Source organism: Aerococcaceae bacterium zg-252, from assembly GCA_016237705.1.
Taxonomy (GTDB): domain Bacteria; phylum Bacillota; class Bacilli; order Lactobacillales; family Aerococcaceae; genus Globicatella; species Globicatella yangjingiae.
The window spans coordinates 461,370-519,040 of record CP066204.1; the positions used below are offsets into that span (position 1 = coordinate 461,370).

51 protein-coding genes, 1 tRNA gene and 2 other annotated features (1 of these 54 only partly in view) are annotated in these 57,671 nt (G+C 36.2%); of the genes, 41 read left to right on the forward strand and 11 right to left on the reverse strand.

Annotation, left to right across the window (positions count from 1 at the left end):
- Positions 1–55 carry the 3' end of a homoserine kinase gene (locus JDW14_02215; GenBank protein QQD65958.1) on the forward strand. It extends 818 nt beyond the left edge of the window, so the window shows 55 of its 873 coding nt (coding positions 819–873); the start codon falls outside the window, past its left edge; the stop codon is at positions 53–55.
- A gap of 44 nt (positions 56–99) precedes the next feature.
- On the opposite strand, the gene JDW14_02220 is transcribed toward JDW14_02215, so the two are convergent.
- Both JDW14_02220 and JDW14_02225 read right to left on the reverse strand, forming a co-directional pair.
- A complete protein-coding gene (locus JDW14_02220; GenBank protein ID QQD65959.1) occupies positions 100–462 on the reverse strand; it encodes a thioesterase family protein in 363 nt (120 codons plus the stop codon).
- Positions 463–565: 103 nt separating this feature from the next.
- Complete coding sequence (locus tag JDW14_02225; GenBank protein ID QQD65960.1) at positions 566–1,426, reverse strand: SDR family oxidoreductase; 861 nt, start codon at positions 1,424–1,426, stop codon at positions 566–568.
- 139 nt (positions 1,427–1,565) lie between these two features.
- Here JDW14_02225 and JDW14_02230 point away from each other — a divergent pair, with 139 nt between their 5' ends.
- Positions 1,566–2,036: an Rrf2 family transcriptional regulator gene (locus tag JDW14_02230; GenBank protein ID QQD65961.1), complete on the forward strand. Its 471-nt coding sequence runs from the start codon at positions 1,566–1,568 to the stop codon at positions 2,034–2,036.
- Positions 2,037–2,104: 68 nt separating this feature from the next.
- Positions 2,105–2,327 (forward strand) — a binding site (T-box leader).
- Between the two features lie 64 nt (positions 2,328–2,391).
- The gene (gene serS, locus JDW14_02235) at positions 2,392–3,666 is read left to right on the forward strand and encodes a serine--tRNA ligase (GenBank protein ID QQD65962.1); all 1,275 of its coding nucleotides are present in this window, start codon (positions 2,392–2,394) and stop codon (positions 3,664–3,666) included.
- A 132-nt stretch (positions 3,667–3,798) separates the two neighbouring features.
- Here the strand turns inward: serS and JDW14_02240 are convergent.
- Positions 3,799–3,881, reverse strand: a tRNA-Leu gene (locus tag JDW14_02240).
- Positions 3,882–4,116: 235 nt separating this feature from the next.
- On the opposite strand from JDW14_02240, the gene JDW14_02245 reads away from it, so the two are divergent.
- From JDW14_02245 to JDW14_02300, 12 genes are all read left to right on the forward strand, one after another.
- On the forward strand, positions 4,117–5,409 hold the full coding sequence (locus JDW14_02245; GenBank protein ID QQD65963.1) for an extracellular solute-binding protein: 1,293 nt from the start codon (positions 4,117–4,119) through the stop codon (positions 5,407–5,409).
- Positions 5,410–5,892: 483 nt separating this feature from the next.
- Complete coding sequence (locus tag JDW14_02250) at positions 5,893–6,810, forward strand: sugar ABC transporter permease (GenBank protein ID QQD65964.1); 918 nt, start codon at positions 5,893–5,895, stop codon at positions 6,808–6,810.
- On the forward strand, positions 6,810–7,682 hold the full coding sequence (locus tag JDW14_02255) for a carbohydrate ABC transporter permease (protein ID QQD65965.1): 873 nt from the start codon (positions 6,810–6,812) through the stop codon (positions 7,680–7,682). Before JDW14_02250 ends, JDW14_02255 begins: the two co-directional genes overlap by 1 nt.
- 60 nt (positions 7,683–7,742) lie before the next feature.
- Positions 7,743–8,357 carry a DUF1349 domain-containing protein gene (locus tag JDW14_02260; GenBank protein QQD65966.1) on the forward strand — a complete coding sequence of 205 codons (615 nt, stop codon included), beginning with the start codon at positions 7,743–7,745 and terminating at the stop codon, positions 8,355–8,357.
- 218 nt (positions 8,358–8,575) lie between these two features.
- Positions 8,576–9,265 (forward strand): MgtC/SapB family protein, encoded by a 690-nt coding sequence (locus tag JDW14_02265; GenBank protein ID QQD65967.1) that lies wholly within the window; start codon positions 8,576–8,578, stop codon positions 9,263–9,265.
- A gap of 27 nt (positions 9,266–9,292) precedes the next feature.
- A complete protein-coding gene (locus tag JDW14_02270) occupies positions 9,293–10,387 on the forward strand; it encodes a hypothetical protein (GenBank protein QQD65968.1) in 1,095 nt (364 codons plus the stop codon).
- Positions 10,384–11,568, forward strand: a complete 1,185-nt coding sequence (locus JDW14_02275) for an MFS transporter (protein QQD65969.1) — start codon at positions 10,384–10,386, stop codon at positions 11,566–11,568. The genes JDW14_02270 and JDW14_02275 overlap by 4 nt, the downstream gene beginning before the upstream one ends.
- 361 nt (positions 11,569–11,929) lie before the next feature.
- On the forward strand, positions 11,930–12,997 hold the full coding sequence (gene pheS, locus JDW14_02280) for a phenylalanine--tRNA ligase subunit alpha (GenBank protein QQD65970.1): 1,068 nt from the start codon (positions 11,930–11,932) through the stop codon (positions 12,995–12,997).
- The gene (locus JDW14_02285; GenBank protein QQD65971.1) at positions 12,997–15,417 is read left to right on the forward strand and encodes a phenylalanine--tRNA ligase subunit beta; all 2,421 of its coding nucleotides are present in this window, start codon (positions 12,997–12,999) and stop codon (positions 15,415–15,417) included. The genes pheS and JDW14_02285 overlap by 1 nt, the downstream gene beginning before the upstream one ends.
- A 189-nt stretch (positions 15,418–15,606) precedes the next feature.
- Positions 15,607–16,200, forward strand: coding sequence for an abortive phage infection protein (locus JDW14_02290; GenBank protein ID QQD65972.1), 594 nt, complete (start codon positions 15,607–15,609; stop codon positions 16,198–16,200).
- The gene (locus JDW14_02295; protein QQD65973.1) at positions 16,200–17,060 is read left to right on the forward strand and encodes a nucleotidyl transferase AbiEii/AbiGii toxin family protein; all 861 of its coding nucleotides are present in this window, start codon (positions 16,200–16,202) and stop codon (positions 17,058–17,060) included. The genes JDW14_02290 and JDW14_02295 overlap by 1 nt, the downstream gene beginning before the upstream one ends.
- A gap of 205 nt (positions 17,061–17,265) precedes the next feature.
- Positions 17,266–18,513 carry a threonine ammonia-lyase gene (locus tag JDW14_02300; GenBank protein QQD65974.1) on the forward strand — a complete coding sequence of 416 codons (1,248 nt, stop codon included), beginning with the start codon at positions 17,266–17,268 and terminating at the stop codon, positions 18,511–18,513.
- Positions 18,514–18,569: 56 nt separating this feature from the next.
- Here JDW14_02300 and JDW14_02305 read toward each other — a convergent pair whose 3' ends face one another.
- Positions 18,570–20,447 (reverse strand): heavy metal translocating P-type ATPase, encoded by a 1,878-nt coding sequence (locus JDW14_02305; GenBank protein QQD65975.1) that lies wholly within the window; start codon positions 20,445–20,447, stop codon positions 18,570–18,572.
- 111 nt (positions 20,448–20,558) lie between these two features.
- Positions 20,559–21,404, reverse strand: a complete 846-nt coding sequence (locus JDW14_02310) for an undecaprenyl-diphosphate phosphatase (GenBank protein ID QQD65976.1) — start codon at positions 21,402–21,404, stop codon at positions 20,559–20,561.
- Between the two features lie 274 nt (positions 21,405–21,678).
- Between JDW14_02310 and JDW14_02315 the strand changes: the two genes are divergently transcribed.
- Complete coding sequence (locus JDW14_02315) at positions 21,679–22,185, forward strand: PTS glucose transporter subunit IIA (GenBank protein ID QQD65977.1); 507 nt, start codon at positions 21,679–21,681, stop codon at positions 22,183–22,185.
- Positions 22,186–22,456: 271 nt separating this feature from the next.
- Positions 22,457–23,389 (forward strand): hypothetical protein, encoded by a 933-nt coding sequence (locus JDW14_02320; GenBank protein QQD65978.1) that lies wholly within the window; start codon positions 22,457–22,459, stop codon positions 23,387–23,389.
- A gap of 94 nt (positions 23,390–23,483) precedes the next feature.
- Here JDW14_02320 and JDW14_02325 read toward each other — a convergent pair whose 3' ends face one another.
- Positions 23,484–24,968 carry a DUF1846 domain-containing protein gene (locus tag JDW14_02325; GenBank protein ID QQD65979.1) on the reverse strand — a complete coding sequence of 495 codons (1,485 nt, stop codon included), beginning with the start codon at positions 24,966–24,968 and terminating at the stop codon, positions 23,484–23,486.
- Between the two features lie 353 nt (positions 24,969–25,321).
- Positions 25,322–25,539, forward strand: a binding site (T-box leader).
- A 73-nt stretch (positions 25,540–25,612) separates the two neighbouring features.
- Between JDW14_02325 and JDW14_02330 the strand changes: the two genes are divergently transcribed.
- From JDW14_02330 to JDW14_02370, 9 genes are all read left to right on the forward strand, one after another.
- On the forward strand, positions 25,613–28,246 hold the full coding sequence (locus tag JDW14_02330) for a valine--tRNA ligase (GenBank protein ID QQD65980.1): 2,634 nt from the start codon (positions 25,613–25,615) through the stop codon (positions 28,244–28,246).
- Between the two features lie 69 nt (positions 28,247–28,315).
- Positions 28,316–28,765, forward strand: coding sequence for an 8-oxo-dGTP diphosphatase (locus JDW14_02335; protein ID QQD65981.1), 450 nt, complete (start codon positions 28,316–28,318; stop codon positions 28,763–28,765).
- 309 nt (positions 28,766–29,074) lie between these two features.
- Positions 29,075–30,031, forward strand: a complete 957-nt coding sequence (locus JDW14_02340) for an iron chelate uptake ABC transporter family permease subunit (protein ID QQD65982.1) — start codon at positions 29,075–29,077, stop codon at positions 30,029–30,031.
- A complete protein-coding gene (locus tag JDW14_02345; protein QQD65983.1) occupies positions 30,028–30,996 on the forward strand; it encodes an iron chelate uptake ABC transporter family permease subunit in 969 nt (322 codons plus the stop codon). Before JDW14_02340 ends, JDW14_02345 begins: the two co-directional genes overlap by 4 nt.
- On the forward strand, positions 30,989–31,753 hold the full coding sequence (locus JDW14_02350; GenBank protein ID QQD66478.1) for an ATP-binding cassette domain-containing protein: 765 nt from the start codon (positions 30,989–30,991) through the stop codon (positions 31,751–31,753). Before JDW14_02345 ends, JDW14_02350 begins: the two co-directional genes overlap by 8 nt.
- A gap of 28 nt (positions 31,754–31,781) precedes the next feature.
- Positions 31,782–32,696, forward strand: coding sequence for an ABC transporter substrate-binding protein (locus JDW14_02355; protein ID QQD65984.1), 915 nt, complete (start codon positions 31,782–31,784; stop codon positions 32,694–32,696).
- 163 nt (positions 32,697–32,859) lie between these two features.
- A complete protein-coding gene (locus tag JDW14_02360; GenBank protein QQD65985.1) occupies positions 32,860–33,780 on the forward strand; it encodes a U32 family peptidase in 921 nt (306 codons plus the stop codon).
- 96 nt (positions 33,781–33,876) lie between these two features.
- Positions 33,877–35,118 (forward strand): U32 family peptidase, encoded by a 1,242-nt coding sequence (locus JDW14_02365; protein ID QQD65986.1) that lies wholly within the window; start codon positions 33,877–33,879, stop codon positions 35,116–35,118.
- Positions 35,119–35,320: 202 nt separating this feature from the next.
- Complete coding sequence (locus JDW14_02370; protein ID QQD65987.1) at positions 35,321–35,710, forward strand: hypothetical protein; 390 nt, start codon at positions 35,321–35,323, stop codon at positions 35,708–35,710.
- A 127-nt stretch (positions 35,711–35,837) separates the two neighbouring features.
- Here the strand turns inward: JDW14_02370 and JDW14_02375 are convergent, their stop codons facing one another.
- Entirely contained in the window at positions 35,838–36,770 is a 933-nt protein-coding gene (locus JDW14_02375; protein QQD65988.1) for a ribonuclease HIII, read from the reverse strand.
- 220 nt (positions 36,771–36,990) lie between these two features.
- On the opposite strand from JDW14_02375, the gene zapA reads away from it, so the two are divergent.
- The 5 genes from zapA to glpK all read left to right on the forward strand — a co-directional run bounded on the left by zapA (position 36,991) and on the right by glpK (position 42,371).
- Complete coding sequence (zapA, locus tag JDW14_02380) at positions 36,991–37,293, forward strand: cell division protein ZapA (GenBank protein ID QQD65989.1); 303 nt, start codon at positions 36,991–36,993, stop codon at positions 37,291–37,293.
- Between the two features lie 19 nt (positions 37,294–37,312).
- Positions 37,313–37,864, forward strand: coding sequence for a CvpA family protein (locus tag JDW14_02385; protein QQD65990.1), 552 nt, complete (start codon positions 37,313–37,315; stop codon positions 37,862–37,864).
- Positions 37,865–37,983: 119 nt separating this feature from the next.
- The gene (locus JDW14_02390) at positions 37,984–40,344 is read left to right on the forward strand and encodes an endonuclease MutS2 (GenBank protein QQD65991.1); all 2,361 of its coding nucleotides are present in this window, start codon (positions 37,984–37,986) and stop codon (positions 40,342–40,344) included.
- Positions 40,345–40,353: 9 nt separating this feature from the next.
- Positions 40,354–40,854, forward strand: coding sequence for a methylated-DNA--[protein]-cysteine S-methyltransferase (locus JDW14_02395; GenBank protein ID QQD65992.1), 501 nt, complete (start codon positions 40,354–40,356; stop codon positions 40,852–40,854).
- A gap of 14 nt (positions 40,855–40,868) precedes the next feature.
- Positions 40,869–42,371, forward strand: coding sequence for a glycerol kinase GlpK (gene glpK / locus JDW14_02400; protein ID QQD65993.1), 1,503 nt, complete (start codon positions 40,869–40,871; stop codon positions 42,369–42,371).
- Between the two features lie 61 nt (positions 42,372–42,432).
- Here the strand turns inward: glpK and JDW14_02405 are convergent, their stop codons facing one another.
- On the reverse strand, positions 42,433–43,890 hold the full coding sequence (locus JDW14_02405; protein ID QQD65994.1) for an NCS2 family permease: 1,458 nt from the start codon (positions 43,888–43,890) through the stop codon (positions 42,433–42,435).
- A gap of 188 nt (positions 43,891–44,078) precedes the next feature.
- Positions 44,079–44,747, reverse strand: a complete 669-nt coding sequence (locus JDW14_02410; protein QQD65995.1) for a histidine phosphatase family protein — start codon at positions 44,745–44,747, stop codon at positions 44,079–44,081.
- A gap of 266 nt (positions 44,748–45,013) precedes the next feature.
- On the opposite strand from JDW14_02410, the gene JDW14_02415 reads away from it, so the two are divergent.
- The 7 genes from JDW14_02415 to JDW14_02445 all read left to right on the forward strand — a co-directional run bounded on the left by JDW14_02415 (position 45,014) and on the right by JDW14_02445 (position 54,816).
- Positions 45,014–45,952, forward strand: coding sequence for a YihY/virulence factor BrkB family protein (locus tag JDW14_02415; protein QQD65996.1), 939 nt, complete (start codon positions 45,014–45,016; stop codon positions 45,950–45,952).
- Positions 45,953–45,955: 3 nt separating this feature from the next.
- Entirely contained in the window at positions 45,956–47,149 is a 1,194-nt protein-coding gene (locus JDW14_02420) for a rod shape-determining protein RodA (protein ID QQD65997.1), read from the forward strand.
- Between the two features lie 72 nt (positions 47,150–47,221).
- Positions 47,222–47,548 (forward strand): glycine cleavage system protein H, encoded by a 327-nt coding sequence (locus tag JDW14_02425; protein ID QQD65998.1) that lies wholly within the window; start codon positions 47,222–47,224, stop codon positions 47,546–47,548.
- Positions 47,549–47,556: 8 nt separating this feature from the next.
- Positions 47,557–48,558, forward strand: coding sequence for a nucleoid-associated protein (locus tag JDW14_02430; GenBank protein QQD65999.1), 1,002 nt, complete (start codon positions 47,557–47,559; stop codon positions 48,556–48,558).
- A gap of 625 nt (positions 48,559–49,183) precedes the next feature.
- Positions 49,184–50,920, forward strand: a complete 1,737-nt coding sequence (locus JDW14_02435; protein ID QQD66000.1) for an ABC transporter ATP-binding protein — start codon at positions 49,184–49,186, stop codon at positions 50,918–50,920.
- Between the two features lie 13 nt (positions 50,921–50,933).
- Positions 50,934–52,697 carry an ABC transporter ATP-binding protein gene (locus JDW14_02440; protein ID QQD66001.1) on the forward strand — a complete coding sequence of 588 codons (1,764 nt, stop codon included), beginning with the start codon at positions 50,934–50,936 and terminating at the stop codon, positions 52,695–52,697.
- 433 nt (positions 52,698–53,130) lie between these two features.
- A complete protein-coding gene (locus JDW14_02445; GenBank protein QQD66002.1) occupies positions 53,131–54,816 on the forward strand; it encodes a serine hydrolase in 1,686 nt (561 codons plus the stop codon).
- A 63-nt stretch (positions 54,817–54,879) separates the two neighbouring features.
- Here JDW14_02445 and JDW14_02450 read toward each other — a convergent pair whose 3' ends face one another.
- Positions 54,880–55,383: an FUSC family protein gene (locus tag JDW14_02450; protein ID QQD66003.1), complete on the reverse strand. Its 504-nt coding sequence runs from the start codon at positions 55,381–55,383 to the stop codon at positions 54,880–54,882.
- A 327-nt stretch (positions 55,384–55,710) separates the two neighbouring features.
- On the opposite strand from JDW14_02450, the gene JDW14_02455 reads away from it, so the two are divergent.
- Positions 55,711–56,457, forward strand: coding sequence for a glycoside hydrolase family 73 protein (locus JDW14_02455; protein ID QQD66004.1), 747 nt, complete (start codon positions 55,711–55,713; stop codon positions 56,455–56,457).
- A gap of 60 nt (positions 56,458–56,517) precedes the next feature.
- On the opposite strand, the gene JDW14_02460 is transcribed toward JDW14_02455, so the two are convergent.
- On the reverse strand, positions 56,518–56,766 hold the full coding sequence (locus tag JDW14_02460; protein QQD66005.1) for a hypothetical protein: 249 nt from the start codon (positions 56,764–56,766) through the stop codon (positions 56,518–56,520).
- 252 nt (positions 56,767–57,018) lie between these two features.
- Here JDW14_02460 and JDW14_02465 point away from each other — a divergent pair, with 252 nt between their 5' ends.
- Positions 57,019–57,120 carry a putative holin-like toxin gene (locus tag JDW14_02465; protein ID QQD66006.1) on the forward strand — a complete coding sequence of 34 codons (102 nt, stop codon included), beginning with the start codon at positions 57,019–57,021 and terminating at the stop codon, positions 57,118–57,120.
- A 300-nt stretch (positions 57,121–57,420) separates the two neighbouring features.
- Positions 57,421–57,522 (forward strand): putative holin-like toxin, encoded by a 102-nt coding sequence (locus tag JDW14_02470; protein ID QQD66007.1) that lies wholly within the window; start codon positions 57,421–57,423, stop codon positions 57,520–57,522.
- Positions 57,523–57,671: the final 149 nt, after the last annotated feature.

The window sequence follows — 57,671 nt, forward strand, 5'->3', positions numbered from 1 at the left end:
ATTGAATGTTCCATCTTGTCATCATGAAAGTGTTGAAATTTATCATCAAAATTAAACAAAAAAGTGTTGCTACAGCGAATTAGTAGCAACACTTTTATTTTATGTTTTAATGCGAGCCATAAATTTGTCTTTATTGATGACGACACGTGTATGGTTGGCGGTCGCAATTTTACCATTTGAATCATGTGCACTTAGTTCAAAGTAATATTGACGTGCTTCGTGTCTAATGTAATCAATGATAACAGTAATGGTATCCTGTATGGCACTCGGAGCTAAATGCTGAATAGAAAATTGTGCACCGACAGTCGATTGAGTGTCATCGAGTTGTTCTTGGCAAGTTAAGTAAGCAGCATTTTCCATATAGGCGATAAGCATAGGGGTGCTCAAAACATCAAGGCCACCAGAACCAATGACAGCAGCTGAATGATGTGGTTCAACGGTATAAGTATATTGTGTTGGCATATGTATCTTCTCCTTTGATTAATATATTTCGTTAAAACTAGTATACCACGAATTTTATCGAATAATGGAGAGGATAAATAGATGTTTTCTCAATAATATTTTTTTAGCCTAACAATTTTTTCAGACTATCAACAAGTGATGTTTGTGGACGTCCTAGGATTGATTCTAAATCTGAGGACTCTGCTTTTAGAAAACCAGCCCCTACAGCTCCTTGAAAACTTGCGACTAGGCTTGCCACTTCACTTGGCATTCCGTCTTTTTCTAATGCATTTGCTAATGTTTCTTGAGAATCGGAAACAATGGCAATATTAGTGCCCAATGCTTCATTAACGGCTTCAACAATATCTTGATAGCTGCGATTTTTACCAGAAAGTTCAACAATTGCTGGTGGATTGTCTGCTAATAAAATATTTGCACCAGCCTCAGCTAAATCATCACGTGATACCCAGCCTGCTACACTATTTTCTGGAGTTGTATTGATAAATTTCCCTGTCTTTAGACTGTTAGTAATATAGTCTAATTCATTTTCTAAGTACCAATTATTTCGCAAGCTTGTATAAGCAATTCCTGATTGTGCTAAAGCTTGTTCAGTCGCTCGATGGTCATCTCCTAGTGGGAAATTTGCTGCTATGCTATCTGCTTGTGCTAGCGAAGTATAAGCAATGAATTTAACATTTGCATCAGTGGCAGCTTGAATAACATTTTTATGTTCTTGTTGACGTGTTGGAGTTGCATCTGTCGAAACTAATAAGACTTTATCAATTCCATGCATTGCTTCAGCAAGTGCATCGGTTTGATTGAAATCAGCTATGCGAATTGGATAACCTGCCTCGGATAAAGCAGCACCTTTTTCTTTGCTACGTACAAGTGCAATTATATTCTCTTTAGGTACTGATTTTGAAAGTTCACGAATAACAGCAGAACCATATCCACCAGTAGCGCCAGTTATTAAATAGTTTGTCATATTTTTGTCCTCATTTCATGAATTAATATTTGTAACTTTTAAAGTTACAACAATTTTATTAAATGTGCTATAATATGTCAAGAGAATAATTTTATTAATAAAAAAATAGAGTACGACAAACCAGAAGAGGAGTTTTTTTATGCGTCAACCGGCACAATTAAGTGATGCGATACATATTTTGATTTATATTGCGTTTATTGAAAATCCTGATGAGTTAACAAGTGATGTGATTGCAGCGAGTGTTAATACGAATCCTGCACGAGTAAGAAAAATTATGGGACAATTAAAAAAAGCAGGTCTGCTGATTTCAACTCGTGGTAAAAGTGAACCTAAATTAGCTAAATTATTAAATGAGATTTCAATTCTTGATGTTTATCAGGCAGTTAATTCTACACAAACATTATTAGCAATTGATAGTGATGTTTGTGCTCAATGTATTGTGGGAGAAAGTATTCAAGAAATAGTAGAAATTAAGTTTGCAGATATACAGGCAGTAGCACAAAAGCGAATGGCGAGCATTACTCTAGCAGAAATTATGGATGATTTTATTCAATTATCTTCATCGAGACATCCGAATAATCCGGAACTATATGAACATATGAGAGGATAGTTTGAGGTAGTCTGGAAGTAGCGAACAAAAATTAATAGTATCTTGACAAATACCACATAAACAATATAATAAATGTAACAGATGTGACTAGTACTTAAAGCGCGAGTTTAGAGACATGGTGGTTGGTGCAAACCATGCAAGTTAATTAAGGAATCCACACATTGAGACGCCTATGAAAACAATTATGATTAAGTAGTGCCGGTAATCCCGTTAACGATTAACAATGAGTGCAAAGAATTATATGATTCTTTGAAATCGGGTGGTACCGCGAACAGAGCCTTCGTCCCAGATAATGGGGAGGCTCTGTATTTTTTTGTAGGAATGTCACACAAGTATCCAATTAGGAGGAATTGAAATGTTAGATCGTAAATTATTAAGAGACCAGTTTGAAGAAGTAGCTAAGAAATTAGCGACACGTGGAGTTGACCGTGAAACGTTGACCAATTATCAATCATTAGATGTAAAACGTCGTGAATTATTAGTGGAAGTAGAGCAATTAAAACAACATCGTAATACTGTTTCACAAGAAATTGCACAATTAAAACGTAATAAAGAAAATGCTGATGATAAAATCGCTGAAATGAAAACATTAGGTGATACTATTAAGGCTAAAGATGAAACATTGGCTGAATTAAATCAAACAATCGAAGCGATTGAATTTCGTTTGCCAAATATTCCGCATGAAACAGTGCCTGTTGGTGAGGGAGAAGAAGAAAATGAAGAGATTCGTCGTTGGGGTGAACCACGCAAATTTGATTTTGAACCATTGAATCACTGGGATATTGCTGAAAAATTAGATATTTTAGACTTTGAGCGTGGAGCAAAAGTAGCGGGTGCACGATTCGTCTTTTATAAAGGGTTAGGTGCTCGCTTAGAACGTGCGATTTATAACTTTATGTTGGACACGCATACTGAGAAAAATGGCTATACGGAAATGATTCCACCGTATATGGTTAATAATCAATCAATGTTTGGAACAGGGCAATATCCAAAATTTGTGGAGGATACATTCCAATTAACAGATGAAAGAGGCTTTACATTGATTCCAACGGCTGAAGTGCCATTGACGAACTATGTAGCTGATGAAATTTTATCAATGGAGCAATTACCGATGAAGATGACAGCCATGTCACCGTCATTCCGTTCAGAAGCAGGTAGTGCCGGACGTGATACTCGAGGTTTGATTCGTTTACATCAATTCCATAAAGTTGAGTTAGTAAAAATTGCTCATCCAGACCATTCTTATGAAGAGTTAGAGGCTATGACAGAAAATGCTGAGGGCATTTTACAAGCATTAAATATTCCGTATCGTGTATTGGCATTATCAACAGGAGATATGGGATTCTCAGCAGCAAAAACTTATGACATCGAAGCGTGGATTCCAGGTCAAGATACATACCGTGAAATTAGCTCATGCTCAAACTGTGAGGACTTCCAAGCACGTCGTGCGAAAATTCGTTTCCGTAATGAAGAAGATAAAGTGGAGTATGTACATACATTAAACGGCTCTGGCTTGGCTGTTGGTCGTACATTGGTTGCGATTTTAGAAAACTATCAGCAAGCAGACGGTAGTGTGAAAATACCAGAAGTTTTAGTTCCATATATGGGTGGTATTACTGAAATTCGTTAATTTGTAGGTGTTTTGTAAGCTTACATACATAAAAATCCTGTTACATCACATCATTTTGTGAAGTAACAGGATTTTGTTTATGTAAAAAACAGGTTAGGAGAAGTCCCAACCTGTCCATAGTTATAATATATATGCGGTGAATGGGACTTGAACCCACACGAGTATACACTCACCACCCCCTCAAGATGGCGCGTCTGCCATTCCGCCACCACCGCATGTGGTGCAAAATTACTATTTAAAAATAGCATGATTTGTTTTAAAAGTCAATCGGATAATTATTTTGGGCAACTTAGCTAGTTTCTGAAAGGCTTGTTGTTGCTTCATCATGTACCGGTTCCAAAAAATCGAAAAAAATTCAGAAAAAATTAAAATAGATATTGCAACCGTTTGCGTTATAGAGTATACTTCTATTTGTAAGCGTTATATACGCAAGAAAAAGGAGGAAAAGTGATGAAAAAATCATTGTTCAATAAAATTGGTAAGGCTGTGTTAACATTGAGTGCACTTGGAACCGTTATTGCACCGGTAACAGCACATGCAGCATCAAGTGATGCAAATTCATTTACGCTTTATTCAAATAAAAGCGAAACACAAAAAGCATTGACTGAATATGCTGCTGCATGGGGTAAAGAAAATGGTGTCAATGTTAATATTAAAGTATGTTCTGGTTCTTGTACTTTAGCAGATCAATTAAAAGCAGACTTTACAGCTGGTGACGGCCCAGACGTATTCGTTATCGAAGGTCAAGCTGGTTATGATTTATGGAAAGATGTTTTACAACCAATTTCTGGTAAATGGGTTGATCAAACAGACTTTGAATTTAAGCAAGGTGATCAAGTGTTTGGTTTCCCTGTATCAGTTGAAGGTTATGGTTTAGCGTACAATAAAGAATTATTAGAAAAAGCAGGTATTGACCCAGCAAGTTTAAATTCATTTGAAGCAGTGAAAGCAGCGTTTGAAGATTTAGAAAATCGTAAAGAAGAGTTAGGCTTATCAACAGTTGTAGCGAATGCAACAAAAGAGGGCGAAACTTGGATTATGGGTATCCATGACTTCAATGCATACTTAGGTGCTGGTTTAGAAAATGGTGACCGTTCAGTAGTTGAAAAATTTGTTAAAGGTGAAGTAGACGAAGAACGTTTAGCAAAATATGCTGATTGGGTAGAATTATTATTCCAACATACAGATAAAACAATGTTAACAGTTGGTACTCAAGAAGATATGGATATTGCTTTTGCACAAGGTAAAGCAGCGTTCTTACACCAAGGTTCTTGGAAAGACCCTAACTTATCAGAATTAGAAGCTAAATTTGAAATGGGATTCATTCCTTATCAAACATTAGGAGCTGATAAAAATGGTGAAGGATTATTCATCGGAGCTCCGTCTTACTATGTTGTTAACAAAGATACAGCAGCATTAGAAAATATTACTAAATTCTTTGATGATATGGTAGCAACAGAAGCTGGTCAAGACTACATGGTTAACAAAGCGAACATGATTTCAGCTTATTCTTCAACTGAAGCAAAACCAAGTACACCATTATCAAGTGCTATTTCACAATGGGTAGCAGACGGTAAACCAGTTTATTCATTTGATAATCCATACTTCATGCCAGACGGATTTGGTATGTCTAACTTAGGACCTATCTATGGACAATTTGCTCAAGGAAATATTGATAAAGCACAATTTATGGAATTAATTAAAGCAGAAGTAGCAAAAGTTCCTGAATTATTGGCTCAATAAGCGATAAATAATTGTATGTATAGGGTAGGGGTGGTGTAACTACCGTCCCTCCTATTTTTATAGATTACCGATGGGATTTCGGAATGAGAAATCCCATTTATTTTTGAAAAAACATAGTGTGAGTGAGGGCGTTCAGCTTCGAACCACTGGAGGAAAATACTGTCGTGTGTGCAACACACAGAAGGATTTTCTGAAGTGGACGTCGAAGCTGCCTGAACGAACCAGAAAAAACATAGTGTGAGTGAGGCTGTTTTGGCTTGAATCACTGGAGAAAACAGACGGCGTGCGTATAGCGCACAGAGGAGGTTTTTGAAGTGGACGTCAAGCCAAGCTGAACGAACCAGAAAAAACATAGTGTGAGTGAGGCTGTTATGGCTTGAACCACTGGAGAAAACAGACGGCGTGCGCATAGCGCACAGAGGAGGTTTTTTGAAGTGGACGTCAAGCCAAGCCGAACGAACCAGAAAAGAAGAGGTGAAAAAAATGTCACAGCAATCAAGACGTGGAAAGCGTGAACGACGTAATTTTGTGATTTTAGTATCTCCGGCATTATTTATATTCTCTCTTGTTATTATTGTTCCATTTTTCTTGGGATTATACTATTCCTTTACAAATTGGGGCGGTATTATCAAACCGGTTACAAAAATGGTGGGATTCGAGAATTATATTCAAGCATTTAAAGATACACGTTTCCAATATTCTTTATTAGTCACTGCTATTTTTGCGATTATTAACGTACTAGTAGTAAATGCTATTGCATTCGGCTTGGCATTGCTAGTATCAAGCGAATTGAAATTCAAAAATGCTTATCGTGCAGGGTTCTTTGTGCCTAACTTAATCGGTGGATTGGTACTAGGATATATTTGGCAGTTCGTTTTTAACAATGTTTTTCCAAATTTAGGAAAAGTAATTGGTAGCGAATTTTTAGTGAATAATCTATTTTTAGGAAATCCTCGTTTAGCGGTAATGGCATTAGTTATTACGAATACTTGGCAATACGCAGGTTATATTATGATGATTTATTTTGCAGCTTTGCAAAATGTACCAAAATCATTAACAGAAGCAGCATCATTGGATGGGGCAAATTGGTGGTTTAGACTTCGTCATATTACAATTCCAATGATTATGCCTGCATTTACGGTGTCATTATTCTTAACGATTAATAACTCATTTAAAATGTTCGATGTTAACTTCTCTTTAACAGGTGGTGGACCATCTATGTTATGGGCAAACCAAGCGATTAAGAGTACCGAGTTTATTACGATGAATATTTATAATACAGCATCGCTTGAAAACCAAATGGCACGTGGACAAGCTAGAGCGATTATTTTGTTCGTTATTTTAGTGGTAATTAGTATCACGCAAACAACAATTACGAAGAGAAAAGAGGTTGAGATGTAATGAGTAAAAAAACAGCAGGCCGTTGGGCATTAGAGATTTTTGCAGCCTTAACGTTTATTCTTTTCATTAGTCCAATTATCTTAATTATCATTAATGCGGCGAAAACTTCGCCACAAATTTTATCGAATCCATTGAATTTACCACAAGAATGGGGCAATCTTTGGAGTAATATTGTTGAAATTTGGAATAATCCAGTAGTTAAGTACCAAGAAAGTTTTATATCATCTGTGATTATTACAGTGTTATCATTAACTTTAATTACTTTGATTTCATCATTAGCTGCATGGGGTTTGGTGCGTTATCAGTCAAAATGGTCAAATGTAATCTTTTTAATTTTTGTTGCGTCAATGGTAATTCCATTCCAAGTTGTCATGTATCCACTTATTTCATGGTTTAAAACAGTGAGTGATCATGTTACGATTCCATTTATGGGCTTTAGCTTATTACGTTCATATCAAGGAATTATTTTAGCCTATATTGGCTTCGGTATGGGGCTTTCTATCTTTATGTTCCATGGTTTTATTAAAGGTGTGCCATTGGAAATTGAAGAGGCCGCAGAAATTGATGGCTGTAATAAATTTCAAACATTTTTCTATGTCGTTTTACCGATTTTAAAACCAATTTACATTACAATTATCATTTTAAATGGTATTTGGATTTGGAATGACTTCTTATTACCATTACTATTATTAGGTAAAGGAAATGCTATTCAAACATTACCAATCGCCGTATCTAACTTTGCAGGTGCTTTTACAAAAGAATGGGACATGATTTTAAGTTCTGCATTATTTGTTATGTTGCCAATTATTATCATCTTCTTAATTGCACAAAAACAAATTTTAAAAGGTATGGTAGACGGTGCAATCAAATAATCAATAAACAAATTTTAGTGGCACTCTCGGGTGTCACTTTCATTATTTAGGAGGGATTAGATGAGCTTTGATGTAGCAAAATTAAGTTGGAAAAATGAACCAAAAGAATATAGTATTGAGCCAGAAAAAATTTCTATTACAACGGAATCACATACGGATTTATGGCAACGAACGTATTATCATTTTAGAAATGATAATGCACCAATATTGCAGTTGCCAACAGAAGAAAAATATTTTACTTTTTTAGTGAAAGTAGACTTCAATGGGAGCAAACAGCGGTTTGACCAAGCCGGAATTATTGTGTATTTGGATAGTGAGCATTGGATTAAAGCGTCGGTTGAATTTGAAAATGAGCAATTTCAACATTTAGGAAGTGTTGTAACAAATCATGGTTATTCAGATTGGGCGACAATGGAAGTTCCAGCGACTGTTAAGGAAATATGGTTCCGTTTAAGTCGTCGTCAAGATGATTTTAAAATAGAGTATGCAACAGACGGTGAGCATTTTGAACAAATGCGTATTTGTCATTTATTTAATGCACAAGGAGTTATTAAGTTTGGAATTTATGCGTGCAGTCCAGAAAATTCAAGTTTTACAGCTCATTTTACAGAGATGATAGTTAGCGACTGTTTATGGCGAGCACATGACGGACAACAACCTGATACTGAGTATTAGTCGGAATAATAAAAAGGTAAATTTTTTTGAATAATCGTGTTATAATAGGCGAGTGATAGCTGAAAGTCCCTAGTGTCAATATGGGAATGATTGGGTATAACTAACTCGAGGCATCACAATAGTCAACCTATGGGTGACTGATTTGAAAAATAAAGTAGATAGGGAATTTTAGTGAAATGCATCACTGCTTTTCCTAGTGTTAGAATGGAGTTAAGTCGTTGCGGGCAAGTATTGATTTACATAGTTTAAATTTTTGGTCGATAAATATTCGTATTATATTAGCAGTTTTAATTGGTGGTATTATTGGTGTGGAACGTGCCATGAAAAATCATACGGCAGGATTTCGTACTCATATTTTGGTATGTCTTGGAGCAACCTTAGTGATGATGACCAATATCTTTATTCATGAAAAATATGGCGAATCAGACCCGTCACGAATGGCAGCTCAAGTGATTAGTGGTATTGGTTTTTTAGGTGCGGGCACGATTTTAGTAACGAAATACAATCAAGTTAAAGGTTTAACGACAGCAGCGGGATTATGGACAGCAGCGTGTGTCGGTTTAGCGATTGGGATTGGATTTTATGTAGGTGCTTTGGCAACTGCTGTATCGATTATTTTGATTATGACGCTTTTCCAACGTTTAAAGAAAAATATTGAAATGCGTTCGCTAGGAGTAGACTGTTATATTGTATTTGAACATATGGATAGCTTTAAAGAATTTTTAGTCTATTGTACACATCGTGGTTGGGTTGTAAAGCATGTTGAAAAGGTAGTGGCGAAACCACATCAAGAGGGGAAACTTGCTTATTCAATGACTGTTGATATGAACGAGAGCAAAGAACATGAATACTTCGTGCGAGATGTAGCAGTTGTTAATGGAATTATCGAAGTAGAAGAGTATTTTTAATCGCTAGCATTGGTAGGAGGGATTATATTGAAAAAATTACTCATATTAGCAATGATTTTATGTATGGGGTGGCTGAATATTGTCCCTGCCTTAGCTATCGATGTAAATACGGAGTCGACAACGAATTTAGAAACATTAGTTAATGGCTTGAAATCATTGCAGGAAGTACCAAGTTATCGTGTACAGATGACGATTATGAATCAACGTAGTCACGAAAAAAATGCTATCATTACAATGGATGTCAATCAAGAAACTGGTAATATGCGGCTAATATTTGATTTTTACAATCGCAAAGCGAATCCGAAAAATCAACACTTTGAATTATATGCTTATCATCATTTCTATGAAGTCTATACAACGGCTTTAGGTTGGTTGCAATCAATGCAATATTTTAAATTACCTGTGTTCAACCGTGATACGCACGCTATAATGGCACCTTATCGAGAGATGTTTATTCCGATTGACGACATCGACGGGCAGACTTTAGTACAGAATTTAAATGATGTTGCCTTACTATTACCCAATTTATCACGCTTATTGGAGGCAGATGAGCGTGATGTATATGAGTTAAATAATACTTATTTTCTGAATTTACATCGGATTGCTATTCCGGAGTATTTATTTAAAAATAATCTCTACTTGGGAATGCATTACAATGTCGATATGTCAATGGATGAACAGAGTGCTCAGCTGACTCAACGATTAAAATTGATGCCGATAGAAAGTGGTTTGTCCTATACTATGTCTTTGACCAATCAATTATCTCCAACTTATTTAGCGACAATTGACGGATTGGACAATAAGCGAGATTTACCGAATTTAGAGCAAGAACAAGTCATTGAAACAGCCGGTGTAACCGATAAATTAATTGATTTTAAGTTAGTTTACAATCACAATAATCAGATGTATAAATTGACATTAAACGGCATTACTGAAAATGTGGATTTAAATATTTTTAATAATCAAACGGCTGATTTTAGAACGTATGAATTTCAAATTGATTATGTATTTAGACCGTTAGAGTGGCAAATGCCAGCACCGAATGAATTAAAGATTCTTTCGCAAGCAGAATTATCGAAAATAATGAATCAGCTAATTGAGCAGGAGGATGTGAACGAATGAGAGTGAAAACGTATCGTGACACTGTATTGGCATGTTGTTTTGCCTATGTGATACAAGCGATGGTGATTAATTATGTTCCTTTGCTTTTCGTGAGATTTCAAGAGGAATTTCAAATTAATATTCTGGCACTTACAGGCTTAGTAACCGTCAATTTTTTAGTGCAATTATTAGCTGATGCATTGTCTATTCCGATTATTCGTCTGCTTGGTTATCGTTGGACAGCATTATTAGCCCATTTACTAGCAGTTTTAGGATTTATCGCAATGGCATTTTTACCTCAAGCGATGTCGCAACCGTATATCGCATTGATGATTGCGACGGTTTTGTATAGTGCAGGTGGCGGACTGATTGAAGTTGTAACTAATCCAATCGTGGAAGCTGTCCCAAATGATAATAGCGAAAGAATGATGAGTATTTTACATTCATTTTATAGTTGGGGATTTGTTGGGGTCACGATTTTGGCGGCATTATATTTCTATGTGATTGGGATTGAAAATTGGCGTTGGTTGACATTACTTTGGTGTATCTTACCATTGTATAATTTCATTCAGTTTTTGTTTGTGCCATTACCGACAGTAATCGAAGAAGTAGAAGAACCATTGCGATTTTATCAATTATTGACGAAAAAAACTTTTTGGACTTATGCTTTAATGATGTTTTCAGCTGGAGCAAGTGAAATGGCATTGAGCCAGTGGCTATCTTTATTTATGGAGGAAACGGTAGGATTAACCAAAGCAGTAGGAGATTTAGCAGGACCGTTATCATTTGCTGTAATGATGGGATTGGCACGAACTTATTTTGGTTTTGGAAGTCATCGTCTTTCAATTCGTACTTTTATCAAAATTTGTTTGGTTGCCCTAACGCTTGCGATTGTGCTGATGTCGTGGAGTCCGTCTCCATGGCTGAGTTTATTTGCCAGTGCATTATATGGTGGTGCAGTTGGTATTTTGTGGCCAGGAACGTATTCATTAGCAACGCAAGGAATGTCACACAATGGACCAATGATGTTTGGATTATTAGCATTAGTAGGTGATTTAGGTTGCACGATTGGACCGTTTTTAATCGGACGAGTTGCCAGTTATTTTGCTAATGATTTTCGTATCGGTATTTTAACGAGTTTACTATTTCCACTGATTTTTGCAGTGATGTTAGGGGCAGCAAGAGTGACGAAAAATAGCTAAAGGTTGAATTTAGCATAGACATTTCAGATTTAAATTGAAACTTTATGTGATACTTGATATAATGAGCCCATAAACAATGATGAAAACAGTGACGTGTGCTACTGCAGGGAGATTTAGCGAGACTGAAACTAAATCATATAAGTCGCATGAAACTTTCGCTTTCGGAGTTAATCTGTTAAGAAATTATTTTAATTTTGAAAAAGATTCCGCTAATCACGGTTAACGATAACGAGTGCAAATAGGAAATTTGTCTACCTATTTGAACGAGGGTGGTAACACGGTCATGCGTCCCTTTTGATAGGGGCGTATTTTTTGTGGAAAATTTTTGCATGAACATCATATATTTTTAGGAGGAGTATTCATGATAACTATGTTACAAGAAACTTTAGATAAGATAGATTTACTGGTTGCAGAGGCAATTCAAGATTTGCAACAGGTCAATTCGATTAAGCAATTGAATGATTTGCGTATTAAATACAGTGGAAAAAAAGGTGCAATTAACGAAATTGCAAAAGTAATGAAAGATTTGAATAATGATGACCGTAAAACATTAGGTCAAAAGATGAATGAATTTAAGCAAGAAATTGAAATGCGTTTAGGACACAGTCTGCAAGATATAGAGCATCGTGAATTAACACAACAGTTAGCAGAGGAAACATTAGATGTGACCTTACCAGGTCGTCATCAACATTATGGTAGTCGTCATATTATTACGCAAACAATGGAAGAAATCGAAGATTTATTTATCGGTATGGGGTATCAAGTTATTGAGGGGCCTGAAGTGGAATTAGACCACTATAACTTTGAGATGATGAATTTACCAAAAGGGCATCCAGCACGTGATATGCAAGATACGTTTTATATTACAGAAGAAGTGTTAATGCGTACACATACTTCACCAGTTCAAGCACGTACAATGGAACAGCATGATTTTGAAAAAAATGGGCCACTAAAAATGATTAGTCCTGGTAAAGTATTCCGTCGTGACAGCGATGATGCGACACACTCACATCAATTTCATCAAATTGAAGGCTTAGTAGTTGATAAAAATATAACATTAGCTGATTTAAAAGGTACACTATTACAATTTGCACAAACTTTATTCGGTAAAGAACGTGAAATTCGCTTACGTCCAAGTTTCTTCCCATTCACTGAACCGTCTGTAGAGGTAGACGTTTCATGCTTTAAATGTGGTGGTGAAGGCTGTTCTGTCTGCAAAAAAACAGGCTGGATTGAAATTTTAGGTGCTGGAATTGTGCATCCAAATGTATTAGAAATGGCTGGAATTGACTCAACACAATACTCTGGATTTGCATTTGGCTTAGGACCAGACCGTGTAGCGATGTTAAAATATAATGTTGATGATATTCGTCATTTCTATCAAAATGATTTACGCTTCTTAGAGCAGTTCAAAGGAGGGCAAAACTAATGTTTTTATCAAGAGAATGGTTATCAGAATTTGTTGATTTATCAAATGTATCAGCAGTAGCACTGGCTGATAAAATGTCACGCAGTGGGATTGAAATTGAGGGTGTCGAAAATTATGGTGAAAATCTGACAAAATTAGTGGTCGGAGAAGTGATTGAATGTGTTGCTCACCCAAATAGTGACCATTTACATATTACGAAAGTAGATGTAGGTAACGGTACTTTACGTCAAATCGTGTGTGGTGCACCAAATGTTCATAAGGGTGCGAAAGTGATTACGGCTCTTGAAGGGGCAGTGTTACCGGGTGATTTTAAAATTAAAAAGAGCAAACTACGTGGTGAAGTATCGGAAGGTATGTTATGTGCATTACAAGAATTAGGCTTTAAAGCGAATGTGGTACCAAAAAAATATGCTGACGGTTTATTCTTATTACCACAAGATGCACCAGTAGGAGAGAGTGCTGTTAGATATTTACAACTTGATGACCCAATTTTAGAGTTGTCGATTACACCAAACCGTGCTGATGCTTTATCAATGCGTGGTGCTGCTTATGAAGTAGGTGCAGTCATTGACCAACCTGTCAGCTTGAATGATAGTGTGCAAGCAACATTATCAGCGAGTTCTTCATTATTAGATGCTGTAACGGTAGAAGTGCCAGAATCTACACATTCACCACGCTACCAATTACGTGTGATTAAAAATGTAACAGTATCTGAAAGTCCAATTTGGTTACAAATGCGTTTGATGAAAGCTGGAATTCGTCCTATTAATAATATTGTTGATGTGACTAATTACTGTTTAATGTTATTTGGACAACCGATGCATGCTTTTGATTTTGATACATTAGTAAGTAAAGCGATTCGTGTTGAGGCTGCCGTTGACGGTGAAGTCTTTGAAACTTTGGACGGTGTGGAACGTACTTTAGCGTCAAGTGATTTAGTCATTAAATCAGGAGAAACATCAATTGCATTAGCTGGTGTCATGGGTGGTTTGGCTACGGAAGTGTCAGATAAGACACAAACAGTTCTATTGGAAACAGCTGTTTTCGACCGTCAATCAGTTCGTAAAACATCGAATAAATTTAATTTACGTTCAGAATCAAGTCTGCGTTTTGAAAAAGGAATTAATTTGGCGACAATTGATGAAGCTGGTGAGTATGCAGCTCATTTAATCGCACAACTTGGACAAGGTGAAGTTGAACAAGGGGTTAAAGAAGTCAATACATTAACGGTTGATTCACCAACGATTACACTTGACTATGATGTGATTGAACGTCGTTTAGGAATCCGTATCACGCCAGCAGAGTTGAAAGCTATTTTTGACCGTTTAGGATTTAACAGTGAGATTGCTGAAGACCGTTTTTCAGTTACGATACCACCACGCCGTTGGGATATTACGATTGAAGCTGATGTCTTAGAAGAAATTGCACGTATTTATGGTTATGATAATATTCCAACTAGCTTGCCTACTGTACCGAGTACACCAGGAAAATTAAGCGATAAACAACGTTTTGTACGCCATACTCGTCAAATAGCAGAAGGCTTAGGTTTAAATCAAACAATTAGTTATGTCTTAACTTCACCAGCAGCTGTTGACTGGATTCGCAGTGAAGAGCCAGTTGTTTCATTGGCATTACCGATGAGTGAAGAGCGTTCCGTATTGCGTCAAAGCCTATTCCCAGCATTAGTGGAAATTGCTAAATATAACCATGCACGTCAAAATAGTCCATTAGCCTTTTATGAAATGGGCAAAGTATATTTTGGTCAAAATGAAAATCAACAACCTAAAGAAGCTGAACGTCTTGCCTTTTTAGTGTCAGGTGTAAATCAGACAACTTCATGGTATCAATCAGCTCAAACTTATGATTTCTTCAGCATGAAAGGAATATTGGAAACATATTTTGAAGCGATTCGTGTATCGGATGCGATTCAATATCAAGCGACACAACGCTTTGAAGTATTGCACCCAGGTCGTACGGCAGAAGTGTTATTGGACGGTGAGATTATCGGTTACTTTGGACAACTTCACCCAGCTTTTGCGAAAGCACAAGATTTACCGGAAGCGACTTATTACGCAGAGTTGGATTTTGATGCACTATTGGCTTATAATCGTCCTGCATTGGTACAGTCAGTGATTCCGAAATATCCATCTACAACACGAGATTTAGCATTATTAGTACCTAAATCATTGGCACAACAAACATTGGTAAATATCATTCAAGAAAATGGTGGCGAATATTTACGTTCAGTAGAATTGTTTGACCGTTTTGTTGATTTGAAAATTGGGGAAGATAATCAATCATTAGCTTATCGCTTAACATTCCAAAATCCAGAAAAGACATTGACTGAAGAAGATGTCGTGAATGCGATGAATCGTATTACAGCAGCTTTAACAAATGTTGAAGGATTGGAAATCAGATAGATTTAGAGCGAGTTTTAGTTAAATAGAATCCAGTGCTATTAAGGCAGTGGGTTCTATTTTTTGTAGTTTGAGTATGTAGAGAGAGGAAAAATAGTTATTTTATGTAGTGAGGTATAGAATAAGTATTAGAATCTTCTATACTTCCACGCTTATTTAATTTATAATATAAGCGTGGAAGGTTGTGATAGTATGAAAGAAGTGGATTTGATTTATCGAATTGCTGAAGAACAGGAGGGAATTATTCAGACATCGGATATTACGAAAAAAGAAATTTCAAAGTTTATGTTGAAAGAATTTGTTGAACGTTATGATTATAAACGTGTTTCAAGAGGAATTTATATTTCTCCTGATGTATGGGAAGACCCATTATATTTATTGCAATTGCGTTGTCCGAAAGTTATTTTTTCGCATGAAACAGCTTTGTATTTATTAGATATGACAGACCAAGAGCCATTTCAACAAAATGTAACAGTTAAATCAGGATATAATGCGAGCCATTTGAGGAAAGAAAATATCAAAGTATTTTCAATTAAAAAGGAATTGTTTGAGTTAGGAATGTTAAAAGTAAAAACACCATTTGGTAACGAAGTAATAAGCTATAATCCGGAGAGAACTATTTGCGACATGATTAGAAATCGTTCGACTATGGATAACCGAATTTTACAAGAGGCATTAAAGAAATATATAAAAAGGAAAGACAAGAATTTGCATCGCTTAATGGAGTATTCTGAAAAATTACGCGTAAAAAAATTTTTAAGCAATTATTTAGAGGTGTTTTTATAATGATTAAGACATCAAAACAACTTAAAGATTTAATAAATAATTTATCCAGAATCATAGATGTTAATCCACAAATATTAATAAGAAAATATATGATGGAACGTTTTTTAGAAAGACTATCAAAATCAGAATATCGGTCATATTTTATTCTAAAAGGTGGCATGCTCGTATCTAATTTATTAGGTGATGAAACAAGGTCAACCATGGATATTGATACTACAGTTAAGGGGATAGATGTGTCTATGGATAAAATAGGCAAAATAATAAGCGAAATTTGCAGTATGGAGATTGAAGATAAAGTAGATTTTAGGTTAAAAGGTATTTCTGAGATATTAGATGAAGCGGATTACTCAGGTTTACGCTTTAGTATGGAAGCAAAAATAGATAAGGCAGTAATCCCCTTGAAATTAGACATATCAACAGGAGATATAATAACTCCGAAAGAAATAAATTATGCTTATTCCTTAATGTTTGAAAATAGGACGATACCAATTTTTGCATATCCTATTGAAACGATATTAGCTGAAAAATTAGAAACAATTATTTCGAAAACAATTACGAATACAAGAATGAGAGATTTCTATGACATTCATGTATTAATAAAATACCAAGCAATCAATCGAGAACTATTCAAAGAAGCGTTATTTAATACAGCAAATCAAAGAGGAACACTAACCTTATTGAGTAATGCAGAAAATATAATTTTGTCATTAGAAGAAGATATGGGAATGAGAATAAAGTGGGAGAGGTATAGCAAAAAGTATTCGTATGCTAAAGAGTATGTATGGGAAGATGTGATTGGTTCTGTAAGAAGATTATTTTTTGATGCAGAATTAGATATTGAAAATATTGCGTTAGAGTAATTGAATATCATAGTGGTAAAAAGTCTATTCTAAACATGAAAGTAATAGAAAAAAAGTGTAACGAGTAAAATGGTTATCAGCACGCCTCTGAGATTATTTCTTGCATATGAAAAATTCTAAACACTTAACTGAAAACGCTTTTAAAACATGATATACTAATAATAAAAATAGGATTGCCTGAATAATCAAAAGGAGTTGTTTTTCCATGTCTAATGATGTATTAGCAGCATTACCATTTCACCGTTTTTCCGACGCACGTCATCAATTAAAAGAAGTGCTAAATCCTACAAATTTAATTTATAGTGATTTTTTTTCAGAGTTAATTGATGCTGCGATTTATTTAAAGCCAGAAAATTTGCAGAGAACGGGTTCTTATAAAGTTAGAGGTGCTTACTATAAAATTTTTAACTTATCCAAAGAGCAAAAGAAACGAGGCTTAATTGCAGCGAGTGCAGGGAATCATGCACAAGGAGTTGCTTTTGCTGCACGTGCTTTAGGTGTAAAGGCAACGATTGTAATGCCAATCAATACACCACTTTTAAAAATCAATAAAACACGAAAATTAGGTGCAGAAGTTGTATTGAGTGGTGAAGTATTTGATGAAGCAGCTGCAAAAGCATTGGAATTAGCTGAGTTACATGATTATACATATATTCCGCCATTTGATGATTTAGATGTGATTGTAGGACAAGGAACGATTGCCTTTGAACTTCTTGATGAGCTACCAGAAGTTGATGTTATTTTAGTTCCGATTGGTGGTGGTGGTTTAGCTAGTGGAGTGGCTCGCCTAGCTAAATTATTAAAGCCGTCAGTAAAAGTAATCGGAGTAGAACCATCTGGAGCAGCCTCTATGAAATTATCGCTTGAAAAGGGGACAGTTCAAAGTCTGCCAAAAGTTCAAACGATTGCTGACGGTGTTGCAGTGAAAACACCGGGTAAGTTAACGTATGCGGTGGTTTCACAATGTATCGATGAAATAATAACAGTAGATGATGTCAATCTTATAGATTCCTTTTTAAGTATGGTAGAGCAGCATAAATTAGTCTGTGAAAATGCAGGCTTGATTACGGTAGCCGCTTTATTTAAATTAAAGGAACAATTGAAAGGGAAAAATGTTATCAGTATTATTAGTGGGGGGAATATTGATGTACTGACAATTAATAGTTTAGTTCAGCGTGGCTTATATATGCGTGACCGAGTGTTTACTTTTAGTGCTGATATTAGTGATAAACCAGGGGAATTGGAACATATTACTGGCTTGATTGCGAGAGAAAAAGGAAATATTATTCGTTTAGAGCATGACCAATTTTCTATTTTGGAACGCTTTAGTGAAGTGAGTGTGACGATAACAATTGAAACCTATGGTTCTGAGCATAAAGCACAAATCATTCAAGTGCTGAAAGATGAAGGATACCGTATTTCATTAGTGGAGCGTCATTATAAGGAATCTTGATACAATGCAAACAAGGAGAGTGGGTTGAATCTTGCTCTCCTTGTTTTGATGTAAGTTTATAATTTATTGGACTTAAAATTAAGTAGTCGCAAACCATTTAAAATGACTAATATGGTACTGCCCTCATGACCGACAACACCAAGTGGTAAATTAATCATTTGTAAAACATTAGCTAAAATTAATAAGACGATAACCGACAATGAAAAGATTAAGTTGATATTGACGATACGGTGCATTTTTTGAGTTAAGGTGAATAAAAAAGGTAAGGTATCTAAATTATCTTTTATCAAAATAATATCAGCCGTTTCAATCGCCACATCTGTACCACTACCCATAGCGATACCGATATTGGCTAAAGCTAATGCAGGGGCGTCATTGATTCCGTCTCCTACCATTGCACTAGTTTTACCTTGTTCTTGCAAACTTTTTAAATAATTCAGTTTATCTGCTGGCAAACAGTTAGCTTTGATTGTTTCAATTCCCACTTGTTCTGCCACATAGCGAGCTGTCTTTTCTTGGTCGCCAGTTAACATAATGGCTGTGATACCTAATTGTTTCAATTCAGCAATCATTTCACGTGCTTGTGGTTTAATGACATCACTTAATGCAAAGTATCCAGCAAATTGTTGATTGCACGAAACAAAGATGAGTGTATGTCCTTTTGCTTGTAAGTCGGTAACCTTTTGTTGAATTGTCTCATTTATAGATGAATGCGACATTACAAAATCGTATTTTCCAATTTTCCAAATATTCTGTTGCTGCGTCACTTGCAGTCCTTTTCCAGTAATATCTTCGACAAGGACATCGTCAAGAGCGTGTGTATGTAAATGTTTGAATAAGGCTAAAGCAATAGGGTGGGTTGAGTGTTGCTCTGCACTGACAACAATTTGAGCAAATTGTTCAGCATTAACCCATGGTTCAATATGAGATGACACTACGCTTGGCTGACCCATAGTTAATGTTCCAGTTTTATCAAAACAAATGCAATCAACTTGTTTCAGAACATCAAAGGTATCGCTCCCTTTCATCAAAATACCGTTTTTAGCTGCTCGACTTAATGCAGATAAATTGGCAGGACTGGCACTGGCTACGAGTGCACAGGGAGATGCAACGGTTAATAATACCATACCGCGATAAAATGCATGCATCCAGCCCCAATTGAGCAGTGTAGCAGTGATGAGAATGAAAAGTGGTACGATGATTAGGACAACTTTTACATAAGTATTTTCGATGTAGTTAACGGACTTATCTGTAGCTGATTGTGTGTCTTGTGCCGTTTTAACCATTTCGACTATTCGATTAAAATAGGAATCTGTATAAGTTGCTTGGCTTTCCATATAAAAAGGTTCACCACTATTAAGTGTTCCACTTATCAATTTATCATTCATCATCTTGTTGATAGGGAATGATTCACCAGTAATTGATGCCTCATTAATGAATGCTTGCTCAGACAGTAAGATACCGTCGAGTGGGATAATATCGCCTTTTCGTACATGGATACGGCTACCAACTGCTACGTTTTCAATCGGAGTTTCGATTATTTTACCATTTTTGTCTACTCGTACAACTTGTGGTGCTAATGATAACAGTGCCTCAATCGTTTGACGGCTTTTTCGCATGGTTAAATGTTCGAGCGTGCCAGATAGCGAGAAGATAAAAATTAATAGTGCTCCCTCTAACCAGTATCCAATCAATCCGGCTCCAATAGCAGCGAGAATCATTAAAATATCTACTGATAGATGACGTTCTACTAATAGTTCGTAAATTCCGTCATAAGCTGCTTGCCAGCCACCGATTATAAATCCGATGATAAAACAGATAGCAGCAAGTTGAGTGTTGCTTTGCTGAAATATCAATCCAATACCAATAAATATTGCACAAAAAAGTGTACAGAGTAATTGAATATTTTGTTTTATCCATGTTTTCATTGTCATATCACCTCTCTTTATTAATTATAACAATTATAAATAAAAAATCAATAATTATAAAGATTATAAATAAAAGAGTGCCTCACGCTGATTCGTGAAACACTCTGAATAGAAAAATTAATGTAATCCTGTAAATAAGAAATACAATATAATAATAGAACCGAGAATAATACGATAGTAACCAAATACTTTAAAGTCATGACGTTTAATGTAATTCAATAAGAATTTAATGGCGATTAATGACACAATAAAGGCAACTAACATACCGATTCCTAAATAAATCAATTCTGATTGAGAAAAGACAAGACCGAATTTGATGAGTTTTTTCAAGCTCGCACCGAACATAATCGGAATACTCATATAAAATGAAAATTCAGTTGCGATAAAACGAGAAGAGCCAAGTAATAAAGCACCGATAATCGTAGCACCTGAACGAGATGTTCCGGGAATAATGGCTAATGCTTGAAAACAACCAATCATAAAGGCATCTCGGAATGTTAATTTATGAAATGAGTTGATTTCGTGTGCATGTTTAGATGGTTGACGTGATTCGACCCATAAAAAAGCAAAACCATATAAGATTAACATTGCTGCTACTACGAGTGGGGTGTTCAAGTATTTATCCATATAGTCATCTAAGATGAAACCAAATAATACGGCAGGAATACTTGCGACTACCACTTTAAACCAGATAATCCAAGTGTCCGTACGTTCTTGTGGTGATTTTCTTAGAGATAGTGGATTTAATTTGTTAAAGTAAAGGACAACTACGGCAAAGATAGAACCGAGTTGTACCAACACCATAAATAATTCTTTAAAGGCAGGGCTAGAAGTTAGTGGGAAAAATTCTTCCACTAAAATCATGTGTCCGGTACTACTAATGGGTAGCCATTCGGTAATTCCTTGTACGATACTTAAGATAAGAATACGAATAAGTTCTAATAAATCAATCGATTCAAGCATGAATAGATAGACCTCTCTTTCTTTTAATATGGAGTGATACAGTAGCGATAGTTAACTACTGTTAATTCTAACTTTTATCAAGCGGTTTGTGTTGCTAAGTCTCCATTTGGTTTCCATTATACACTTTTCAAATTGATTTAGCGATATTTTTTTACTTATGCGACAAGGTTGTGGTATAATACGACTATTGAAATATGAACAGACAACAGAGTGTGATTGAATTTATGCACTCAATGAAGTTTGTGAGAACGAATGAATAAAGGGGTAAAAAAATATGTTTGGATTTTTTAAAAAGAAAAAAGAAGAAGCACAACCAGAAGTAAAAGAAGTTGTATTATACGCACCAGCTGACGGTGAATTAATTAATATTGAAAATGTAAATGATGTTGTGTTCGCACAAAAAATGATGGGTGACGGTTTTGCTGTTGTGCCAGCAAATGGTACGATTACATCACCAGTTGCAGGTACTATTGTCAATGTATTTCCAACACAACATGCGATTGGTTTCAAAGCTGGAGCATTAGAAGTATTATTACATATGGGAATTGATACTGTTGCGTTAAATGGTGGGCCATTTGATACAGTTGTATCTGAAAATCAAACAGTAACTGAAACAACAACAGTTTCTAATGTTGATTTAGCAGCTTTAGAAGCTGAAGGTAAGGACAATGCAATGATTGTTATCTTTACAAATGGTATTGATGTTATTGATTCATTTGAATTAACAGCATCAGGTACTGTAACAAAAGGTCAAGTTATTGGTAAAATTGTCTTAAAATAATTGGTGTGAGCTAAGGTGAAGTAGTCTGAGCGAGCATGAATAAAATAAGGCACCGAAATTTTCGTTTTTCAAACGGAAGTTTCGGTGTTTTGCTGTTTTATGGGATTGAAAAAGTATAAAAGTGTGGGCGATAATAAAAAATTGTATTGTCTGAACAAATAGGGTAAAATCAATTTTATTGATAGGATAAGAAATTAATAGCGTAAGCAATAAGTTTTGTCTGCTTTGAATAGATGACTATCAATATGCATTAATTAGGAGAGTGACTTTTTTGAAAAATATTCGCACAGAAGTGGCTAATACATTAGGGTTGAAATATAATCAAGAATCGACAATTATCTATGGTCAGCAAAATGGTTTTACGGTTGCGTTAAAAATGGGAGAGGGCAAGAAAAATGGTCTGTCTACTTTAATTGTGTCCATTCAAAAAGATGGGCAACCGATAACTAAAGCGTTAAGTGAAGAATTAAAGAATTTAACTAAAGAAATTTCTGCTGTAACTTGTGATACATATAAAACGAACATTACAATCAAACAAGGAATGACAAAAAATAAAACAAAAGAAAATGTTTTAATTGTATTTCCTTTAGTGATGCAATTTTTACAAAAGCATCAATTTGTAAACTGTTCTGAAATAGATGTAAATCAAACAGAAACTTCTGTTTATATCGTTCAAAATGTTATTCAGTTATTGAATCAAGAAGAGTTTAATCAAATTTACTCGGATATTGACCGTCAAAAACAAGAGCGTGAAAGTAAAAAAGAGAGTCGTTTATTAGGTATTATTGGAGCATTTTTAGGCTCTTTAATTGGTGCGGCAGTGATTATCATTATTGGACAGTTGGGATATGTTTCAGTCATTGGTGGGCTAGTTATCGGTTTTGCAACGGTGAAAGGTTATGAATTGTTAGCAAAACGTTTCTCATGGTTCGGAGTTTTTGTGAGTTTTTTAATGGCACTTATCATGGTATATATTGCTTATAAAATTGATTGGGCAATATCAATTGCACGTCAAGTGGAGGCAAATTTCTTTGATGTCTATCAAAATATTCCGGTTTTGCTAGACAATGAATATATTGATGCAACATTCTATGCTACTGAATTAGCAAAATTATTCATGTATTCATTGGTTGGAATTATTACTTCGATTTATTATACTTTTAGAGAGTATAAGCAGAAATTTGATGTACAAAAATTGGATTAAAAATAAAACAGAGCGTCATCAGTCGATGTGGCTCTGTTTTTTTGTAGTGTGACGATTAAGTTTTGTGCACTGTATGTATTATTAATAAAATATATTACCCACCATAATACAATTGGTCATTCGCAAACTCTGGGTCGCTGGTAATCATGATACCTAAATTACGATATGCTTCGTCATCTGCTTTAGTAGCAATGACAGTGCTATGAGCTTGTAGGTGACGTAGCATTGGCAACTGTTTCAGTGCTGCTGATGCAGACGGATTGGTTACGGCAGACATACTTAAAGCAATTAATACTTCAGTCGTGTTTAATACATGATGTCTACGCTGTAATACCCCAGTATTTAGTTGGTCGATTGCTTCTAAAATCATAGGTGCTAACAGATGTAAATCATCGCTAATATGTGCTAAACGTTTAATACTATTTAATACACAAGCAGCTGAGGCACTCATAATGTCACTATGTTTACCTGTTACAATCGTACCGTCAGGTAGTGCTAAGGCGACAACTGGAACACTATCTTTTAAGGATTTTTCACGAGCAGCTTGTACGACTGGACGGTCATTAGTTGAAAGTCCCATTTCATCCATAATTAATTTACTGCGTTGAGCTGTTTCAACGGTGACAAGTCCTTTTTTATATTCAGTTTGAGATGTTAGGTAGCGACGAATAATTTCTTGTTTTGCAGCTTCTTGTACGATATTATCATCAGTAATCGCAAATCCAACACGATTGACCCCCATATCTGTCGGTGAAAAATAAGGGACATCGGTTTGACTAATCTTGGTTAAGATACGACGTAAGAGTGGAAATGCTTCAATATCTCGGTTATAGTTAACCGTTGTAACTCCATATTTTTCCAAATGGAAAGTATCAATCATATTAACATCTTCTAAATCGGCTGTTGCAGCCTCGTATGCGATGTTAACAGGATGTTTTAGTGGTAAGTTCCATACTGGGAAAGTCTCGAATTTTGCATAACCAGCTGTGCGTCCTTGTTGAACTTCATGATAAAGCTGACTCAAGCAAGTACCGAGTTTACCACTATTTGGGCCAGGGGCTGTCACGACAACTAATGGTTTTGTTGTTGGGATGTATGTATTTTTACCATATCCCTCTTCACTCACAATGGTATCAACGTCCATTGGATAACCTTGTGTATTCCCATGCGTAAAGACTTTTAACCCTCTGCGTTCTAATGTTGTTTTTAATTGTTGTGCTGCAGATTGTCCATTGTAACGTGTAATGACCACACTATTAACTGTCAAATCCCAATGACGTAAATCATCAATCATTCGCAAAACATCTTGGTCGTAAGTAATACCTAAATCACTACGAACTTTTTTGTTTTCGACATCACCAGCATAAATACAAATAATAATTTCGGCTTGGTCTTTTAAGCGTGCTAATAATTTGATTTTTCCGTCAGGGTCAAAACCAGGTAAGACACGCATTGCATGGAAGTCACCCATTAATTTACCACCAAACTCTAGGTACAGTTTGTCATATTGTGCCACTCGTTCTTTTATATATTGGCTCTGTTCATCGAGGTATTTTTCACTATCAAATCCAATTTGCATTAAAATCCACCTTTCAACTTCGTTTTTCAATACATGCTATTGTATCAAAAATATTCTAGGAAAAAAGGACTTTTGATAAAGTTTTTGCGAAAGGAAAAAAGATTCGGAATTTTGATTGAAATATGGTATTATAATGCTGAACCCCCTGAATGAGTTAGAGGATATTGGAGTGTTGTTTAGCTCAATTCATTTATAAATGTGATTGCAACGTATATTATTTTCTGTTAAACTAAGGAAAATCTTATTTTTAATAAAATAGAGTGTGACAATGAGTGTTCTGAAATGAACCACTGGAGAAACGCACATAGGCGGCTTTTGAAGTGGAGATATTTCAACGAGTTGGAACCAGAATATTGATGACGATGAAGAGAAGAGTAATTTGCGAATTTGTCAGAGAGAAAACAGTTGGTGAAAGTTTTCAAAGCAAATGAAGGTAGCTTGGAGTTTGGCGTGCCAACGGTTATTTAACTTAGTAGTGCGACACGGAGATCCACTTCGATAACAAGGCAATGAGTGAAGTGTTTAAACACTTCAAAATTTAGGTGGTACCACGTTAATTGACGTCCTATGTAGTAACATACATGGGGCGTTTTATTTTGTTAGAAAAAGTATAGTGCGAGCGAGCCAAAAATGGAGGTAGAAAAATGAAAAAAGAAATGTCAACTAAATATCAACCACAAGAGGTTGAGGCAGGGAAATATCAACAATGGGTAGACTCAGGCGTTTTCAAACCGAGTGAAGACCCAAATGCAGAGCCATATTCAATTGTTATCCCACCACCAAATGTTACTGGTAAATTGCATCTAGGACATGCTTGGGATGTTACTTTACAAGATATGATTATCCGTCAAAAACGTATGCAAGGATTTGATACTTTATGGTTGCCAGGTATGGATCATGCCGGTATTGCGACACAAGCAAAAGTTGAAGAAAAATTAGCCAAAGAAGGCATTTCACGTCATGATTTAGGTCGTGAAAAATTTGTAGAACAAGTATGGGCATGGAAAGAAGAGTATGCTGCTACGATTCGTGAACAATGGGGTAAAATGGGGGTATCTGTCGATTATTCTCGTGAACGTTTTACACTAGATGAGGGTCTGAATAAAGCAGTTAATAAAGTATTTGTTCAATTATATGAAAAAGGCTTAATTTATCGTGGTGAATATATTATCAATTGGGATCCAAAAGCACAAACAGCTTTATCGGATATTGAAGTTATCCACAAAGAAATTGAGGGGGCATTTTATCATATTCATTATCCGATTGTGGGAAGTGATGAAAAATTAGAAATTGCGACAACACGTCCGGAAACAATGTTAGGTGATACGGCAGTAGTGGTGAACCCTAATGATGAACGTTACAGCCATTTAATCGGTAAAACGGTAATGTTACCATTAATGAATCGTGAAATTCCAATTATCGCTGATGAATATGTTGATATTGAATTTGGTACAGGTGCGATGAAAGTGACACCGGCTCACGACCCGAATGACTTTGAGTTAGGAAATCGCCACGACTTGCTACGAATTAATGTCATGAATTTAGACGGTTCGATGAATCACTTAGCTGGTAAATACGAGGGCTTGGACAGATTTGTTGCACGTAAACAAATTATTAAAGATTTAGAGACATTAGGCTTATTGGTGAAAATTGAATCGCATGCACATAGTGTGGGGCATTCTGAACGTAGTGGAGCCGTAGTGGAACCATTATTATCAACTCAATGGTTTGTTAAAATGGCACCATTAGCACAACGTGCTATTGACAATCAATCAAGTGATGATGCAGTAGAATTTTTCCCACCACGCTTTAACCAAACCTTTATGGGTTGGATGGAAAATGTTCATGATTGGGTTATTTCACGTCAATTATGGTGGGGTCATCAAATTCCGGCTTGGTATCATAATCAAACAGGTGAAATTTATGTCGGCGAAGTAGCACCAGCAGATGAAGAAAATTGGACACGTGATAAAGATGTACTCGATACATGGTTCTCAAGTGCATTATGGCCATTTTCAACAATGGGTTGGCCAGAAGATACAAAAGATTTTGAGCGTTACTTCCCAACTTCTACATTGGTAACTGGATATGACATTATCTTCTTCTGGGTAAGTCGTATGATTTTCCAAAGTTTAGAATTTACTGAACGTCGTCCATTCCAAAATGTATTGATACATGGTTTAATTCGTGATGCTCAAGGACGTAAAATGTCGAAATCACTAGGTAATGGGATTGACCCTATGGATGTTATCGACGAATTTGGTGTAGATGCTTTACGTTGGTTCTTAGCAAATGGTTCTGCTCCAGGACAAGATGTACGTTATAGCGAAGAAAAATTAAGTGCAGCTTGGAACTTTATTAATAAAATTTGGAATGCAAGTCGTTTTGCCTTAATGAATGTTGGTGATATGACGATTGAAGATATTCATATCGGTGAAGATTTAACTTTAGCTGACCGTTGGATTTTAGCTCGTTTACAAGAAACGATTGCAGATGTGACACGTCTGTTTGATAAATTCGAGTTTGGTGAAGCGGGTCGTACTTTGTACCACTTTATTTGGGATGATTTCTGTGATTGGTATATCGAAATGACGAAAGAACAATTACAAGATAAGACGGCAGATAATACGACAACGAAATCAGTATTGGTACATGTATTAGATCAATTTTTACGTCTATTACATCCAATTATGCCATTTGTGACAGAAGAAATTTGGCAACAAATTGCTCCTGAAAATGCGTCAATTGTGGTTGCTGATTATCCAGTGGTGAATGATGCGTATATTGATGCTATTTCAGAACAAGAAATGGAACAAGTAATGGAAGTAATTCGTGTAGTGCGTATGATTCGTAATGAAATGAATACTCCATTATCAAAAGCAGTTGATTTATTTGTTAAAGCAAATGATGAAGCAACGGTTGAATTATTAGTGAAAAATCGTCATTATATTGAACGTTTCTGTAATCCAGCACAATTAGAAATCGCAACGAATCCGTCAGCACCAGAGGAAGTTGTTTCTCAAACAGTTGCCTTTGCACAAATTTTAATGCCACTGGCTGGTTTGATTAAAGTAGAAGATGAAATTAAACGTTTGGAAGCTCAAGTTGAAAAATTAGAAAACGAAGTGAGTCGTGTTGTGAATAAATTGAGCAATGAAAAATTCGTAGCGAAAGCACCAGAAGCAGTTGTAGCTCAAGAACGTGCAAAACAAGCAGAATACGAGCAACAGTTAGTAGCTGTCCGTGAACGTATGGTACAATTGGCAAAATTAGCTTAACATAGCATGTGAGTGATTAAGGGGGGCGTCAATGTCCTCCTTTTTTCAAATAGAAATAGAGGATAAAACATGAATGAAACAGTAAAATTATATAATATGTGCATGGTGTGCGATGATAGTCGCATTTTAGTACAAGACCGAAAAAAATCATCGTGGTCAGGTATTGTCTTTCCAGGTGGTAAGGTAGAGCCGAGAGAATCTTTTGTACGTTCTACTATACGAGAAATAAAGGAAGAAACAGGACTGACAATTTGGAATTTAGAATTATGTGGTGTGAAGCAGTGGTATGATACTGCAAAGAATATTCGCAATGTGGTTCTGTTATATAAGACAAATCAATTTGAGGGTGAGTTAAAATCATCAGCAGAGGGTGATGTATTTTGGATTGAACGAGATACGATTGATAATTATGTAACGGCTGAAAATTTCAAAGAGATGCTCGCTATTTTTGAAGGGAATGAGTGGTCGGAGCATTATTATGATGATGCGGACGGTGAATGGGTTAGTCGCTATTATTAATGAGGCAGAAAATAAATACCGATAAAAAGCTAGTTATATTAGTTTTATCGGTATTTTTGTGCATTTTAGCAATAGAACAATATTACACTTTGCGAAAAAACTCCCTATATAGGCATAATAGAATCGTTTTAAAGAACTGAAAACGCTATTTTGTAATGGTTCTTATGTTTTTTAAAATACAGAAAATTGTGAAAAGATGTGTTATGATTATCGTGTATTTTCTGAATGAATAGGATGCATTGTAAGCAAGGAATAGTAACAATGTAATCCTAATGTGCGTTGAATCAAAAATTGATAAGAGGTTGAAAAATGAAACCCATTTATTTATGGTTATGCTTACTTATAATGATTGTCACCTCAATATTGACAGGGGCCCAACCGCTTGAATGGAATACGAATGGGCAATTAACAGAGCTATCGTGGAAAGTGTTATGGTATTCACGTATTCCACGTACCATTAGCATTGTGTTAGCGGGAAGTAGTATGAGTGTCGCTGGTATGTTAATGCAAGCTATCTCGCAAAATCGTTTTGCTGCCCCCTCGACGGTGGGGACCATTGAATCAGCAAAATTTGGGCTATTGATGAGTTTATGGATATTTCCACAAGTGACTCTGCAACAAAAATTAATGAGTTCGTTTATTTTTGCAGTATTGCTGACAGGATTATTCTTTTTCGTTTTAGTAAAAATTAAAGTAAAACAAGTTTGGACGATTCCATTATTTGGTATGATTTACGGACAAATCATCGGCTCAATTGCATCTGCTATTGCGTATCGGTTTGATTTAGTCCAAAGCATGAGTTCATGGCAGCAAGGAAATTTTTCACTAATTCAAGTAGGGTCGTATGAATGGTTATGGCTGACATTAATTTTATTATCGCTTATTTGGGTGTTAAGACGTCCATTGACGATTATGCAATTAGGGGAAGTAGCGAGCCTTAATCTAGGTATTGCGTATCAGCGAATGAAATGGCTTGTCATTGCAGGCGTCTGCTTGATTTGTGCAGTGAATGTAATGATTGTCGGGACTTTACCTTTTATCGGTGTCATTATTCCAAATCTAGTTCGCATGACTTTTTCTGATTCGATGCAACAATCGTTACCGATAGTGATGTTGTCAGGGAGTTTATTTGTACTTATCTGTGATATTTTAGCCCGCACATTGATTGCACCTTATGAATTGCCAGTAAGTCTGCTCATTACCTTTATTGGTGGCATCTTCTTTTTAAGTATGTTGTTTTCAAGGAGAGGGGCGACGAGTGCATGAAACATAAATATTTATGGTTGTTAGTACTTTTGTTGGTAGTCGTGATGATGACCTATCTTGGCTGGGATATTTTTATGTTATCGCCTTATATTCAAGTTTCACGATTGACGAAATTGTGGGGCTATTTATTAGTGGCGGCACTGGTGATACCGAGTACGATTGTGTTTCAAACGGTTATTCAAAGTCGATACTTATCGCCTGGAATATTAGGAATTGATGCCGTATATGTTTTGATTCAATCGATTTATTATTTTATCGGTAAGCGATTGTTTGGCGAGCTAACACCAAATTCAATAACAGGATACTTTTTTCAAATCAGTTGTCTAATGTACTTTTTTGTGTTGACGCTCAAAATGACGAAAATTGATTGGCGTGTACAACAACAAGAAATATTATGGCTGATGACAGGTATGATTTTGAGTTCGGTTTTACGGCAGTTGAGTACTTTTTTTCAAATATTAATGGATCCTAATGAATATTTAAAGTTGCAGCGACATTTGTTTCCCACCTTTCAAGGCTTATCTCAATCGCTACTATGGGTAGCAACTGTTGTGGCAGTGATAGGGCTTTGGTATTTTTATCATCAGCGTTTTGTATTAGATGTCTATCATTTGGGGCGTGAAACAGCATTATCATTAGGTGTAGATATTAGTCGTAAAACACCACGTTTGTTAAGTATGGTCGTTTTAATGATAGGAACAGCTACTGCATTAGTAGGGCCACTATTATTTTTAGGGTTTATGATTGCGAATATTGCGTATATGCTTGCTGATAGTCATCATCATACACAACGAATATTGACAGGTATTTTATTGGGAAGTCTTTTTATTGTCGGTGGTCAGTGTTTGGTTGAACGAGTGTTTAATAATCAATATACATTAAACCTTATAGTTGAAGGAGTCGGAGGAATATTGTTCTTTATTTTATTATGGCGTAAAGCGGGTGAAACATTTGCTAATCACTAATCTTTCAAAGAAATTTTTCCATGGGAAAAAGACACAGACAGTGTTAGATGATATTGAGTTGGAAATTCCTAAAGGGCAGTTAACTGCTATCATTGGACCTAATGGAGCTGGTAAATCGACCTTATTAAATATTATGAGCCGATTAGAGTCAGCAGATGCAGGAACGATTACTTTAGACCAACGAGCTTTAACCGATTGGACACGTGATTCTTTTGCAAAACGAGTAACGATTTTAAGACAATCACAACATTTTGATGTGAAATTGACGGTACGTGAATTTGTGGAATTTGGTAGGTATCCCTACTCAAAAGGACGATTAACTGAGCAAGATCATCAAAAAGTAGCAGAATGCTTAGCGTATTTGAATTTGGAACAAATGAGTCACCGTTTTATTGATGAATTGTCAGGTGGACAAAGACAGCGAGTATTACTGGCAATGATTATGGCACAAGATACGGAATTTATATTATTAGATGAGCCGTTGAATAATTTGGATATTAGTCAGACGATTCATTTGATGAATTTATTGAAAAAATTAGTTGCCCAATATGATAAACGTATTGTTATGATTGTGCATGATATTAATATTGCAGCTCAATTTGCGGATTATGTTGTTGCGATGAAAGAGGGCAAAATTTGTGCACAAGGGGGTGTTAGTCAGATGATGACGCCGGAAATATTAGAGCCACTGTATAATATTAAGGTAGAACGCATCGAACACAATGGATTTCCAATTATTAATTTTTATGAAGAATAACTAGAAAAAGTAAAGGAGTAAATAGAAAATGAAAAAATTAGTTGTAGTATTATTAATGTTAGTTGCAAGTTTAATGAGTGGGTATACATCAGTATCAGCACAGTCTGTAACAGTTCAAGATAGTCGTGGTGATGTGACTGTTGAATCAACACCGAAAAAAGTAGTTGTGTTAGGTTATGCTGAATATGATACATTGCGTGCATTGGGATTAGAATCACTTGTTGTGGGGGCACCGATGAAGCGAGTTCCTCAATATATTGGTGAAATGCCAGCTGGTATCACGGATATTGGGTCGTTAAAAGAACCAAATTTAGAAACGATTGCGGCATTAGCACCTGATTTGATTATTGCGAACGGACGTACAGCCGAATTAGCGTCAGAATTAGAAAAAATAGCCCCTGTCTTTGTATTATCGCTTGATACAAAGCATTATTGGGATTCATTTACTTCTCAAAATATCGCAATTGCGACATTATTTGGCAAAGAAAAAGAAGCGAATGCGTATATTGAAGAATTATCTGCTACTATTGAATCAGTAAAAGAAAAAAATGATGCGACGGATGAAAAAACATTAATGTTAATGTTAAATGAAGGGAATATTTCAGCATTTTCTGCTAATTCTCGTTTTGCATTGGTGTATCAAATTTTAGGTTTTAAACCGGTAGATGCAGAAATCGAAGATTCACGTCATGGGCAAGAGATGAGTTACGAGGGTATTTTAAGTTTAAATCCAGACCGTATTTTCTACTTAAATCGTACAGCTGCCATTGGTGGTGATTCATCTACTAGTGAAGATTTTGAGAAAAATGAATTATTATTACAAACAACAGCTGGTAAAAATGAGGCGATTACGCCATTAACAAGTGATTTATGGTATTTATCAGGTGGGGGATTAGAATCATTCCGTCTTCAAGTGGAAGAAATAGCAGCGAGTGTTAAATAGAAGTCTGATATAGTCAAAACATTTAGAAATAGGCAGTACTTTAGGTATGTCGATATTTCTAAATGTTTTTTTGCATGCGAATAATGGAGTAATAAAAAATATTTATAATTGAATCGAAATATGATAATATATAAGATAAATTTATATAAAGGAGGCGACGAAAATGGTAGAGCTGATTGCAACAGTAGAATCCATTTCGCAAGCAGAGGCACTTTTAGAAGTAGGTGTCGATATTTTATATTTTGGTGAAGATAAATTTGGCTTGAGATTACCTCATTCGTTTACACGAGACGAACAGCAAAAATTAACAGAGTTAGCACATCAATACGGTAAAAAAGTGAGTATTGCTGTAAATGCGATTTTTCATAATGAGGGTATTCAAGCAGTTCCTGAATATTTAACATTTTTAAAATCAATAGGTGTAGATTCCATTACATTAGGTGACCCTGGTGTAGTAAATTTGATGAAAAATTCGGCATTATCAATCCCATATCGATATGATGCACAAGTGTTGGTGACAAGTAGTCGTTCGATTAATTTTTGGGCAAAACGTGGAGCTATCGGTGCAGTGGTAGCACGTGAAGTGCCACGTGATGAATTGAAAATTTTAGCAAAAGATTCGATGATTCCAGTAGAGTTTTTAGTGTATGGTGCAACTTGTATTCATCAATCAAAACGTCCTTTACTACAAAATTATTATAATTTCATTGAAAAACAAGAGGGAGTAACTCGTGACCGAGGCTTATTTTTATCAGAGCCACGGAAACCGGAAAGCCACTATTCTATTTATCAAGATGTGAATGGAACACATATTTTTGCGAATAATGATGTTTTATTGGCACAACATTTACAAGATTTAACGGATATGGGTGTTGCCCAGTGGAAATTAGAGGGGATTTTTTCACCAGGTGAAAACTTTGTTGAAATTGCACGCTTATTTGCACAAGCACGTGACTTAATTGAAACAGGTAATTGGTCAGAAGAACACGGTGATGCGTTAGAAGTGCAAATTCGTCAATTGCATCCAGCTAATCGTGGTGTCGATACAGGGTTCTTCTTGTATGAACCTAATTTTGTTAAGTAAAACATAGTGTGAGCGAGGGTGTTTTGTGAAGTGGACGTCAAGCCAACACGAGCGAACCAGAATAAAACATAGAGTGAACAAACCAAGGAGTAGAACATGAGAACAATTACAAAAAAACCGGAAGTATTAGCTCCGGGTGGAACATTAGAAAAATTAAAAACAGCGATTCATTACGGTGCAGATGCCGTTTTTATTGGAGGACAAGCCTATGGATTGCGTAGCCGAGCAGGAAACTTTGAATTAGAAGAAATGATTGAAGCCGTTCGTTTTGCACATAAACGCAATGCGAAAGTATATGTTGCAGCGAATATGGTGACGCATGAGGGCGATGAAAAAGGGGCAGGAGAATTTTTCCGTACTTTGCGTGATATTGGCATTGATGCTGTTATCGTATCTGATGTCGCTTTGATTGAAATTTGTGCAGAAGAAGCACCAGGTTTACCGATTCATTTATCGACGCAAGCATCAGCAGCGAATTATGAAAACTTAAAGTTTTGGAAAGATGAGGGCTTAGAGCGTGTAGTATTGGCACGTGAAGTGTCGATGCAAGAAATTTATGATATGCAAGAACATGTTGATGTAGAAATTGAAGCCTTTATTCATGGTGCAATGTGCATTTCATATTCTGGACGTTGCGTCTTATCTAATCACATGGAAAATCGTGATGCAAACCGTGGTGGTTGCTGTCAGTCGTGTCGTTGGAAATATGGTTTATTCGATATTGCTCTAGGTGGCGAACGCAATATGGTCGGTGCTGGTGAAGAGGGTATTGAAGAAAAATTCTCAATGAGTGCTGTTGATTTGGCGATGATTCACCATATTCCAGACTTAGTAGAAGCAGGTGTCGATAGTTTAAAAATTGAAGGACGAATGAAGTCGATTCATTATGTATCAACCGTATCAAATGTCTATCGTGCTGCCGTTGATGCTTATTGTGCTGACCCAGATAATTATGAGTTGAAGCAAGAATGGGTCGATGAATTATGGAAAGCAGCGCAACGTGAATTAGCGACAGGATTTTACTATTCAACGCCAAGTGAAAATGAGCAATTATTTGGTACACGTCGCAAAATACCACAGTATGCGTTTGTTGGGCAAGTATTGGATTATAATCCTGAAACGCAAATTGCAACGATTCAGCAACGTAATAATTTTAAAGTGGGTGATACGATTGAGTTTTATGGTCCAGGTATGCGTCATTTTGAGCAAGAGTTGACAGCGTTATGGGACGAAAAAGATGAAGAAATAGAAGTTGCCCCACATGCGATGATGATTTGTAAAATTAAAGTGGAGCAACCAGTTGAGCGATTTGATATGATTCGTAAACGTAAAGAATAGTAATTTAGTAAAGACAACGAACGACTTGTTCGTTGCTTTTTTTGCGTGAAACGCTCACCAATTTTACAAATCTATTAATATTTTTACTGAAAGCGTTTGACATTTATATAGGGGGTTTCATATTATAATAAGTAGGTTTCCAAAAAAACATTATGTTTATAAGAGTTACATGGACATAAAAATGAAAGGAGAATACAATTTTATGAGTAATAAAAAGCGTGAAGAATTGAAACGATTGCAGACATTGAAGGCAAATGCAGAAGCAGAATTAACTTCCTTGCGATTTGAAGCTAATGCAATGAAAAAAGAAATAGAGTTGAAAGAGACAAATATACGCAGTTTGAACCAACAAATAGAGAAGTTAACGAAAGAAAGCAAAGGTATTACCGTATCCGAGCATGCGATTATTCGATATTTGGAACGTGTATTAGGGATTAATAGTGAAGAGATTGTCGAAAAGATTTTACCTGAGAGAACCAAACAATTGGCAATGGAACTCGGTAATGGTCAATATGCGGTAAATGAAGGTGAATTTAAAGTTGTCATTAGAAATGGTGTGGTTGTGTCGGTGCTAACAGATGAACAGAAGTGAGTTGCTAAAACAATGGGACTGGGCAAAAAGTCAGAAGTTCTAACAAATCGAATGATAAGATTGTTGTTAAATCAGTATCTTTAATTTCATTTGTTAAAATTTATGTATTTTCTGCCAGTCCCTTATTTTATTGTTTCTTCAAAATTTTCTCTGTATTAGCAAAATGCATTTTAGCAATCGTTGGTAAAATTTGTTGACCGTATTTTTGAACGAGTTGCAGACCTATCTTATCAACATTGGCACCAGCTCCAGAAGGTAATGTTAAGTTATATTGTTTGCCAAGTGTTTCTAAGGATTCTAAAAAGGCTGCACGAGCAATAATGGATGCACAAGCCACAGCTAAATGATGACTTTCGCCTTTTTGCACAAAATATAGGTCAGTTGTATATGGATTTTGTTCTTTTTTCAAATAATCTAAATATTTTTTTTCAGCAACAAATTGATCAATTAAAACTCCTTGTAGTTTTTCCTTTTCGTCTAAGGATAATTTGGCGAGTAATTTTTGCAGCGTAAAATTGTGGAGTGCCACTTTAATGCCATTTGCATTACGTGTTTGATTCGCTTCATTATATTTAGCAGGTGAACAAACGGTTAAATGATAAGGCACACTGGCTTTAATTTGCCATGCTAAGTCAAGAATTTGTTTATCTGATAATTGTTTAGAATCTTTTACTCCTAGCTCAGTCATTAAAGCTTGTTTGTCTTGTGGTAAGTACACTGCACAAACAGTTAGTGCACCGAAATAACTGCCATTGCCGACTTCATCGCTGCCGATGATTGTCCATTGGCTGAAATTGGTGGGCAATGTAGATAGAGTTGAATTATTTTTCTTTTGTCTAGCTGTTGGCGTATTTTGGGTATTATCACGCCATTTTTCTGCTTCTTGTTCGGCACGTTCTCCTTGGAAAAGAACTTTACCACTTTTATAGGCTGTGACGGTTACGCCATTTTTCTTAGCACGAAATATACTATGTGGAACAGCAGATAGCATATAGGTTTCATAATAGTGTTGCATTTGTTGAATGATTTCATTAGATAATAACAGTGTTTGATGAGACATAGATTTTCCTTTCAAAGTATACAGAATAGAACTATTTAATAGTATACCATAATGGTGGGGAGTATGTGTTTTTAATAAATCGTTACAAACTGTTAAAATTAATGATTGAAAGATGCAACAGAAAGCATTTTCTGATAAAATATAGAATGAACTCAAAGTAGAAGAGCTAGACATTAATATCTGACTACACATAGCTCTTGTTGAAATGGAGGTTATTTATATGGAAGAAAAGCGTCGTTTTAAAGTGACGATTGCTGGGAGACCCTATACAATCGTAGGCGAGCGTTCAGACCAACATATGGCAGCAGTGGTTGAATTAATCAATACACAATTAAATCAGTTAGCTGAGTTAGCACCGGATTTGTCGGTGGCAGACCGTAGTATTTTAATGGCAGTCAATGCACTGTCGGATCAGTTGATTAAAGAAGAAAAGATAATGGCATTAGAAGCAGAAATTGAAGCACTAAAGCAACAAATAGCAGCAGCTAAACCTGTTGATATCCCATATCGTAAGCGGAAATGATGCCAAAGGAGCGAACAACATGTTATCCATTATTATACTAATTGTTTTAGCATATAGTTTTTACACCGGATTTCGTCGTGGATTAATTATGCAGCTAGTGCAATTAATTGGTTACTTGATTACCTTTTTATTAGCGACAAAATTTTATGAACCTTTATCCAAATACGTTGAAATGCTGATTCCTTTTCCGTCAATACAGCAGACGACCAAATTAGTGTTTTATAATGAAACTCAAAGTTTTTTAGTCGACCAAGCGTTTTATCGTGCGATTACCTTTGTAATCATTTGGTTGATTGGTTGGTTAGTAACAAAATTTTTAGCAATCTTTTTCACTCGCATTACTTACTATGATATGTTGCGTCACTTGAATCATATCGGTGGTGGTGTGGTGAATTTGGTGATAACGTATATGGTAATCTATGTTTTCTTATTTATCCTATCCTTAATTCCAGTTGAAATGATTCAACAACAATTTGTCGATAATCCACTGGCTTATCGGATTGTCGCTGATACACCAATTATTTCGGATTGGACTGCAGATGCTTGGTTAAAGGTGAATCCATTTAATTAAGGGTAATTACTTCGTTAATAAGTGAACGGGCATAAGGTTCTGATTGAGTTGATTGGTACTCAATGAATTGGAACTTTATGCCTTATCTTTTGAGTGTATGAATAATGAAAGGAGTCATTATGTCGAAAAATCAAAAAATTTATGAAACACTTGAATTTGGTAAAGTCCAACAACAAGTGCAACATTTTATCCAAACTGATTTAGGGAAAGAAAAAATAGCAGCAATGCGTATTTTAAATAATCGTGAGCAGTTGCAGCAATTGCAGTCAGAAACAGAACAGAGTTTAGCGATTTTAATGCAACAAAAGCATATGCCTATTCCACGCTTGGCAAATTTAAGACAAGCCTTACAACGCTTAAAACTAGAAGCGACTCTCAATGGCATGGAAATTGCACAAATTGGACGTTTGTTGGTGACGACAAAGCAGTTGATTCAATTTTTTGACCAGTTGGAGAAAGAAGATAAGCATTTTCCAGCTTTAACGCATTGGGTGTACCAATGTGTGCATTTACCACAAGTTGAACAGATGATTATTCAATCGCTTGCTGATGACGGCAGTGTGTTGTCAACGGCATCAACTCAATTAGCGTCTATTCGCCGTCAACAAACACAGACTGATGCACAAATTCGCAATCAGTTAAATCAATTAGTTAAATCAAAGGCAAGTCAATTATCGGATACGCTGATTACGATGCGTAATGATGTCTATGTGTTGCCAGTAAAAGCTGAATATCGTCACCAATTTGGCGGTCGTGTCCATGACCAAAGTAGTACAGGACAAACATTGTATATTGAGCCACAAGTTGTGACGGCATTGAATCAAAAACGAGCTGAACTGATTGTCGCTGAGCGTAAGGAAATCGAACGAATTTTGGCTGAAATATCGGTTGCTTTAATGCCGCATTATGCTGAATTGATGCATAATCAAGAAATGGTTGCCGAATTAGATTTCATTCAGGCACGTGGTGAACACGCACGAGCTTATCAAGCTGTGCGTCCGAAATTTTCAGATGATAATCATGTGGCTTTGTGGCAAGCTAGACACCCTTTGATTGATGCGAAACAAATTGTGGCGAATGATTTGATTATCGGTGAAGAATATCGTGCCTTAATTATTACAGGGCCGAACACTGGTGGTAAAACAATTTTGCTTAAAACACTAGGTTTGTTGCAGATGATGGCACAAACAGGATTGCATATTCCAGCCGATAAAGGCAGTCAAGTTGGGATTTTTGATGATATTTTTGCTGATATTGGTGATGAACAATCAATCGAGCAAAGTTTATCGACATTCTCAAGTCATATGACGAATACGATTCGGATTTTAGATCAAGCGACACATCAATCGCTGCTATTATTTGATGAGTTAGGTTCTGGTACAGACCCACAAGAGGGTGCTGCACTAGCAATGGCGATTTTAAATTATTTACATAAATTAGATGCAACAGTAATGGCAACAACTCATTATCCAGAATTAAAATTATATGCACATGACACACCAAAGACGATTAATGCGAGTATGGAATTTGATAGTTCCACATTATCGCCAACGTATCGTTTATTAATTGGTGTACCGGGACGCAGTAATGCCTTTGACATTTCGCAACGTTTAGGATTGCGTGCTGATATTTTAGCAGAGGCACGTAGTGGTATTGATACGGACACGCAATCAGTCAATGAAATGGTCGCCAATCTTGAGCGAGAACGCCGAGAAGCTGAGTTAGCACATGAAGAAGCATTGGAGCAATTAGCACTGGCAGAACAATTGCACCAAGATTTACGAACTGAGTATAATCGCTGGTTAGAGCAGAAAAATGATTTAGTTGAGAAAGCAAAACGTCAAGCTAATGAGCAAGTGGAAGAAGCGAAAGGGCAAGCCGAGAAAATTTTACAAGAAATCCGAGATTTACAGTTAGAACAAGGGACACGTGGAACGATTAAAGAGCATGTGTTGATTGATAAACGGAATGCTTTTGAACAATTGAAGCAACCAGAGAATTTGAAGAAAAATAAAATATTAAAACGTGCGCGTGAGAAACGTCGTTATAAAGTAGGCGATGATGTTGAAGTGTTAACGTATGGACAGCGTGGTACGATTGTCGAGCAAGTCAGTGCAGAAAGTTACATTGTACAAATGGGTATTTTGAAGATGAAACTCGTATCGGAAGAACTGTCGCCACTTGAGAAAATCGAACCGAAAACAAAAGTGAACGTTCAACGTCAAGCCGGTAGCAAGGTACAGACGACTTTAGATTTGCGTGGTGAACGCTATGAACAAGCACTGCATCGCTTGCGTCAGTATTTGGACGCTGCTTTATTATCGAATCACCCTATGGTAACAATTATTCATGGTAAGGGTACAGGGGCTTTGCGTGAGGGAGTAAAAAAAGTGTTATCACAACATGCACAAGTCGACCGTTTTGAATATTCTGCACCGAATGCAGGTGGTGACGGCTCAACCGTTGTCTACTTCAAGTAATAGGAAGTGATGAATGTGTTATATAAAAGTCATTACGATTCGCCTATTGGAAAATTATGGATAGTCAGCGATGAAATGGCGATTAAAGGAATTTGGTTTGATAATCAGCGACATTTTGCTGCCGGTTATTCGTTAGCAGCGATACAACAAGCAGAAACGGACAGTATTTTAGCGCTAAAAAAGTGGTTAAAAGCGTATTTTAATGGTGAACGTTGCGATGTGAGTGCTTTATCCCTTGCACCAGTTGGAACAGTATTTCAGCAGCAAGTCTGGCAAATATTAATGACAATTCCTTATGGTGAAACAATGAGTTATGCTGAGATTGCTGCACAGATTTGGACAGATTCAGCGAAAGGTTCACCACGTGCAGTCGGTGGAGCTGTTGGGAAAAATCCGATTGCGATTTGCATACCTTGTCATCGAGTGATTGGCAGCAAAGGAGCGATTACCGGCTATGCAGGTGGTCTTGAGAAGAAACAGTGGTTACTCGAACATGAAATGAAGCGTTGAAAAGAGTGTGATGTATGAAAGAAAATTATATTATGTCGATTGATCAAGGGACAACCAGTTCACGTGCGATAATTTTTAATCACAAGGCAGAAATTGTGGCGAGTGCTCAAAAGGAATTCCCGCAATTATTTCCACAACCGGGTTGGGTAGAGCATGACCCACAACAAATTTGGAATTCTGTACAATCAGTTATGGCAGAATCCTTAATTGAAGCAGGGTTGCAATCGCATCAAATTGCAGCGATTGGTATTACCAATCAACGTGAAACCACAGTCATTTGGGATAAGAAAACAGGCCAACCAATCCATAATGCGATTGTGTGGCAATCTCGTCAAACGGCTGCCATTGCTGAAAAGCTAAGACGTGACGGTTATAGCGATTGGTTTCATAAGAAAACTGGTTTAGTGATTGATGCCTATTTTTCTGCTACAAAAATTCGCTGGCTATTGGATAATGTTCCAATGGCACAAGAACGTGCAGAAAAGGGCGAGTTATTATTTGGAACGATTGATACTTGGTTATTATGGAAATTAACCAATGGTGCCGTACATGCGACAGATTATTCGAATGCAGCACGCACAATGATTTTTAATATTCAAACATTGGAGTGGGACGAAGAAATTTTAGCCTTATTGAATATTCCAAAGTCATTATTACCGACTGTAAAATCTAATTCTGAAATTTATGGCTATACGAGTGAACATTCCTTACTCGGAGAACGTATTCCGATTGCTGGTATGGCTGGTGACCAGCAAGCAGCATTATTTGGGCAGTTAGCTTTTGAACCGGGGATGATAAAAAACACCTATGGGACAGGATCATTCATTATTATGAATACTGGATCCGAATGCTTGCTGTCACAAAACCAATTATTAACGACCATTGCGTATAGCTTGAATGGGAAAGTGCATTATGCTTTAGAGGGTTCTATCTTTGTAGCAGGTAGCGTGGTTCAATGGCTGAGGGACGGACTCGAATTGATTGAAACATCGGCTGAATCGGAAGTATTAGCTTATCAATCTGAAAGTGACAATGAAGTTTATATTGTACCAGCCTTTACAGGATTAGGTGCACCTTATTGGGATTCAGATGTTCGTGGTGCTGTCTTTGGCATGACAAGGGGGACGAGTCGTTCAGATTTTGTTAAAGCGTCCTTGCAGTCGATTGCGTATCAAGTGCGTGATATTATTGAAACGATGCAGCAAGATACACAGTTATCAATTCCCCAACTGAGAGTTGACGGTGGGGCTGCCATGAATCGCTACTTAATGCAATTTCAAGCAGATATTTTGAATATTGAAATTTCTAGAGCGAAAAATTTAGAGACAACTGCATTAGGAGCTGCATTTTTAGCAGGATTGGCAATTGGCTATTGGAAAGATTTATCGGATTTACAGGTACTCAATGCTACTGGCGATATTTTCTATCCAATGATTGTAGCTGAAAAACGAGAAACGCTCTATAAAGGGTGGAAAAAGGCTGTGAGAGCAGCACGATTTTTTGCTAAAGACGAATAATATAAACAAACATCGTGAAACATACGAAAAACGTAAGTTTCACGATGTTTTTGTGTATAAACTAGATAATTGCCATTGCAAAGAAATTTAGTATAAATAATGCAACGGATACCCATAAGATAGGGTGAACTTCTTTTGCTTTGCCTTGAACTACTTTCACTAAGCAGTAAGTTACAAATCCAGCAGCGATACCGTAAGAAATTGAGTAAGCTAGCCCCATAAAGATTGATGCAAAGAATGCTGGTGCTGCCTCAGCAAAATCTGTCCAGTTAATATCATTGAGTGATGAAATCATTAAAATACCAACAATAATTAATGCCGGTGCTGTTGCTGATGACGGAACAATGCTAATTATTGGTGCAAAGAAAATCGCTAAAATAAACATAATAGCCGTTGTAACTGATGTTAAACCAGTTCGTCCACCTTCTCCGATACCGGCAGCTGATTCCACAAAAGTAGTTGTATTGGAAGTACCAAACAATGCACCGATTAATGTACCGATAGAATCTCCGAATAATGCACGATCCATTTTAGAATCAAAACCTGAACTAGATTCTAATGCAGCAATATCTTCTGCTGTAAAAATACCTGTACGACGTCCAGTTCCGATAAAAGTACCGATTGTATCAAAAACATCAGATAAACTAAACGCAAAAACGGTAATTAACACGATTGGAAGTTTTGATAAGTCAGAGAATAAAGACGGTAATCCCTCTGGTTTGAAAATTACTAAAAAGGTTTCGCTTAATGCTGAAAATGCATTAGTGACAGAGTTATCTGCCCAGTTAATATGAGCTAAATCGACTACACCCATTGGAATACCAATTAAAGTTGTTAACACAATACCAGCTAAAATCGCACTTTTTACGCCACGAATCATTAAAATAATCGTAATGGCTAGACCGATTAAAGTTAATAATGAAGTAGGGCTAGTGAAGTTAACTAATTCAGGTAGTGCACCACTATTCGATACAACTGATTGAATACCACCTTGGAAAGTTTCAGCTGTTGGACTGCCACCGTTGACAGATAATAAATTATGACCGTCAATTGTAAAGGTTAATAAATTTCCGTTTTTAATTCCAATATATCCAATGAATACCCCGATACCAGCTGAAATCGCATGCTGTAATGATTCAGGAATTGCTTTAATTAAAGATTTTCTTACTTTTGTTACAGTAATTAAAACGTTGAAAACTCCACAGATAAACACCATGGATAATGCTTGTTGCCAAGTGAAACCTAATCCAAATACAACAGTATAAGTAAAGAACGCATTTAATCCCATACCCGGTGCTAATGCGTATGGCACATTTGCGAAAAGTCCCATAACTAAAGTTGAAACAGATGCCGCAAAGATTGTCGCTAAGAAAACTGCCTGACTCGGCATACCAGATAATGCTAAGATAGACGGATTAACAAAGATGATATAAGACATCGCTAAGAATGTCGTAATCCCTGCTGAAATTTCGGTTGAAACCGTCGTTCCATGTTCTTTCAACTTAAAATAATTTTCCACTATAACCCCTCCAAAATAGATTGATAAATTAAATTACACGATGAGTATAGGCAAAAATCATAGGCGAATCAATGAAACATTAACTTTATTTGCAAATAAATATTTAAACGTTCGTATTTTTGAATGGAGTGGAGTATAGTGCAAAAAATATCTGTAACTCTCTATTGAGATACAGATATTTTTAGCGATTATTTTATAAAATGACTGGTATCATTATAGGATAATAATTTGAATTGGCCGTCAATGTATTGAACTTTCGATACTGAGGCATTGCTTAGTAGTCCTGTTTCGTTAAAATCAGCGATTAATCCATGCAATAAATTTTGAATAGTTAATCCGTGACTGACAATTAAAATATTTTGTTGGGTGTCGGCATGCTCATTTAAGAGATGTAATAAGCCACTTTCAACTCGCATCCAAAAGGTCATGTAATCTTCAGCCATTTTATATGGGTCTAATTCATGAACCGTATTTAAAAAGAGTTGGACTTGATTATCGACTGATTCGAGATTATAAACTTTACGCATATATTTATGCACATCACGCCATAATTCTTTGGCATCCAATCCCTCGTAATAACCAAAATTTACTTCACGAAACTCTTTCATTGATTTCAGTGTCAAATGCTCTGCATGGTGATTCTCTGCTAAAATAATATTCGCTGTTTCGACAGTTCGCATTAAATCGCTCGTATAGACGGCATCAAAACGAATATCGGCTAATCCACGACCACTGCGTTGTGTGTCACGAATTCCTTTGTCAGTCAGTGGGGCATTTACCCAACCTTGTACACGCTCCATGCGATTCAACATGGTTTCAGCATGACGCATAAAATAAAATGTAACTCCTTTAGACATCGTTATCTCCTTAATTTCAAATTAAATTTTTTAAATAGTTAAGTAATAGCTGAACATCATTCGAGCAGTTCAAGCTGATTTCAAAGTTAAACTAAAATAATTATAGCATTGTTTTGAAAAACGTTCAAAAATATTGAAAATATCTTTGCTTTTCGTGCAAAATGAGGGGAATTATGGTATCGTATTAGAGTATATGCACGAGTTTTTTTAGAAAGAAAGCGTATTGAAAATAGTGCATTGAATTAATTCCAAGGGAGAGTACGACGATGCAGTCAGCAGAACCGACGGTTATTCAGCGATTACTCAAAGTGTTTGCCTTAAATCCACAACGTAAGTTTGGTAGCTACGCTGCTGAGTTATCCTTTTATATTATTTGGGCAATTATTCCGCTCTTATTGGCTTTTGCGAATGTGGTTTCCATTTTACCATTTTCTGCACAAGAGATTATGACACTGATTGAAAATGCACTTCCAAATGAAGTCGGTTCATTTTTATTGCCGATTTTAGACGGTTATTTAAAGAGTACGAGTTCGAGCACTTTATCAATCGCCTTAGTTATTTCTTTATGGCCAGCATCGAATGTATTTAATGCCTTGCAGCGTATTTTAAATATGATTTTTAAAGCTCCATTGCGAAAAAATGCGATTATTGCTCGTGGATTTTCCTATGTCTTTACACTTGCGATTGTATTGGTTATCTTTACAACAACCATTGTGTTTACTTTTGGAGAAGTAATATTATCTTATATATCAAGTGTACTTAATATTGAAATTCCATTTATTGGAGCGATATTACATCAAAGTGGTTTAATTGGTTTTATTGGGCTTTTTTTACTGATGTTTCTAATTTATCATTTTATGCCGAATGTTAAATGGCGACCGAAATATGCACTGATTGGGGCACTCGTTGCGTCTACAGGATTTTTACTGATTTCGCAATTGTTTACGATATATCTATCTTTTAATAAAAATATTGATAGTAACAGTGCCATTGGTATTTTTATCGTAGCACTCATTTGGTTGTATTATAATATTATGGTCATTGCGATTGGAGCTTATGTTGCAGTCGTTTGGCATGATTTTGATACCTATCGTTATGTGGAATTAGTTGATATGACGCATGAAAAATATGTGTTTAAAGCACAAAGTGACCAATATCAAGAGGTCTATTATCAACAGTTAGAAAATTTGGAAAGTGGGGAATAATGTATGGCGAAAACAAGACGTTTAGCTGCCTATAATGATAATCGTATTGATTATGGAATTGTATTAACGATTATTATATTAGCGATTATTGGAATTGGGAGTGTTTATGCAACAACAGTGATGATTGCAGGAGATAATGTTCGTGCGACTCTAATGCATTCGCTTTGGTATGCGATAGGTGCCATTGTTGTGATTTTTGTCATGCAATTGGATAGCGAGCAATATTGGAAATTATCAACCTATATTTATGGATTTGGGCTGATTTTATTAGTATTAGTATTACTATTCCATGACCGAGCGACAGCGGCGGAAACTGGTGCGAAAAGTTGGTTTCGTATAGGTTCATTCTCTTTTCAGCCGTCAGAGGTATTCAAGCCTGCCTATACTGTATTTTTAGCGAGAGTTATTACAGAGCATAATGATAAATTTACTAATCGCAACCTAAAAAGTGATTGGTTATTAATCGGAAAAGTCTTATTGTTCGCTGCCCCTGCGATTATTTTAATTCAATTGCAAAACGACTTAGGGACAAACTTAGTGATTATGTCGATTACAGCAGGAATGTTATTACTATCAGGTATTAGTTGGCGAATTATTTTACCAGCATTTTTATCGGTAGTAATTATTGGTGGTGGATTAATATATTTAGCGATGTACCAACAAGACATATTGTTAAAAGTTGGTTTTAAACCATACCAATTACAACGTATTCATGCTTGGTTAGACCCATTTGGCGACACGCAAGGTCAAGCCTATCAATTATCACGTAGTATTATCGCAATCGGTTCAGGTGGCTTAGCCGGAAAAGGATTCGGTGTATCCGAAGTGTTAGTTCCGGTACGTGAGTCTGACTTTATCTTTACGACAATTGCTGAAAATTTTGGATTCTTAGGCTCAGCATTTTTATTGTTTATTTATTTCTTACTCATTTATCAAATGGTGCAAACTTGTTTTGAAACGAAAAATGAGTTTTATACTTATATCGCAACAGGTGTTATTTCAATGATTTTATTCCATATTTTAGAAAATATCGGAATGTCTATTGGATTATTACCGATTACAGGGGTGCCATTACCGTTTATTTCTCAAGGGGGTTCAGCCTTATTGAGTAACTTAATTGGTGTCGGATTGGTGTTATCAATGCGTTATCATCACCGTAGCTATATGTTTGCTAGTGATAGTCAATTTGAATATTAATCATAAACAAAGTGCGAGCGAGGGAGCTTTTGAAGTAAACCCAAGTGAGCAAGAATAGGAGACGTGAAGTATATGAGAAAAATTAATCAACAATTATGGATTCAAAAAGAAGAGGCAGGATACCGTATTGGTATGACACCGGAATTACAAGATGATGCCGGCGATATTTCGTATGTTAATATCGCTCCAGTAGGTGCTATTGAAGTGGACGAAACTCTATTCAATGTGGAAGCATCTAAAGCAGCAATTGAAATTCCAAGCCCACTTAATGGGACAATTGTTGCAGTCAACGAAGCAGCCTTAGATAATCCAGCACTATTAAATTCAACAAACGAATCTGATAATTGGGTTGCATTATTGACTGATGTTGATGAAACTGAGTTTTTAGCATTAGATTAAGGTGTCAGATGTTAAGTATAAAACAAGCGATTTTGCATATATTAGATAAAAATTCGGGTAATCTATTATTATCTGACCAATTAATGAATTTAGAAGACGGTTATGTACAGGACTACATTAACCGTCTTGTTGTTAAAATCCAAAAATCAGATGTACAATTTGATTTTTTAAACACAAATTCAAAACTATATGCACGTGTTTTAGATGAACAGACTGATTTTATTGATTTAACACGTGATATTGCTCAACAAATTTATAGTATTATTGCACCGGCAGAACAAATTCCAGCAGCAGATTATTTATTTTTTGAGGGGAAGGACGAATTGGAAGAAGTGTATTTCGGTATTTTACGATTAGATTATCAGACTTCTTTCACACATTATTTGGAAATGGAAGACGGTGTACGGAATCAGTTAATTCAAAATCATGCGATTTTGCCGGCACCTACTCAAAAAACGAGTGAAGCATTTATTTTGAACCGAGCTACAATGCGTTATGAATTGGTGGAAAAGCGTTACGAAATTGAAGGGCAAAAGACCAATTATTTTTCAGAACAGATTATCGGTATCGAGCCACCAGCAGCGACTCCGACACATATCAAACAAATTCGTAAAACCGTTAACTCGGTAGCCAAGCGTTTTGATGAACCAAGCTATGAAGTTATGGCAATGGCTCAAAAAGTGATTTATGAGCAATTAGATGAATCGAATGAAATAGATGCAGAAAGTGTCATCGAGCGAGTTTTTGAACATAATGAGGGAGCAAAAGCAGCAGCGAAAGAAGAAATCAGCGAAAAACACGTACCTGAAAAAATAGTTGTTACGAATGTTCCAAAATACGAGAAAAAATACAGTATGCAAAAATTCAAATTAGCAAATGGAATTGAGTTATCCATTCCGATTAATTTGTATGACAATAAAGACATTATTGAATTCGTCAACCAACCCGACGGCTCAATCTCAGTCATCATCAAAAACGTAGAAGCAATTGTTAATAAATTTAATGGGTAATACATAGTGTGAGCGAGGGTGATCTGGCTTGAATCACTGGAGGAAAATACCGACGTGCGTGATAACGCACAGAGGGATTTTTCGAAGTGGATGTCAAGCCAACTCGAGCGAGCCGGCATAAACATAGTGCGACATGGAGTGTTCTGAAATAAATCACTGGAGAAAGTCGCTGGCGTGCGAGCATCGCACAGAAGCGACTTTTGAAGTGGACGTCATTTCAGCTCCAGGGAGCCGGCATAATACATAGTGTGAGCGAGAGCGATTTGCCTTGAATCACTGGAGCAGAGGTCGTAGAAGTACGTAAGTACTTCAAGAGCTATGCGAAGTGGACGTCAAGCCAACCCGAGCGAGCCGGCATACACATAGTGTGAACGAGCCATACCATACAACTGGGAAAAGCAAACAAGTATCTCACACATAATCAAAGTGTGAATGATATTAATTAGTATGCTGCTCCCAGTTTTATTGCTACTACACATTCAGAGTCTACCAACTCAGTGATAAATATTAAGGCTTATCATTTGTCACTTGTAAAATTTTAATGTAGAATAATCAAAGTATTTAGCTGAAAGAATCGTATAGACATAATAATATTCTTTTAGCATAACAGGAAAGGAGTGACGCAATGCGTTTTATTTGGCAATATTTAAGAAAAGAACCTAAATTATTGATGTTAGATGCTCTAGGGGCTATTTTTTTTGTGTTAATTAACTTAGGGCTGCCCACAATTTTAGCAAGAATGATTGATGAGGCGATGATTCCAAAAGATTACAACAAATTATATTTTTGGGGCATAGTAATGTCCATACTCATCATATCTGGAATGGTAGGGCGAATTATTTTGTCTTATGCATCAAGTAAATTAACGAATAATATGATTCGAGATATGCGTAATGATTTATTCGACAAAATACAACAATATTCACATCATGAGTATGAACAAATTGGTGTATCTTCGCTGGTGACACGTATTACCAGTGATGCGTTTGTCTTAATGCAATTTGCTGAGCAATCATTGCGAATGGGTGTGATTACACCATTGATGATGCTATCGAGTGTGGTAATGATATTAATTACAAGTCCGTCATTAGCATGGTTATTGTTATTAGCAACCCCATTATTAGCGATTGCGATTTATTGGATTGCAGTGAAATCTCGTCCATTGTCAGAACAACAACAAAAGACTTTGGACAAGATTAACCAATACGCAAGAGAAAACTTAACAGGTTTACGAGTGATTCGTGCATTTGCTAGAGAAGAATATCAAGAACAACGTTTTGAAACACAAAACGAAAAGTATGCTAATACGTCAAAACGTTTATTCAAATTAATGGGAATGGCACCAAGTTTGTTCGTACACATCTTAATTTGGATGATTGTCTTGATTGTGTGGTTTGCATTGAAACCAATTAATGACGGAGCATTACAAGTCGGAAGTTTAGTAGCATTTGTTGAATATGCTTTTCATGCACTATTCTCATTTATGTTATTTGCAAATTTATTTATGATGTATCCACGTACTGCCGTATCAGCACATCGTCTGCAAGAAATTATTGACTTACCGATTTCGATTGACCCAAATGAACAAGGTATTACAGAAACTAAGACGAAAGGTTATTTAGAATTTGAAAATGTAACCTTTGCCTATCCAGGTGAAACTGAAAGCCCAGTATTGCATAATATTAGTTTCAAAACTAAACCAGGTGAAACCATTGCGTTTATCGGTAGTACCGGAAGTGGTAAATCATCACTTGTCCAATTAGTGCCACGATTTTATGATGTCACTTTAGGACGTATTTTAGTTGACGGTGTTGACGTGCGTGATTATCAGTTGAAAGCATTGCGACAAAAAATTGGTTTTATTCCACAAAAAGCATTGTTATTTACAGGAACAATTGGCGAAAATTTACGTTATGGTAAATATAATGCCACTGACCATGAATTAGAAAAAGCAAGTGATGTTTCGCAGGCGAAAGATTTTATCCACCGTACTAAAGAGCGATTCCAGACGCATTTGTCAGAGGGTGGTGTCAATTTATCTGGTGGTCAAAAACAACGTTTGTCGATTGCACGTGCAGTGGTAAAAGAACCAGATATTTATATTTTTGATGATAGTTTTTCTGCATTAGATTATCGAACAGATGCTGAATTACGTCGACGTCTAAAAGAAGTAACCCAAGACGCAACGGTATTAATTGTTGCACAACGTGTCGGAACGATTATGAATGCTGACCAAATTATTGTATTGGACAATGGTGAAATCGTTGGACGTGGTACGCATGAGGAATTAATGCAATCTAATCAAATTTACCGTGATATTGCTAATTCGCAATTGAATCAACAAAGTTTAGTAGAAGAATAAGGAGGCGATAACTATGAAAAAGCAAAATGTATTTAAACGTGCGTGGCATTATTTACAAGATTATCGCGGTTCGGTCTACTTAGCATTATTCTTCACGATTTTTGCTGCTGTGATGAATGTTTTAGAGCCTTTTGTATTGGGACTCATTATGACGGAAATTACGAATAATGTGGCTGCAATGGTACAAGGGGTTGAGGGAGCAGGACTTAATTATCCATATATCTTAATGTGGTTAATTATTTATTTTGTTCGTGGTTTCTTATGGCAAGTGACTTCTTATGGCTCCAATGTGCATATTGCCAATGCTGTTCAAAGTGCTATTCATGATATGCGTCGTGATTTAAGTGCTAAATTGAATCGCTTGCCAGTATCGTATGTTGACGGACACCCATTCGGCGATTTGTTAGGACGCTTAACCAGTGATGTGGAGTCTGTATCGAATGCCTTACAACAAAGTATTTTACAAATATTTAATGCGATATTAAGTATTGTGTTGGTTATCATTATGATGTTGATTTTGAATCCATTATTGGGATTGATTATTTTCATCAGTATGCCATTATCTTATTTTGTTTCAAAAGCGATTGTTAAACGGTCACAGCCTTATTTTAAGCGTCAAGCGACGATTTTAGGGGACTTGAATGCGTATGTTCAAGAAAATTTATCTGGATTTAATGTGATTAAATTATACGGACGTGAAGAAACTGCACGCCAAGATTTTCAAGCTATTACAGAAGATTTGGCACAAACAGGGTTTAAAGCGAGCTTTATCTCATCCTTAATGATGCCATTAGTTAGCGTGGTTTCGCATATTACTTACTTATTATTAGCCGTATTTGGTGGGCGAATGGTAATTCAAGGAATATTAACGATTGGTAATTTACAAGCGTTTGTTCAATATGTATGGCAAGTAAATCAACCAATTCAAACAATTACGCAGTTATCAGGTCCATTACAAAGTGCTAAAGCTGCATTAGATCGTATTTTTGAAATATTGGACGAAAAAGAAGAGGCAGTGACGCAAACACGTGAATTGGGTGAGAACCTAACAGGTCAAGTGTCATTTGAAAATGTTTCTTTCCAATACAAAGCAGATGAGCCACTAATTCAAAACTTCAATGTCGAAGTGAATCCTGGCGAAATGGTTGCGATTGTAGGACCTACCGGTGCAGGTAAAACGACGATGATTAATTTATTGATGCGTTTTTACGATGTCACAGGTGGTGCCATTAAAGTAGACGGTATTGATATTCGTGATTTACCACGACAAGCCTATCGTCAGCAATTCGGAATGGTATTACAAGATGCGTGGTTATATGAGGCAACAATCAAAGAAAATTTACGCTTTGGTAATTTAGATGCAACCGATGAAGAGATTATTGCAGCAGCTAAAGCAGCCAATGTGGATCATTTCATTCGTACTTTGCCTGGTGGCTATAATATGGTCATGAATCAGGAATCAAGTAATATTTCATTAGGACAAAAGCAATTATTAACGATTGCACGTGCCTTATTATCGAATCCAAAAATCTTGATTTTAGATGAGGCAACCAGTTCGGTTGATACACGCTTGGAGCAACTAATTCAAAAAGCGATGTCACGTTTGATGAAAGGTCGCACAAGTTTTGTGATTGCACACCGTTTATCGACCATTCAAGAGGCAGACCGTATTTTAGTAATGAAAGAAGGTCAAATTATTGAACAAGGAACGCATGATTCCTTATTAGAACAAGGTGGCTTTTATTACGAGCTATACCAAAGTCAATTTGCTAAATAGAGCAGGACGACACCCAATTGATGTTGGGTGTCTTTTTTAGATAGTACACTGTCAGTCATGAGCAAGGCAACCAATGACAAAACGTTTCTTATGACCCAGAGTAAATCTGCAATAATCAATGTTAACAAAATCTAAATGACAGATTGCGAGTGGATATGGTACAATAGAGCAGACAATAGGATTTATTGACATGGTGTGAGCGAGGGTGCTCTGACTTCAATCATTGGAGCAAAGGTCATAGAAGTACGCAGTACTTCAAGAGCTATGCGAAGTGGACGTCAAGTCAACCCAAGCGAACCAGAATAACATAGTGTGAGCGAGAGTGCTCTGGCTTGAATCACTGGAGCAAAGGACGTAGAAGTGCCAAAGCACTTCAAGTTTTTTGCGAAGTGGCGTCAAGCCAACTCAAGCGAACCAGAATAGGAGGAATAATATGAAATGTCCAAACTGTGAAAGGGAAGTCCGTTCGAAAAAACAATGTGCTTTTTGTGGACATCAATTTGATGAGAGTGAACCAGTTAAGACAGAATCAATTGATAGCTATATCGAAGAATCCGAAGTGATTCCGAAAACAAAACGTAAAAATAATGTTCTTCGAATTTTATGGAGCGTTATTAAATTAGTGTTAACGATTTTCATTATCTTTTTACTGATTGCTTTTGGACCAAAATATGCTACTAAATTATGGGAGCAATACGGATTTGGTAATAAACAATCATCGCAAGTAGAAACAACGGAATCGGTAGCTGAAGAAACAACAGTGGAAACGACTGAAGAAACAACCGTTGCTCCAACAGCAATGTTGAATGCATCAGTTGATACAAGTGCTTATCCATTGACGAAAATTGTTATGGAGTTAGCGAATGATTCTACAACCGTTGACCGAAATCAATTAGAATTGGGTGTTGTATCGAATGATACTGAAAAACCGATTGAAAATTACTCATTATTGCAAGAAGGCAATAAATTTACAATTAGTTTCAACAATCCGGCGATTGAATCAGTAGCAGCCAATGAACGTGAACAGACGCTTTATTTACGCTCAGAAGAATTACTGATTGATGAAAAAATTCCAGTAACATTACCAGAAGTGATGGTTGATAAAGAACGCTTTGATTTCTTGAATGAAGTCATCGGCTCACAAGAAAATATTTCAGCTGCCATTACTAAAGTTGGAGAAAAAACGCCATTTGTTCATGCTGATAAATCGGCTGAAAATTCTTACTTATTTAGCTGGTTTATTTTAAATCGTGTAATGGAAGCAGTTGATAAAGGTGAGTTGAAGTTAGACGATTCAGTGACGATTTTAAATGCTTTAAAAGCAAAAGATGAAACAACTGGTGTTGCCTTAATGGAAGAAAATGAAACATTAACGGTTGAAGAAATGATTAAAGCAGTGATTCAACAAGATGTGACAGCGATGAATCATTTAATTCAAGAAACAGGTGGCCCAAATGCGTTTAATGTTTGGTTGTCAGAAAATCAATATTTCGCAACAAAAGTAACGAATTTATTGAATACTGATGAAAATGGTCATGTATCAGGTGTTGTAACAAATACACAAGATGTGTTAAGCTTGTTGAACTTATTTGCAGAAAATAAATTAGTAAGTGAAACAGCTGACGCACAGTTAAAAGAATGGATTTTACAAACACCAGTTACAGAAAAATATCCAGCCGATATTGAAGGTGTCACAAGACGTTATGAAATTGCCTCAACTGATACGGATAATAATGTACAAAGTTATAGTGCCATTGTGGAAACAGAAGAAGGTAACTATATTATTGTCGCAAGTGTTGATAAAGTATCTGAAACAACTGTTAAGGAAATATCTTCAGTGATTAATCGAATCGTTCAGTTTTTAAGAACAGGTAATAAGGAAATAACAGATTCTGAGCCAACTCCAGCTCCAGAATCGGAAGAAACAACAGTGGCAGTTCAAGAAAATCAAGAAGCACCAGCTGCTCCAGCTGCCGAACCAGTACAAAGTCGTTATGGTGCAGATAACGATGGTGACGGATTTGCCGATTCTATTTGGGATGAAGCAGGTGGTTACTACCGTCCAGTTCGTTGGACACAAGGTGCAGACGGCTTGTACTATTACGAATTTACTGAGTAATTTTAGGGGCATATAGCACGAAAAGCAGCATACGTTCAAATGGTTTGAGCGTATGCTGCTTATTTAATTTGCAGAAGATTCATTATCAAATGGTCCTGGTAATAAACGGTTGACCGTAACGGCAATCGTAGCACCGATAAAGGCATCGAGCACTCGGTTGACGGTGTACCAGATAAGGTCATGGTGCGAAATGGTCAGTAATACCACAAAATAAGTGGCAGATGCATTAACAATACTTTGACTATGATTAAATTGATTACAAATGACAATAATTAACATGACACCGAATGAAACAGTGAAAATATGAATGTAATGATTGCCAATGCCTAGTAGTAATTCTAATTGTACAACAAGCCCAGCAATAATAGCTCCAACGGAATTACCGAAGACTCGAAAGCGTCCGAATTTGATACTAGTTGGTACATCGTTTCTCAAGGTGAAAACACAGGCGAGTGCTGCTAATGCTGCTGGTTGTCGGTGCAACCATTCGTATAATAATAAGGTTATCATAACGGCAACAACGGTTTTTATTGTTCGCCAGCCGATTTTTATTGGGGGGATTGACATGAATGCTCACTCCTCTCAGTTATCTGTTGAAAAATTGTATATTTATTATACCGCTTTTTAACTATTTTCTCCATTTTTTTGTAAAATGCAGTATACTAGAAGAGAATAAGATTAAATAGGCAGTAGCAGTAAACCAAATATTTTACAGTATCACTTAAAAAGTGTATAATCGTGAGCAATAAGTGAGTGATATTTGACAATAAAATTTATTGAAATGCGATTACTAGGAATAATTCGGCAACTAATTGAAGCAGTTGAAATTCAGTTGTTGACTCGGTTAATCAAGAAAGTGAAAAATTAAAACAAGAATAGAGATGTGAGTACAAAGTGGTGGCTAAAAAAATAACAAAAAAGAAACCAGTTAGAAAGAAAAAAACGGTGAGGCGTCGAACGCCTAAGAAAAATAAAGTAAAAAACTTTCAACAATTCAAGAAAGTCTTTTTTGAAAAGTTAGGTGTTATTTCCTTTGCGATAATCGTTATTTTATTGTTAGGTTTTTTATTTATCTATCAATTGCAACGAACTGAACGCAATGACTATGAGAGTCCGGCTGTGTCAGGTGATTATGAAGTAAGAAGAAAATTTGTTGATACGATTGCTCCTGTGGCACAGCGTTTGCAACGTCAGTACGGTATTTTTGCAAGTGTGTCGATGTCGCAAGCGATGTTGGAATCGGAGTTCGGACAAAGTTTGTTGTCGGATAAATATTATAATTTGTTTGGAGTTAAGACAGATGAGCATGACCCAGACGGTGTAGATTTGATGACGTCAGAGTATGTTGACAATAAGTGGATTGAAGTGAAACAACGGTTTAAAGTTTATCAGAGTTGGGGAGCATCAATGGAGGCTCATGCCCTATTATTGGTTAATGGCACGAGTTGGGATAAAGATTTTTATGCAGCAGTGAAAAATGGTACAACCCCTGAAGCGCAGGCGAAAGGATTACAAAGTGCTGGATATGCTACTGACCCTGGATATGCTCAAAAATTAATTGATATGATGGAAGAGTGGAACTTAAAACAATATGACCAACCTGTTGTCACAGAAGAATCAGAAACTTCATCGCAGCAGTAGAAAACATTAATCCCCCAATCGATTGAATGTTAGTTCATATCGAATGGGGGATTTTGTTATTTATTTTTTAGCACTAGGTTTATGGTAAAAGAGTTCAACATTTTCATAATCTGCTTCTGGATCATATTGCATTTTATTTCGGGCGCCTGATTCATCACGATTATCTCTTGTAGCTCTCGAAAAGGGAACACGTTGTAAGAACCAGTTTTTACCTGCTCCGTGCATCTCAGCGTCGACATTTCGTTTATAGATACGAAAATTTATCCAAGCAATAATTATTAGTATACCTATTAAGATAATCAACATCATTGAAATCGCCTCTTTCTAAAATAATATTTACTTATATGATAACATAAAAATGTCAAAGGTAAATAGTTGATTTTTAAAGATCAGTCTCAAAAAAAACTGTACGAAAACTATAAACATACCAATTATAAATAGTGGATTTTTTATGATACAATATTAATTGTAGAAAAGTGAAGACGGTGGCTCCTAACACCGAAAGAGAGGTGATGCCTATGGGCATTTCATCAAAATCTACCGGAAAGGAGGGAGCCTATTTTGACTGCATTTGAAGTTGTACAAACAATTCTTAGCTTTAGTAGTTTTATTATTGCTTTGATTAGTTTGTGCTATAAAATCTTCAAAGACAACAAAAAATAATCCGTCCCCCACTTTGGCAAAGTAGGACGGATTAAATCCAAAATACGAGCCACCGTCTTTTTAACGGTTCTACGCTGGAGCTGGGCTGCAACCCAGCTCCTTTTATGTTTTTATTATATACCACATGTTGTTCGAATTCAAGGCGGTTGAAAAAATCAGTAAACATGCCAATTTTAAATAGTGAATTTTTATGATACAATATTAATTGTAGAAAAGTGAAGACGGTGGCTCCTGCAACCGAAAGAGAGGTGATGCCTATGGGCATTTCATCAAAATCTACCGGAAAGGAGGGAGCCTATTTTGACTGCATTTGAAGTTGTACAAACGATACTTAGCTTTAGTAGTTTTATTATTGCTTTGATTAGTTTGTGCTATAAAATCTTCAAAGATAACAAAAAATAATCCGTCCCCACTTTTGGCATAGTTGGACGGATTAAATCATCTGACGAGCCACCGTCTTTTTAACGGTTCTACGCTGGAGCTGGATTGCAGTCTAGCTCCTTTTATGTTTTTATTATATACCACATGTTGTTCGAATTCAAGGTGGTTGA

What these genes read in the sequence shown, in the direction of transcription:
- JDW14_02220 (QQD65959.1), bottom strand. Translation starts at nt 462, where the DNA reads ATGCCAACACAATATACTTATACCGTTGAACCACATCATTCAGCTGCT.
- JDW14_02225 (QQD65960.1), bottom strand. Translation starts at nt 1,426, where the DNA reads ATGACAAACTATTTAATAACTGGCGCTACTGGTGGATATGGTTCTGCT.
- JDW14_02230 (QQD65961.1), top strand. Translation starts at nt 1,566, where the DNA reads ATGCGTCAACCGGCACAATTAAGTGATGCGATACATATTTTGATTTAT.
- serS (QQD65962.1), top strand. Translation starts at nt 2,392, where the DNA reads ATGTTAGATCGTAAATTATTAAGAGACCAGTTTGAAGAAGTAGCTAAG.
- JDW14_02245 (QQD65963.1), top strand. Translation starts at nt 4,117, where the DNA reads ATGAAAAAATCATTGTTCAATAAAATTGGTAAGGCTGTGTTAACATTG.
- JDW14_02250 (QQD65964.1), top strand. Translation starts at nt 5,893, where the DNA reads ATGTCACAGCAATCAAGACGTGGAAAGCGTGAACGACGTAATTTTGTG.
- JDW14_02255 (QQD65965.1), top strand. Translation starts at nt 6,810, where the DNA reads ATGAGTAAAAAAACAGCAGGCCGTTGGGCATTAGAGATTTTTGCAGCC.
- JDW14_02260 (QQD65966.1), top strand. Translation starts at nt 7,743, where the DNA reads ATGAGCTTTGATGTAGCAAAATTAAGTTGGAAAAATGAACCAAAAGAA.
- JDW14_02275 (QQD65969.1), top strand. Translation starts at nt 10,384, where the DNA reads ATGAGAGTGAAAACGTATCGTGACACTGTATTGGCATGTTGTTTTGCC.
- pheS (QQD65970.1), top strand. Translation starts at nt 11,930, where the DNA reads ATGATAACTATGTTACAAGAAACTTTAGATAAGATAGATTTACTGGTT.
- JDW14_02285 (QQD65971.1), top strand. Translation starts at nt 12,997, where the DNA reads ATGTTTTTATCAAGAGAATGGTTATCAGAATTTGTTGATTTATCAAAT.
- JDW14_02290 (QQD65972.1), top strand. Translation starts at nt 15,607, where the DNA reads ATGAAAGAAGTGGATTTGATTTATCGAATTGCTGAAGAACAGGAGGGA.
- JDW14_02295 (QQD65973.1), top strand. Translation starts at nt 16,200, where the DNA reads ATGATTAAGACATCAAAACAACTTAAAGATTTAATAAATAATTTATCC.
- JDW14_02300 (QQD65974.1), top strand. Translation starts at nt 17,266, where the DNA reads ATGTCTAATGATGTATTAGCAGCATTACCATTTCACCGTTTTTCCGAC.
- JDW14_02305 (QQD65975.1), bottom strand. Translation starts at nt 20,447, where the DNA reads ATGACAATGAAAACATGGATAAAACAAAATATTCAATTACTCTGTACA.
- JDW14_02310 (QQD65976.1), bottom strand. Translation starts at nt 21,404, where the DNA reads ATGCTTGAATCGATTGATTTATTAGAACTTATTCGTATTCTTATCTTA.
- JDW14_02315 (QQD65977.1), top strand. Translation starts at nt 21,679, where the DNA reads ATGTTTGGATTTTTTAAAAAGAAAAAAGAAGAAGCACAACCAGAAGTA.
- JDW14_02325 (QQD65979.1), bottom strand. Translation starts at nt 24,968, where the DNA reads ATGCAAATTGGATTTGATAGTGAAAAATACCTCGATGAACAGAGCCAA.
- JDW14_02330 (QQD65980.1), top strand. Translation starts at nt 25,613, where the DNA reads ATGAAAAAAGAAATGTCAACTAAATATCAACCACAAGAGGTTGAGGCA.
- JDW14_02335 (QQD65981.1), top strand. Translation starts at nt 28,316, where the DNA reads ATGAATGAAACAGTAAAATTATATAATATGTGCATGGTGTGCGATGAT.
- JDW14_02340 (QQD65982.1), top strand. Translation starts at nt 29,075, where the DNA reads ATGAAACCCATTTATTTATGGTTATGCTTACTTATAATGATTGTCACC.
- JDW14_02345 (QQD65983.1), top strand. Translation starts at nt 30,028, where the DNA reads ATGAAACATAAATATTTATGGTTGTTAGTACTTTTGTTGGTAGTCGTG.
- JDW14_02355 (QQD65984.1), top strand. Translation starts at nt 31,782, where the DNA reads ATGAAAAAATTAGTTGTAGTATTATTAATGTTAGTTGCAAGTTTAATG.
- JDW14_02360 (QQD65985.1), top strand. Translation starts at nt 32,860, where the DNA reads ATGGTAGAGCTGATTGCAACAGTAGAATCCATTTCGCAAGCAGAGGCA.
- JDW14_02365 (QQD65986.1), top strand. Translation starts at nt 33,877, where the DNA reads ATGAGAACAATTACAAAAAAACCGGAAGTATTAGCTCCGGGTGGAACA.
- JDW14_02370 (QQD65987.1), top strand. Translation starts at nt 35,321, where the DNA reads ATGAGTAATAAAAAGCGTGAAGAATTGAAACGATTGCAGACATTGAAG.
- JDW14_02375 (QQD65988.1), bottom strand. Translation starts at nt 36,770, where the DNA reads ATGTCTCATCAAACACTGTTATTATCTAATGAAATCATTCAACAAATG.
- zapA (QQD65989.1), top strand. Translation starts at nt 36,991, where the DNA reads ATGGAAGAAAAGCGTCGTTTTAAAGTGACGATTGCTGGGAGACCCTAT.
- JDW14_02385 (QQD65990.1), top strand. Translation starts at nt 37,313, where the DNA reads ATGTTATCCATTATTATACTAATTGTTTTAGCATATAGTTTTTACACC.
- JDW14_02390 (QQD65991.1), top strand. Translation starts at nt 37,984, where the DNA reads ATGTCGAAAAATCAAAAAATTTATGAAACACTTGAATTTGGTAAAGTC.
- JDW14_02395 (QQD65992.1), top strand. Translation starts at nt 40,354, where the DNA reads ATGAATGTGTTATATAAAAGTCATTACGATTCGCCTATTGGAAAATTA.
- glpK (QQD65993.1), top strand. Translation starts at nt 40,869, where the DNA reads ATGAAAGAAAATTATATTATGTCGATTGATCAAGGGACAACCAGTTCA.
- JDW14_02410 (QQD65995.1), bottom strand. Translation starts at nt 44,747, where the DNA reads ATGTCTAAAGGAGTTACATTTTATTTTATGCGTCATGCTGAAACCATG.
- JDW14_02415 (QQD65996.1), top strand. Translation starts at nt 45,014, where the DNA reads ATGCAGTCAGCAGAACCGACGGTTATTCAGCGATTACTCAAAGTGTTT.
- JDW14_02420 (QQD65997.1), top strand. Translation starts at nt 45,956, where the DNA reads ATGGCGAAAACAAGACGTTTAGCTGCCTATAATGATAATCGTATTGAT.
- JDW14_02425 (QQD65998.1), top strand. Translation starts at nt 47,222, where the DNA reads ATGAGAAAAATTAATCAACAATTATGGATTCAAAAAGAAGAGGCAGGA.
- JDW14_02430 (QQD65999.1), top strand. Translation starts at nt 47,557, where the DNA reads ATGTTAAGTATAAAACAAGCGATTTTGCATATATTAGATAAAAATTCG.
- JDW14_02435 (QQD66000.1), top strand. Translation starts at nt 49,184, where the DNA reads ATGCGTTTTATTTGGCAATATTTAAGAAAAGAACCTAAATTATTGATG.
- JDW14_02440 (QQD66001.1), top strand. Translation starts at nt 50,934, where the DNA reads ATGAAAAAGCAAAATGTATTTAAACGTGCGTGGCATTATTTACAAGAT.
- JDW14_02445 (QQD66002.1), top strand. Translation starts at nt 53,131, where the DNA reads ATGAAATGTCCAAACTGTGAAAGGGAAGTCCGTTCGAAAAAACAATGT.
- JDW14_02450 (QQD66003.1), bottom strand. Translation starts at nt 55,383, where the DNA reads ATGTCAATCCCCCCAATAAAAATCGGCTGGCGAACAATAAAAACCGTT.
- JDW14_02460 (QQD66005.1), bottom strand. Translation starts at nt 56,766, where the DNA reads ATGATGTTGATTATCTTAATAGGTATACTAATAATTATTGCTTGGATA.